This is a genomic window from Nostoc sp. KVJ20 (assembly GCF_001712795.1).
In the GTDB taxonomy this organism is placed as follows: Bacteria; Cyanobacteriota; Cyanobacteriia; order Cyanobacteriales; family Nostocaceae; genus Nostoc.
In genome coordinates, this window is sequence record NZ_KV757561.1 from 57672 (window position 1) to 115342 (window position 57671).

The window sequence follows — 57671 nt, forward strand, 5'->3', positions numbered from 1 at the left end:
TATTGCCTGTCTACGCAAATTCGTTCAGAAATCAAAGCGGATTCCTATAGGATGAATACCGTTAAAATTCCGGAAATTTGGCTGGATTTTCCAGCCACTAATTCTCACTTTACCTAGATTTAATAACTTCAGTAGCAATTTTGAAGTACTATAAAATTATTGACAATAATTACTAATTCCTTTAATATTTGAAAGCAATTGAAAATCTTTTGCAATTCTTTTTTGGCGCTAACCGTAATTAAATGTCATGCCCAACAACTCCGCTCTGGGTAACGGAAAACCTTGGAGCCGCCGTCAATTACTGAAGCTGGGCCTAGCGGGTGCTGGAGTAACTGGTGCCGCTGGACTTTGGCAGATGCTAAATCTACAAAGTCAGACAATCGTCAAAGTGCCACCACTCAATATAGAAGCACCAGACGACGTTACTAACCCGATGAAGATGTTAAGGGACTTTGATTATGGGACGGTGAAGCAAGAAAATGGGCGGACTATCCGGGAATTTCAGTTAACTGCGGGTACTTCCATCATAAAACTCAATAGTGCTGTCTCTTACAACATCTGGGATTTAAACGGTCGCATCCCAGGGCCAACGCTACGGGCAAAACAAGGCGATCGCATCCGGGTACTCTTTCTCAACAATGCGGGACATTCTCACTCTTTGCATTTTCATGGCGTTCATCCAGCAGAAATGGATGGTGTTCGCCCAATCAGCAACGGCAAAGCCACGATTTATGAATTTGATGCTGAACCTTATGGCGTTCACCTATACCACTGCCATATCGAACCAGTCACCCGCCACATCGCTAAGGGGCTGTACGGAATGTTCATCATCGATCCACCTACTCCCCGTCCCCCGGCTGATGAGATTGTATTAGTCATGGGTGGGTATGACGTGAATGATGATAGCCATAACGATTATTACGCCTTCAACGGTCTGCCTCACTATTACATGCATCATCCCATTGGGATTTACAAAGATCAGTTGATTCGGCTGTATGTCCTCAACATCATTGAATACGATCCGGCAGTGACGTTTCATCTCCATGCCAACTTCTTTGATGTCTATCGCTATGGCATGAGTATGACTCCTAGTGAGAAAACTGATGTGATTACGATGGGTGTAGCAGAAAGGCACATCTTAGAATTTGCTTTTCGCTATCCAGGTAAGTATATGTTCCATCCCCATCAAGATGCGATCGCAGAAAACGGTTGTATGGGTCAATTTGACGTACTTACTGAGAGGATCTCCCAAAATCCTGTGAAAAATTCCTGACACTATTATTTACTATTCGTAATTAATTCATGAAAATTTTAGAGAATAGTTGATAAAAAATATCATTATATGCAACAGTAAAATCTATGACAATCTGTCAAACCAACTAGATCCTAGTAGTCTGTCAATAAATAATTGATGGATAAATTCCCTGTAGAGACGGCGATTTATCGCGTCTCTCTAACCGTCACAATGAATTTGACAGACCACTAGTAATAGTTTGAAATTTTTCAATTAATACCTTTTAAGTTGTGTGAGAAGCAAAAATGATAAAAATTCGTTATATCTGTTTAACAGCAGCAGCAGCCTTAATAGTTACCTTGAGTTCTTGTAGTAATACACCAACCGCAGAAAATCCATCAGCACCAGTTCCTAACACTCCCGCTACAGAGGCAGTAAGTAGTAACAGTCATAGTGGTCACGGTAGCAAAGACAAAATTAACATTAACAGCGCTATATTGTCAGAATTGGATAAGTTTGAAGCCAAGCTAGGTATCCCGGCTTTATCAAACAAAATCCAGGCAAATCGTCCCTACGGTAGCCCAGAAGATTTAGTTACTAAAAAAGTAATTACTCAAGAACAGTTCAACCAAATTAAAGATCAGGTTGGTGTTCAAGAAGTAGTACTCACAGGTGAGGCAAAAGATGTTGACTATATGTCTAAATTAGGCTTAATGAAAGGGCATCTTTTGGTAGCACAAGAACTGCTCGATCAGAACCAGCCGAAACAGGCAGAACCTCATATTGGGCATCCAGTTGAGGAGATTTATGTTGACGTAGAAGAACAATTGAATGAGCGTAAAGTTAAAGAATTTAAGACAACTTTGGTGAGTTTGCAAGATTTAGTGAAATCTAGTCCGAAGGATAGCAAAGTTAAAACTAATTTTACTTCTTCAGTGCAAGCAGTTGACGGAGCGATCGCAGCTTTGCCAGCAGACGAACGCTCAAAACCAGCTTTTGTGCTACAGGTGATTAATGAATTGCTAGATTCAGCTAACTCCGAATATGGCGCTGCGATCGCAGATGGTAAAATAACCGCACCAATTGAGTATCAAGACTCCCGTGGTTTTGTCGTTTACGCCAATGATTTATACAAAGGAATTTCTAGTCAAGTAGCTCAAGCAGATCCCGAAGCACACAAAGCGATCGATGCTAGTTTCGCTGAACTAATAAAAGTTTGGCCCACCGCCATACCACCAGCGAAAGCAGTCAAAACACCTAATGATGTTACCAAACTGGTGAAAACCATTGAGGAAAACTCTCAAAAAGTCGTTGACAAATCCAATACCCAAGCACAGCGATAACACTTTAATTTAATGGTAAGTATAGATTAACGAGTTTAAAATAGTTAGGAGTTAAGAGTTAAGAATTACGAATTACGAATTACGAATTACGAACTCCTAACTAATTACACTCCATTCGTTACTTGAACTAACAACTGATGCAAGAACTTGACCATAAAAAGACCATTGACCTGCTGAACGCCATCATGGAATTTGAACTAGCAGGGGTAGTCCGCTACACACATTATTCTTTGATGGTGACTGGCCCTAACCGTATTCCAATTGTGGCTTTTTTCAAAGCACAGGCAAGTGAGTCTTTACTTCATGCCGAACAAGTGGGAGAAATTCTCACCGGTTTAGATGGGCATCCCTCCCTGAAAATTGCCCCAATGGAAGAAACCTACCAGCATAAAGTCAAGGATATCTTGGAAGAAAGCTTATCCCATGAAAAAAAGGCATTGGAACTTTATAAAAATCTGCTCGAAACTGTCACCAATGCCAGCATTTATCTTGAAGAATTCGCACGCGGTATGATCGGTCAAGAAGAGATGCATAATCTCGAACTGAAAAAGATGCTACGCGATTTTAGCTAATAGTCATTAGTCATTAGTCCTTAGTCATTGGTCATTAGTCATTGGTTATTAGTCATTAGTCATTAGACAAAAACAAAGGACAAAGGACTAATGACAAGGGACTAATGACAAAGGACAAAAGACAAAGGACAAAAGATGAATTTTAGTACTGCTCTACCTACTTTCGTAATCACACTCCGAGAAGGAGTGGAAGCTGCCCTTGTTGTTGGCATTGTGCTAGCTTTGCTGAAAAAAGCTAAACAATCCCGACTCAACTCTTGGGTATATGCTGGTGTTGGCGTTGGCATTGTCATCAGTGCCTTAATAGGCGTGTTATTCAGTTGGATAATTCAAGTACTGGGAGCCGCAAATCCTCAATACACCACCGTAGTTGAGCCAGCGCTAGAAGGTGTGTTTAGTGTATTAGCGATCGCAATGCTCAGTTGGATGCTAATCTGGATGACTAAACAAGCCAGATTCATGAAAGCTACAGTTGAGGGAGCAGTCACAGAAGCACTGACACAAAACTCAAATGCTGGCTGGGGTGTTTTTACTTTAATTTTAATTGCCGTTGTCCGCGAAGGCTTTGAAACTGTTCTCTTCGTTGCAGCTAATTTTCAACAGGGATTAATGCCAGCCTTGGGTGCTATTGCTGGTTTGGTAACAGCATCCGCTATTGGAGTGCTGTTATTTAAATGGGGTGTCAAAATTAACATCCGCCAGTTTTTCCAGGTAATGGGCGTTTTATTAGTGTTGATTGTGGCTGGGTTGGTAGTTTCAGCCTTGAAACACTTTGACGAAGCTGTAGCTAACCTTGCCCTTAGCAGTCGCGCTACAGAAAACCTTTGTTTCTATTACGAACATTTTACAAAAGTCCACTCTTGTATTTTGGGGCCAATGGTTTCCAATACTTCCACAATCTTGCCTGACGAACAGTTTCCTGGGATTATTCTCAAATCTTTATTTGGCTATAGAGACAACCTCTATCTTGTGCAAGCAGTTGGATATGTTACGTTTTTACTCACCATTGGAGGATTATATTTCCGCAGCCTTGGAGGTGCTTCTCGTGAAGGTAAAAAGAATATCCCCTTTGGACAAAAACCAATTAGTTCTGCAAAAGATTAAAAGCACAGTCAATTTTATATTTCTTGCCTAGTTCCCAGTCTCTGACTGGGAATTCCTATTGGGAGGCTCCGCCTACCCTATTCATGAATGACAAGCATTTGAAAATAGAACCTAAAACAAGATTTTAAATTATATTTATTGAGCTAAGTACTTTGTGGTGCAAACAACGCTTGCTTAAGCTGCTGACAAGCCTTTTCTATTGCATCTATACTACCTGGATTTACTAGACCAAAATAATCAAACACATAAACTCGGTTATTTTTAGTTGCTTGCAATTTCTGCCAAAAAGCTTCCTTTTTCAAAGAATCTAAAAGCGCTACTTCAGAATTTCCTTGTGGAGGATTAACTAAAATTATCACCTCTGGATTTGCTTCTAAAACTTTCTCAGCCGAAAGCGTCACATAACCACCAACTGGGCTTTTTCCTTGTAAATCTGCTGCTATATTTTTCGCTTGAAATTTCACTAGCAAATCTCCTGCCCAACTATTTTTGTTCGGCGCTAAAATTGGTTGACGACTAACCAGTGCTAGAGTAGAAGGACTCTGAGTTGGCTTATCTGGCAAAAAAGTTTTATAACGGTTTAACAAAGGCTGAGGATCAGCATTAATTGATTTAGCAAGTGTTTTAGTAACTTCTTCTAGAGATTCCCAGCTATTCACCTTAGTGAGCAAAGTCGGAATTCCTAGTTGCTGAAGTCTTTGAATTGGGATATTAGAAAAACCTTCAGCACCAATAACTAAATCTGGCTTCAGTGCTACCACTTTTTCTAAATTTGGTGGACTTTGACCTTCACTAACGCGGGGAATATCCTTAAATCTAGAGTCATTATTAAATAATTTACTACCAGTGATTCCAACAATTTTTGTTTCATCTAGTCGAGAGATAATATCAGCAGAAAGAGAAGAAAGAGCAACAACTCTTTTTGCTGATCCTTTTGGTAATTGTTGAGAGTTCGTGTTAGTCGCCTCAGTGGTATTTTCCACTGTAGTTTGTGGTTGTTGAGTATTTGCAGTGGTGCAAGCAACTAAAACTATACTTAACAAAATTGCTAAAGCTGATAGCAGCCAACGACGATGCATATAAAAATTCCTTATATGAGTGAGAATGGTATAACATTAGCATTCGTAATTCGTAATGACGCTATCAGTTGAATTACGAATTACGAATTCTGAATTATTAATGTAATTTTTCCAATCCCCAGTTAAACTTACTTTGTCTCCATCCAATTGTCACCAACACGCGCCTCCACAAGCAAAGGCACACTCAACTGCACTGCATTTTCCATCACCGACTTAATTTGCAGTTGTAATTCTTCCCACTCATCAGGGGGAATTTCAAACACTAATTCATCATGAACTTGCAACAACAAACGCGCCTGATAGTTCTTCAAAACCTCATGCAATCTCACCATTGCAATTTTGATAATATCAGCGTTAGAACCTTGAATTGGTGCATTAGCAGCAGAGCGTAGTAAACCTGCGTCATAAGCACCTAAATTCTTCAATTTACTCAGATCAATATCTTCTGGATTACTGCCTTTTAATTTACGTAAACTGTTATTAGTAAAATCAAAATAACGACGACGACCGAAAATAGTTTCTACATAACCAAGAGCGATCGCTTCTTTTTTGACTCGCTCTAAATATCCAAAAACTTTAGGATATCGTTCATTAAACCGCTTAATGAACTCGTTGGCAATGTTTTTATCTATCCCAGTTGAGCGCGAAAATCTGAGAGAACCCATTCCATAAATCACGCCAAAATTGATAGTTTTTGCCATCCCTCGTTCTTCTGAGGTGATATTTTCTTTTTCAAATACTAACCGCGCCGTCACAGTATGAACATCTTCATTTTGCTGATATGCTTGCACTAATATCGGCTCTTGACTCAAATGAGCCAAAATTCGTAATTCAATTTGTGAGTAATCAGCAGCCACCATTAACCAACCAGGTTCAGGCAAAAATGCCTTCCGAATTTGGCGACTAAAAGCTGTACGAATGGGAATATTTTGTAAATTCGGGTTAGAAGAAGATAACCTACCCGTTGATGTTGCTGCTTGATTAAAATCAGTATGCACTCGCTGGGTATCTGGACGCACCAATGCAGGTAATGCATCAACATAAGTAGACTTTAATTTGGATAAAGTGCGATACTCAATAATCGCCTCAACAAACCCAGTGTTATCATCTTCTTGAAGTCTTTCCAGTGTTGCTGCGTCTGTAGAGAAGCCCGTTTGTATTTTACGAGAATGTTTGGTGCTTAACCCCAGCTTTTCAAACAAAATTTGGCTCAATTGTTTAGGAGAACCTAAGTTAAAATTTTCCCCAGCTATTTCAGTTGCTTGCTCTTTTAACCTAGCTAACTCTGTTTCTAAATGCTGCGAAAGTTCTTGCAAATAAGCTGAATTAATCCGAACGCCTGTATATTCCATTTGGGCTAAAACCGCTTCTAATGGCTGCTCAACTTCCACTAATAGCTTAGACAAAGCTGGAAATTTATCCAGTTCCTCACGCAATTTTGCCACTAAACCAAAGGTAGAATAAGCATCCATCCCACAGTAGTCAGCTACGGCGGGAATATCTATATCAGCGATAGTTTTGCCTTTAGGAACTAAATCTAAATAACTTTTAGCTATCAATCCCAAATATCGCTGCGACAAATCCATCAAATTATGACTTGAATCTGGATTTAGAATGTAACTTGCCAGCATGGGATCAAACACCACTCCCGCCAAGTTAATTCCTTGACACCTGAGAACTAAGCGGTCAAATTTGGCGTTTTGTAAAGCTTTTGGATAATCCGCACTTTCGAGAATTGGGCGTAATACTTCTAACACCAAATCTTTATGCAAATTTTCTCCAGTTTTATGCCCCACAGGAATATAGGCCACCTCATCTGGTTCCGTTCCCCAACAGCAACCAATTCCTACTAACTCAGCATCTCTTGGTTCTAAAGCGGTAGTTTCAGTGTCCCAAGCAACGGGTGTTTCTGTGTTAGTGAATTTTTCCAAAAGTTTCACCAACTCAGTTAATTTAGCTTCGGTATTGATGATACATGGTGTAATTGGAGAAGTCGATTGTTGTGGAACTGCTGCTGTATCACTAGCACTGAAAAACCACAAATCATTATCTTCATCACCACTGAATTCTGAGTTAGTAGACTTGGGATTATTTGCGTCTGTTTTAGTTTCTTGCTTTTCTTCAACTTTGCCACCAAAACGCTGCTGAAGGTCGTTTATCCTGCCTAAAAAAGACTTAAATTCTAATTTTTCTAAAATTGGTGATAAGACGCTTGTATCAAACCCTTTTAATTTGCAATCTTCTAAATCAAATTCTATCGGAACATCTAAAACTATAGTTGCCAAATAGCGAGACTTCTCGGCATCTTCTTTACCCGCTGCCAGTTTTTTCTGAGTTGCACCTTTAATTTCATCTAAGGCAGCATAAACATTTTCAAGTGAACCGTATGTATTCAGCAGTTGCACTGCTGTTTTTTCCCCAATTCCCTTGACACCAGGAATATTATCTGATTTATCACCACAAAGAGCTTTGAAATCAACAATTTGTGAAGGTAAAACGCCCATTTTTTCTTTGACTTGTTCTGCTTCAAATTCTGTGATGCTATTTGTGGAGCGTTTTAGAGCATCTGGACTAAAATTCAGAACAGTAATTTCTTTGTCAGAATCTATCAATTGAAATAAATCGCGATCGCCAGTTAAAATCTTCACTCTATACCCAGCCGCAGTTACTCGCTGTGCTAAGGTTCCCAAAACATCATCAGCCTCAAAACCAGGGGCAGTGAAAAAGGGTAGATTGAAGCCATTCAGCAACTCATGCAGGTTTGCTAAGTCGGGAATGAAGTCTTCTGGCGTTTCCGGGCGATCGGCTTTATAAGTCTCGTCCGCTTCGTGGCGAAAAGTTGCCTCAGCCAAATCAAAAGCGATCGCCATTGCTTGAGGCTGTTGTGTTGCCATTACCTCCAACAGGCACTTCACAAAACCAAAACATATACTGGTAGGAATCCCCGTTTTGGTACGCAGTCCTCCATCTCGCCCTTTGGCGAAAGCAAAGTATGAACGATAAGCTAAGGAGTGTCCATCTACGAGGATGAACGTGGGGCGTGTTGCAGTTGCAGAAGTGAAAGTTTCAGACATAGCCCTATTTTAGCCAGAAGCCTTGTCACATAGTTAGCAATTTCAGATGCTCGTTTAGCTTGGCTTTGGCGACAATAGCACGATTTTTGCGTACCAATCGGTATTGATATTATTTTAGACAAAGTAATGTCTACGTATTCGCAGCTTTAGTACGGAAGCCAAGTAGAACCAACTTTTAGCAGGGATACTAGCCCAATTAAGTACGTGAGTATAAACATACTAACCAGATAGTAACCAGATCCCCAACTTATCACCAGAAGTCGGGAATCTATCTCCTGAGCATTTTATATTTAATTAGGTTGACCTAGCTTACTTTTCAGGAACCAACAAAAACTAGCTTAATCTTTCGACATAATATTACCCTATAAAAGCCTCTTTGCCTTAGCAAAACTTTATATATATCAATCAAAAAGTCTATTTCTCGAAGGAACTTAAACATAATAACTTTACATAAAGTTACGTGTATTCATCAAGACTACAAGCAGATTTTCAGAGTTAGAAATAAGTTAGTAATCCCGTAATGATTCGTTTCAGAAAAGCATCTCCGATCATGACAACAAAACTATTCAACACTCTGGCTGCTGCCACAACTTTGGCAGGAATCGTTGCGACTTCTGGAGTAGCTAATGCAGCTTCTCTCTCGTACAGTAGTTCCCTTGATTACGATTTGACGGATATCATTGAAGCATCCCTGAGCGTTCAAAAGTTTGACTCATCTTTAGGCACTCTTCAAGGTGTAACAATAGAATTTACTGGCGACATCCTTGGAAATGCAGGTTTTGAAAATAGGAGTCAAACTGCGAGCCTGGTGGCATTAAATCTCACCAGTGAATTCAGCTTACAACTAAATAATCAGTCTCTATTTGCACTCAATCCAGGATATAGTTACAGTTACCAAACTGCTAAATATGATGGTACCACTGATTATAGTGGCACCTCTGGAAAGACTGTTTCTAACTTAACTGCCACACAATCGGGTATACAGTCTTTCACTAATACGCAATTCTTGCAGTCATTCATTGGTAATGGCAACATAGACTTTTTGTTCACAGCTTTAGCTGAATCAGTAGTTGCAGGATCGGGCAACATTAGATCCTATGTTGATACTTATGCCAAATCAGGTATCAAAGTAACTTATAACTACGATGAGGCTAAATCAGTACCTGAACCCTCTGCCACACTTGGAGTTGGTTTAATTGCTGGGCTTTGTTTGTTGTCACAACGCAAAAAAAGCTGGCTCAAGATGCCTAATTCATAGATTTTTTTGAATTGGTAGGTTTTTACCATTCCATCTATCAGTCAGTCTATTTAATTTAAATGAAAATGCCCGATTTTTTCGAGAATCGGGTTTTTTATTGCGCCTATTAGCCAGAATTTTAACAATTTCATTGTGTGACTCAGCATCCTCACAGTATGAAAATTTGGTTGTTGATTTGGTTGACTAGAGAAGCCAATTTTTTCTACTATTCCCCACTGGTCGCTAGAGCCTGTTAACCTCTTACTGGAAGTTAAAATCTAGGAAATTATGCAGAAAGTATCTGCCACACATTTGGCATCTACCGATCATCAGGCTGTTGCAAAAGACATTAAACTACTAGTTTTGGATATAGATGGCACGATCGCTGGACACTCTAACACCATTAGTACAGGTGTTAAGCAAGCTATTATTGCGGCGCAAGCACGAGGAATTCAAGTGGCGATCGCTACCGGTCGAATGTATCGTTCAGCTTTGCACTTTCACCAAGATATCGGCTCTACCTTACCATTAATGGCTTATCAGGGAGCCTGGATTCAAGACCCGATCACCCAAAAAGTTCATCGCCATTGGGTTGTTTCCAGAGAAATCGCCCACCAGTTACTCGACTATTTTGAACAACCTGAGTTGCGATCGCTTCTATCTGTCCACTTTTACATCAATGATCAGCTATACGTCCGTGAGTTAACCAGAGAAACCCAAATGTATGCAGAACGTTCTGGTATTACGCCGATTCCTGTGGGTGATTTGCGTCAAGCCTTAACGAATGAACCGACCAAAATTCTTGCTTTGTGTGATGACACTGATGTGATCGACAAGCTATTAGGAAATTTGCGCCGCCAATACACACCCGCTGAACTTTATCTGACAACATCTGTTGCTACCTTTTTTGAAGCAACGAACGCCTCTGTAAATAAGGGGACAGCTGTACGTTACCTAGCCGAAGAATTATTAGGATTACAGTTAGCCAATGTTATGGCGATTGGTGATAACTTCAATGATGTAGAAATGCTGGAGTACGTTGGACTTGGTGTAGCTATGGGCAACGCACCAGCAGCAGTACAAGCGATCGCTAAGTGGGTAGCTCCTAGCGTAGAAGAAGATGGGGCAGCAGTAGCAATTGAAAAGTTTTTACTGTAGTGAGGGAACTTTTTTAAACCTAACCCATATAAATCAGAAAGGACACCGACGACTGGCCGTGTTTCGTCTCGGTGCCCTAGCTGGTTCGCTCCTCACACACCTGCTAATGTAGCCGAGGTAGTGCATTGAGTCAATAGCTATATTAAAGTTTTTATTTTTACCTAAGCGACATTACTGATTTATAACTCCAAAGGCGCAAAAACACCCAGGTTTTCCTCTAGGACAAATCTTAATACTGACTGAGTAGCCATGAGCAATCCGAGTCTGGCTTGGGCTAGCTCTGGTGATTTAATTTTTACCTCACCCCAAATCCGGCAATTAGACCAGAACTTTTCAAAAGCTTGGCTCAAATTCAGCGCCACTTTTTCCCATTTCACAGAACCGTTAACATCAGGGCACTCCATATCGTCTATCACTTGTATTAACTCGCCAATTAGCCGCCGTTCATCTGGGTGATTTAGCCGCAGTACTCCGTCACAATTAAGCCAAGGTAGAGGGTTAGGAGAGATAAGATCCCAAAAAGCTGGACTAGTATTTGGAACTGGTTCTCTAAGTTTAATCAACCCCTCTCGATGAGCTAAAAGCACTAGGGAACAGCAGCGTGCGTGAGCATATTGAACAGCAAATTGGGGATTGGGGATTAGAGATTGGGGAACTCGGGGCCCCCTCTGGGGATAAAGGGTAATGGGGATTGGCTTTAGTAGTCCCCCTTGTCCCCTTGTCCCCTCATCACCCCCAGTCCCCAGTCCCCAGTCCCCAATCCCCAATCCCCCCAAACTCCCGGCTACGAGACTTTGTAACCAAGTCGCTAATGTTGAGTGAGTTAATTCAAAATGTATCAAACCAGGGGGAACTATTTGGACGCTAAAAACGTCGCCACAGATTCCTGATATATCTGAAGCGATCGCACTGGCAAGCTCCATCGCTTTTCGATTCTGAGATTTTGATAGTCGTAGGGACACACTTGAGGTGTATAAAACTCTATTATCATCTCTACCTTTATGTAGAGGAATTTTCTCATCTTTTATGCATTGATTTCCTGCTTTATAAGTATCAATGCTTAGTGATTTTATTAAATAACTGTAGATTAGCTGCTTGATTGACGTATATCTGCTAATTGGTAATTTATAATGCACGTAATATTTCTTAAGTCATCATGTAAGATATATTTGTTACATTTCTGTCATCTATCTTGCGGTATAAATTTAATTTAGATGAAGAAAAATGAGAAGAGGATAAAATTTGATGAATAATCGATAAATAGTAAGTAAACTTTACTACCATCATTGTACAGTAGGAAGTATAACAAAAGAGTAGAGAGTAATTTGCTTTCTATTCTTTGGATTGGCTGGCGCTGTTAGGCGTTAAGCCTGCCTCGCCAACACAAAGACACTCCTTGCACCCTTTTATTTACGTCTTTGTCTTCAGCCGAACGCTCTTTGTTACCTATGCAATCTCCATCCTCCTTTTCTGAGGCATCACGGCCTTTTTTGACTTGGCAACGCATTCTTGACTGGGCTCAAGAACACTACCGCTGCCGCACCTTTAGCAAAGATGAGCGCATTCCAGCCCGGCCTGGATTGCTGTATTTGGTGCAAAGGGGTGCGATCCGCATGGTAGGAACCGCACAAGTTAGTGCGACTGCTAGTCAGCTAACGTCTCGACGAATCAACAGAACTCCAGAAGAAGCGTTCTTGGGTTTTGTGGGAGCGGGACAGCCATTTGAAATTGTTGCTCAATCACCATTCACACTCCAGGCTTACGCCCATGTTGATCAAACTGCGGTGCTGTGGATGTACTGGCACGATTTAGACAATTGGCCTCACTTCCGTCGCGAAGTTATGGATGCCTTTAGGTATCAGCACCAGCGTAAGCTGCTGTGGCTGAGTGCCTTGGGACAACGCCGCACAATTGACCGACTCTTAGGATTTCTCACATTGTTAATTGAGGAATATGGAGAGCCAGCTATGAGCGACACTGATCCTGATGTGATTCGCGGCTATGCTCTGCCCTTCCCCCTCACCCATGCCCAAATTGGTAGCGCGATTGGTTCTACTCGTGTCACCGTCACCCGCTTGATGGGTAAGCTGCGTCAACGTGGCTTAATCCTGACTCAAGGGGATAATCTAATCTGCTTGCCAGCGGAATCGATTAATAGAGCTGGTTAAGGTAGAGTTCAGAGCGGCGATTTCCGCCACTCTGTCTTGAGTGCGATGGGGACGCCCTATTGAAAGCGATCGCAGGAGTCAGCGAATTTTGACAAACCCTGCTTGGGTAATCAGTTCCTGTCCCTGCTCAGTCAGCAGTAAGTTGGCATAAGCGACACCTGCTTGCTGCTCAGTCTGATCATTCTGTTTGACCACCACAAACAGATTGCGGGTAATTGGGTATTTTCCTGATTGGAAAGCTTCGATGTTCAACTTGTTCCGTTTACCAGGACATTCAGACGGGAGGACAGAAGGTTCTTGGTATGGAGCAATGTATTGCCCTTGCGTTCGCCCCAACGGCAAGGCTTTGATTGAGCATTGAGGAATCACCTCTGGGGCAGAAGCGTAGTAGATGCTACCAGGACTACCAGCTAATTTTTGCAAGGCTTGGGTGGTTGTGGAGATAAATTCCACATTGGAGCTGAAAGCTTGACCACCCAAGATGTCTTGGACAAAAAGTTCCACTGTACCGCCATCAGCAATGCGGCGAGAATAGGGCTTAATCGGGATATTGGGGCCGCCCACTTGGCTCCAATTATTGATTTTGCCTGTGTAAATTGACTTTAACTGTTCTATCGTTAGTCCTGGGATATTCAGGTTGGGATTAACTGCAACTGCTAAACCATCAATTGCCACAGGAATTTGTTTTAAACTGAACCCACGCTGCTGGGCACGACTTAATTCCTGATCTAAAACTGGTCGGGAGGACTGGGTAAAGGCTAGTTGACCATCTATTAACGACTGGATGCCAGTACCAGAACCAGGAGATGCAGTGCTGGGTTCTACATAGCGCAGCCGTAACTCTGGCCGCGCGGCTTGAATTGCTGAATCAACTACCAATCGAATCGGTGCCCAAGATGTACTGCCACCGTAATTGAATAATCCTGTAGGAACATCCTTTACTGAAGTGAAAGTATTGCCACTAGGTTGTTCCGATCCGGTTTGGGGCGTTTTGGTGTTACCAGAATTAATTGTATTTAGCTCGACACCAGATTTTCTAGTAAACCACCAAAAACCGCCAGCTATTAGCCCGACGGTGATTAGGATGGATAATACAAGAATAGTTGTTTCATTTTTTTGGGACATAGTATGATTACCCGCGTGTCCATTCAATATAAGTGCTTGACTTGATAAGTGCTTGCTACTTGAGATTGTATTTTGGAAGACGGGTGTTTTATTAAAAATGCTGACAAATCCTCACTTCTTACTACAATAGATGCCAAGGTATAATAAATTTTCTCTGGATTAATCGTCTCTTTTCTCAAGGCTTGAATGTTGTTGACATCCTCACCGACCTAAAGGCGCTCTTAAGAAGGAGTAATAAGTAATAAGTAATAAGTAAATACTCATTACTCATTACTCATTACTCATTACTCCTTACTCATTACTTTAAAGCCGTTCTAGAAGCACGAAGCTTCAGACCCAAATATGTGGTGAGGATAAGTTGTTAGTTGATACTAAGAATTTTCCCCATAAAGCTCAATTTCTCATCTTGAGGGTTTTTCCAGGTTAACGATTGGTTAATTTTTAATTTTTTATTGCTGATTAACGCACTGGTTCAAAGTCATAGCCGGTGCGGGAGCGAGAACCAGGAACAATTTTTACAAGTTGGACTGGCGCATTGCGATCGCCTGATGCTAAAAATCGAATTGTGCCAGAAGCGCCGCTGGTAGAAAATTCAGAGGACAAGAGTGCTTGTTGGACTCCCGATCGCGTGGGATTACTTTCTAATGCCGCAATTAGAGCCACAGTGGCATCATAACTGAGGGCGCTTCGCCAACTCACATCACCACCCCATAACTGCCGCGATTTCTGAGGAAAATCTGATTTGCGATCGCCCTCAATATGCCAGGGAACTGCCACTATCATTCCCGCAGCTTGCTCCCTGCCAATTTCTAAAGTTTTAACGGTGTAAACATCATCTCCTCCTAACAGAGTTAACCGTTTCTGGTTAATCTGAACTACTTGCAGGGCTTTATCGAGAGTTTCAGCGTTAGCAGCTAGCATCATTACTTCTGCGCCTTGCTTAGTTGCTTGTTCTACACTTTTAGCCGCACTAAAATCCGCTTTGGATAAGTCAAATTCGCTAGATACCTGTCCACCCTCTAGGGAAACAGATGAAACAAACTCCGACTTTAAAGACTGGCTATAGTTACTCTGAGAATTAAAGAAAACCACTGCATTTTTTTTCTGCAAGGTTCTCACCATGTAGTTGGCTAAACTTCTCGCAGCCATAAAATCACTGGGAACCGTGCGAAAAACGTAGCGGCTAAAGTTAGAAATTTTGACAGATGTGCTGGTAGGAGAAATTGCTACAAGTTTCCCAGAGGTATAAATAGTACCTGCGGCTAAGGTGGAATCGCTAGTATTGGGCCCAACTACACCTAAGACTTCAGAATTGCTAACTAGGCTAGAAGCAATTTGTTTGGCTATTTCTGGATTGTCGTCGTCATTAGCTATCCCTACCCTCAACGGCACTCCCTTGACTCCACCAGATGTATTAATTTCATTTTGGGCTTGAGCAACACCACGTAAAATTTCTAAAGAAACATTGGGGTCAGTGCCGAATGGTACAGAAGCCGCAATAGTGTAACTCTTGGAAGAACCGATCCGGGCATTGTTAAGAAAGATCAGTGCTTCTGGATCGTTACGGTTGAGTTTTAGGGCGGCTGTGAAATTGGCGATCGCTTTGTCATAACTTTTATTAGCGATCGCCTGTACTCCTTCTTTTTTAACTGGAGAAATGTCACCCTGAGTAAAGGATTTTTCCCCAAAACTAACGCGGTCTTTGCTTTCTGGTTCTGGGTTTTGAGTGATGGTATTACCAATTTTGACCCCAGAGTTGTTAGTAAACCACCAAAAACCACTGCCAACTATTCCAACTGTCAGCAGCAGGGCCAAAGCTAAAATTATGGTTTCATTCTTTTGTGACATGAACAAATTTGAATAAAGAAAAAATTTTAAAGTATCAGAGATAATAATTTATAAATAAGTCTAAATACGGCTGTGAGTGAAATGGCTACTAAGCCTGCGGCAACTGCTAAAATAACTACTGACAAAATATCAAGTCCCCCGCGTAAAAAGGGGAGAAAAAAAATAATCGCAAAAGTAATTGCCGGAATAATCAATAAATCGAACTTTTCAATCCACCGCCTTGTTTGGGCAAATATCAGCATCCCCAAAATCACACACGCAACACTTAAAGTAACTATTGGTGATTTTACTAGACTGAAGAGAGCGATCGCGATCAATGCACCCTCAAATCCACTAAACGCCGCCCCACCCAATAATTCCAATGTAGAAAACGCTGGTTGAGTTGGTGGACGACGGGGGACGACAGGACTGGAACTTTTGGGTGTTTGTGGCGGGAGGGTTACAGAGGGCGAGTTAAATTGTGTAGAGGCTTGAGCCGCCTGTGAGTTAAGTGCAATTAGAACCTCCTGGGCTGACTGGAAGCGCTGATTAGCAGCAGGTAGGAGCATCTTGTCTAAAATGTCAGCAAGGCGAGGGTTGACACTAGCTTGCATTCGCCATTTCCACTGGTTGCTATAGGCATCAAATAGTTGAATTGCTTCCTGATTTGTTAACAAGGTAATCAGAGTTACAGCTAAAGCGTATAAATCTGTAGATGGAAATACTTGACCCCCAGCCATCTGCTCAGGTGGTGCAAATCCCATAGAATAAATTCCTGTGGAAGAAGCCGCAGAACCAGATGCAGCATTTGTGACTTGCTTAACTGCACCAAAATCTAGTAAAAAAAGTTTGCCATCACGACGACGCATGATGTTAGAAGGTTTAATGTCTCTGTGGATAATGCCTCTGTCATGGACAAACTCTAATACCTTCAGGATTTCTTGCAATACCTCTAACACCTGCTGTTCAGAAAATTTACCCTGTTGAACTAATTCTTCCTCTAGGTTTTGCCCATTAATGTATTCTTGCACCAAGTAAAAAAATTGGTCTTGCTCTCCTGCTTGCAAGCTATTAACTATCACTGGAAAGAAGGCAAATAAGTCAGGAATTTGATCGTGATCGTTACCAAGTTGTGCTAAAACTTCTGCTTCTCTCTCAAACATCAACTGTGCTTGTTGCAGTTGAGTTAAGGTTAAATTTCCCGCTGGTTGGAACTGCTTAACTACGCATTGACGCATTCCCGGTATTCGGCGATCGCGTGCCAAAAAGGCCGCTCCAAACCCGCCCCTTCCCAGCAGCTTCGTTGGCACGTATCGACCATCTAGCATCAGTGGCATTCCACAGGTAGTGCAATACTTTTGCTGGGTTGTTTTCAGTGTCGTAACATCATCTAAATCAGAAAAATAGTTTTGCGGTCGTGGACAACGTGGACGAGTGCAGTAAACTTCCATTTTCGTGATTAGTCAAAATAATTCGTAATTTATAATACTCGCCATTCGCGTAGCGTCTCGTAGAGAAAGCGAGAAGCAAGCAACGTAATTCGTAATTAGTTCAGCTTACAGAGAAACTAAATTTCTTAATGAGGAACAGGAACTTTTTTTTCTGATGTTAAACCCTTGGCTTGCCTACAGCACCCTGCACGAACAGCGATAGGTTAATAATTACGAATTACGAATTACGAATTACGAATTACGAATTACGAATTACGAATTACGAATTATTTGGTCAAATGACCTAATTTTATTCTTCGCTGGAGGAGATGGGTGTTGCTATCTCTAATGTAGTTAACACTATGTTTTTTTGTGCTAATTTTAACACATCTTGATTCCATCCTGGGTTAGCAAATTGGGGCAAAATTTCTTGACTAAAGGCTTCTGCGGCCTTGGATCTATAGCGATTGGGATTGAAAATCAGCCACAGTGTCCGTTTGACAACGACGCCTTCAATGTTGGCAAAGTGGAGAACGCCCATTTGTAACTCTTTAGCGATCGCACTTGTTGAAACAAAGGCAGCCCCCAAACCAGATTGCACAGCATTTTTGATGGCTTCAATGGAATTCAATTCCATTTCCACCTTCAAACGTCTGGTATCAATTTCGCAGCGTGCTAACACTTGGTCAATTACTTTGCGGATAGTCGATTGGGAATCTAGGGCAATGAATTGTAATTTATATAGGTCTTCTTTTTGGATTTTTTCAAGTTTGGCAAAGGGATGAAAGACAGGTAAAATCAGCGCTAGTTCGTCTTCAGCGTAAGGAATAACTTCTAAAGATTCTGAAAGTTCACCAGGAATTTCACCGCCGATAATCGCTAGATCAACTTGTCCGTTAGCGACACTCCAAGCAGTCCGTCGGGTGGAGTGGACGTGTAATTGCACCGCCACATCGGGATATTTTTGTCGAAACATCCCGATCATTCTGGGCAAAAGATAAGTGCCGGTGGTTTGAGAAGCACCGACAATTAAAGTACCGCCTTGGAGATTTTGTAAATCCTCGATCGCACGGCAAGTTTCCTGACACAGGCTGAGGATTTTTTCACCGTAGCTTAAGAGTAGATGCCCGGCTTCGGTTAATTGGGCGCGTCGTCCTCCACGGTCGAATAAGGGGACATCGAGTTGCCGTTCGAGATTTTGCACTTGCAAACTCACGGCGGGCTGTGAGACATAAAGACTATCAGCGGCACGCTTGAAGCTTCCTTCAACAGCGATCGCTTTCAGGATACGTAACTGATCTAAAGTGAAAGGAAGGTCAGACATAAGGCTCAACCCACAAACTTTTAAAGGAGCAGATGCACGCAATGAATCCGGTTTGGCAGCAATCAGCCGGACATGATTTGTTGCATATTGAACTTGAAGGCTTGACTCGAAAAAGACAGTAGCACAACATCTTGACTAAAGTCCCCTTTTGAATACTTTGTGGTATTGGTTGTACTGAATTCAATTTTCTTTAAATTACTTCACCGGTGTATATGCTGCTGATTTCTTGGTTGACACCCAGTCATTTTGTCATACTGGGGTTACAAATAGTTTTTGCGATCGCTCACAGTGGAGGCGCTGCTTTGCGTCCTTGGGCAGAAAAGTATATTGGCCCAAGGCTTTATCGCATTCTCTTTGCATTAGTCAGCCTACCGTTGGCTGTGATATTAATTATTTACTTTTTTGGGCACCGCTATGATGGTTTGCAACTTTGGCAGGTACAAGGAGTGCCTGGAGTACGAGAATTTGTTTGGCTGCTGTCAGCAATCTCGTTTTTGTTTTTATATCCTGCTACCTTCAATCTACTAGAAATTGCTGCCATTCAAAAGCCCCAAGTTCATCTCTACGAAACAGGAATTATTCGGATTACCCGTCATCCCCAGATGGTAGGACAAATAATTTGGTGTGTTGCCCATACTCTATGGTTGGGTACTACCTTTACTCTTGTGACTTCCATTGGATTGGTGTTACATCACTTGTTTGGGGTTTGGCACGGGGATCGCCGTTTGAGCGATCGCTATGGGGAAACTTTTGAACTTGCCAAACAGCGGACTTCAATTATTCCCTTTAAAGCAATTATTGACGGGCGTCAATCTCTCAAATGGCAGGAATTTCTACGTCCTGCCTATTTGGGAGTTGCCATTTTTATAGCTTTGCTTTGGTGGTCGCACCCTCTGTTACTGGAAGCAACCAGTAGGATAGCATGGTAAATTCAGGTGATCCCCAGTGTCAGCAGAAAATCCGAAATAGATAGAAATTTAAGCTTATCAATTACCCCAAATCAATGTAGGATAAATTCAAATATCTATCAGTGGGGGTGCATTCAGTCAGCTTAAGATTCTATGTCGGTAGTCATTAGTCAATTGCCTTTCCTTGGGAGTTAATGGCAGATTCAGTCAATCCCCAGGCAGCCACGGTAGTCAGGAATTTAACATCAAAAAAAGCCAACGCTATTGCTACGTTAGCTTTTTTGTCAGAGACACATTATGCTCAATTTTTATCTAATTATTCTGTGTCCTGAAAGTTGGTGTCCTAAAAGCATCTATCGGCAGTTAGTGATTTGCCAATCCTTCACCGAAGTTAGTGCTGAGTCCTGAGTCCTGAGTAAAATCAAGCAATTTAGTATTCATTGCTTGGTAATTAGTCCCAAGCCCCCTTGTACTCTAGAAGAAAAAGAAACGATTTCCTCATTCAATCCCCTAACTTTAGTTATGGACTTATACTCAGCACGGGTTAAATGCCCCCTACTGCGAACAGGACTCGGAACTCAGCACCACTGAATTCAGTGGTGATAGCTAGTTTGATATAAAAACCTTAATAATCCAAGAGGCGTCATGGTGTTGTCGGTTAGTGAGCGGACATTTACTCAAGAAGTTTTAGAATCTCCTATTCCTGTTTTAGTTAATTTTGAAGCACCCTGGTGTGGCTTGTGTCGGATTATCCACCCACTGTTGTTGCAATTTCAAGCCCAATGCGGGGAAGAAATTAAATTAGTTAGCGTTAACGCCGATCAAAATTTTAAATTGTCTACTACTTATAGGCTAAAATCACTACCCACTTTACTATTGATTGAAAATGGTACCATTCGCCATCGCTTGGAATGCTTTCGCGGCAGAGAAGATTTACGTCTAGCTTTAGAAGAGATTAAAGCCAGCTACAGCAATTACCCCAAAATGTACAAAAGTTCCAAAACAGTGGACTTAGAGTGTCGTTCAGCTTGATGGATACTGGGTATTGGGCATTGGGCATGGGGCATGAGGCATAGGACAAATGACAAATGACCAATGATAAATGACGAGTGACAAATGACCAATGACGAGTGACCAAATCTAAAACCATGCTTAACACCCCACCCAATGACCTTTGGGTGGGTTATTTTATGCTAAAGGGTGTGTGTCACAATTATTAACAGTTCCGACACGCTATTCAAGAATTCTAAAAGTAGGCGTCAGTGATGGAAGTAATCTATCAGTATGCCTGGCTGATTCCGGTGTTCCCTCTTTTTGGAGCAATGCTGGTCGGTCTAGGGTTAATCTCGTTTAATCAGGTGACAAACCGCCTACGGCAGCTTAACGCTGTGGTGATTATCTCCATGATGGCAGCAGCTATGGGGCTGTCCTTTGCCTTGTTGTGGAGTCAAATTCAAGGACACCCGGCTTATCTCCGCACCTTTGAGTGGGCGGCTGCTGGCAATTTTCACCTGAGCATGGGCTACACTATTGACCACCTGACAGCCCTAATGCTGGTGATTGTCACAACGGTAGCCTGTTTAGTCATGGTTTACACCGATGGCTACATGGCTCACGATCCCGGCTACGTGAGGTTTTACGCCTATCTCAGTTTGTTTGGCTCCTCAATGTTAGGTCTGGTGGTCAGCCCCAACCTAGTACAGATTTATATATTCTGGGAACTGGTGGGAATGTGTTCCTACTTGCTGGTCGGTTTTTGGTACGATCGCAAGTCAGCAGCCGATGCCGCTCAAAAAGCATTTGTAACCAACCGCGTAGGCGACTTTGGTCTGTTACTCGGCATTTTGGGGCTATTCTGGGCAACAGGAAGCTTTGATTTTAATATCATGGGCGATCGCCTCGCCCAACTCGTCGAATCAGGTTCTATCAGCAATTTTCTCGCTGTCCTGTTTGCGATTTTAGTTTTCTTAGGGCCAGTTGCTAAATCAGCCCAATTCCCCCTCCATGTCTGGCTACCAGACGCAATGGAAGGCCCCACCCCCATTTCTGCCTTGATTCACGCAGCAACAATGGTGGCGGCTGGTGTTTTCCTCATTGCCCGGATGTACCCAGTATTTGAAGGCGTTCCAGTTGCAATGAATGTCATTGCCTTTACTGGGGCGTTTACGGCGTTTTTGGGGGCTAGCATTGCCATTACCCAAAACGACATCAAAAAGGGCTTGGCTTACTCCACCATTTCCCAACTGGGTTACATGGTGATGGCAATGGGAATAGGTTCCTACAGTGCTGGACTATTCCACCTGATGACCCACGCCTATTTCAAAGCGATGCTGTTCTTGGGTTCAGGTTCAGTAATTCATGGTATGGAAGGTGTCGTTGGACACGACCCCGCCTTAGCTCAAGATATGCGGCTGATGGGTGGACTGCGAAAGTATATGCCCGTCACGTCAATTACCTTTTTGATTGGTTGCTTGGCAATTTCTGGTATTCCGCCTTTTGCTGGCTTCTGGTCAAAAGATGAAATTCTGGGGAAGGCTTTTGAAGCTAATCCACTCCTCTGGTTCATCGGCTGGCTAACTGCCGGGATTACTGCTTTCTATATGTTTAGAATGTATTTCATGACATTTGAAGGCAAATTCCGGGGTACTGACGAGAAAATCAAACAAAAACTCAAGAAGGCTGCGGCGACAATTGTCCTGGAATTAGAGTCAGAAGAACTAGCCCCAAATTTTGGGCCTGGGGCGATGAAGAAAGGAGAATTGGCGGCAACTAGTCAGCAGCATGATTCCCATGATTCCCACGGGCATCACAGCGACTCCCCCCACGAATCGCCGTGGACAATGACGCTGCCGTTGGCACTGTTGGCTGTGCCTTCGATTTTGATTGGTTTGGTGGGAACTCCCTACGCCAATTATTTTGAAGAGTTTATCTTTCCTCCTAGCGAAACTCTCTCCGAAGTTATAGAAAAGGCTGCCGAGTTCAATCCGACGGAATTTTACATCATGGCGGGTGCTTCAGTCGGAATTTCTTTAATTGCGATTACCCTGGCTTCGCTGATGTATTTGCGCCGTAAAATTGACCCAGCTGCGATCGCTGCTAAAATCAAACCACTTTATGAGTTATCCCTCAACAAGTGGTACTTTGATGACATTTACCATCGGGTTTTTGTCCTCGGCTTGCGTCGCCTAGCTAGACAAGTTATGGAAGTTGACTTCCGCGTTGTCGATGGTGCTGTTAACCTCACAGGCTTTTTCACCCTTGTTAGCGGTGAAGGTCTGAAGTACCTAGAAAACGGTCGCGCTCAATTCTATGCCTTGATTGTATTTGGGGCGGTTTTGGGCTTAGTAATTGTCTTTGGTGTCACCTAACGTAGAGACGTAATATATTACGTCTCTACATACGTTTTACATAGCGTATCAATTAGTGATTAGGCAATAACTATGTTGTATAAAGATGAAGGCAAGGATATAGATTTACCTACCTTCATCTTTCTTTATTTTTATTAAATCAACCTAACGAGGAAGACCAAATACCGAAAAAGCTGTTAGTTAATAACTAGTGACTTTTTGCCAAACATGATTTTGATAGCAGACAAATTGTGATGAATACAGCTAATTTCCCGTGGCTGACGACGATTATTCTGTTGCCAATAGCCGCGTCGCTACTTCTTCCCATCATCCCTGACAAAGAAGGCAAAACAGTGCGCTGGTACTCCCTCATCGTAGGGCTGATAGATTTTGCACTAATTGTTTACGCTTTTTATACTGGGTATGATTTCTCCAATCCAGATTTGCAGTTGGTGGAAAGTTACCCCTGGGTACCACAATTGGGTTTGAATTGGTCAGTAGGGGCTGATGGCTTATCCATGCCCTTAATTATTTTGACTGGATTCATTACCACGCTGGCGATTTTAGCAGCTTGGCCTGTCACCTTCAAGCCCAAGCTATTCTACTTCTTGATTTTGGCAATGTATGGCGGCCAGATTGCCGTGTTCGCCGTCCAGGATATGCTGTTGTTTTTCCTGGTGTGGGAACTGGAACTGGTACCGATATACTTTCTGCTGTCGATTTGGGGAGGTAAAAGACGGCAGTATGCAGCGACCAAATTTATTTTATACACCGCCGGCGGTTCGCTGTTTATTTTGCTGTCTGCCCTGACAATGGGATTTTACGGCGATACGGTGACATTCGACATGAGAGCGATCGCCTTAAAAGACTTCGCCCTGAATTTTCAACTTGCCCTCTATGCTGGCTTCCTAATTGCCTACGCCGTCAAATTGCCGATTATTCCCTTGCACACCTGGCTACCTGATGCCCACGGTGAAGCTACAGCCCCCGTACACATGTTATTAGCAGGTATTCTCCTGAAAATGGGTGGTTACGCCTTAATTCGGATGAATGCTCAAATGCTCCCCGATGCCCACGCTTATTTTGCACCAGTGTTGGTAGTTTTGGGGGTAGTTAATATCATCTACGCTGCCTTGACATCCTTTGCCCAGCGCAACCTAAAGCGAAAAATTGCCTACTCCTCAATTTCTCACATGGGCTTTGTGATGATTGGTATTGCCTCCTTCACCGATTTGGGATTGAGTGGGGCAGTATTACAAATGGTTTCCCACGGGTTAATTGGGGCGAGTTTGTTCTTCCTGGTTGGCGCAACTTACGATCGCACCCACACCCTGATGTTGGATGAAATGGGCGGTGTTGCGAAGAGAATGCCGAAGATTTTCGCTATGTTCACCACCTGTTCGATGGCTTCTTTGGCATTGCCAGGGATGAGCGGTTTCGTGGCAGAATTGATGGTGTTTGTGGGCTTTGCTACTAGCGATGCTTATAGCTCTACCTTCAAAGTGATCGTGGTGTTCTTGATGGCAGTGGGAGTGATTTTAACTCCGATTTATCTGCTGTCGATGTTGCGAGAAATTTTCTACGGTAAAGAGAACGAGGAATTAGTTTCTCACCAAGCTTTGATAGATGCCGAACCCCGTGAAGTATTTATCATTGCCTGTTTGTTAATTCCAATTATTGGTATTGGTTTCTATCCCAAATTGCTGACTCAAATGTATGACGCTACAACTGTACAATTGACGGCAAGATTGCGTGATTCCGTGCCGACATTAGCACAACAAAAAGACGAAACACTAAAGGTTTCTTTGAGTGCGCCCCAAATTGGTAATTAAGTTGCGATCGCTAGTTTAGTTTAAATATTTATTGCTTCGAGGGCGGGTACAAAACCCGCCCTTTTTGTTACTCATTGAACTAAGTTAAAAAAATACTCTATGGGGTAAGCGAGTAGAGGTGTTTTTCATAATTTTCATAAAAATAGATTTTAAGCTGATTGATTTGTTTGCAACCAGTTAAATAAATCTTCCATAGCAGTAAAATCTAATAAAGATTCACCAATGTTTTCTAACTGATTTAAAGAAAGAGATTGGATGCGTTCTTGCAATTCTGGTGATAGTTCTCCCACTCGTCTTTGTAGTAACCTTAAAATCAGCTGTTGTTCACCTTCTTGTTTTCCGCGCTCGTAGCCGATGCGCTCACCTGTAGTTACGTATCTCATAGTCCGCTCCTGCTCAATCTTCATAAAAATAGATTTCAAACTGATTGATTTGTTTGCAACCAGTTAAGTAAATCTTCTATAGCAGTAAAATCTAACAAAGCTTCACCAAGGGTTTCTAACTGATTTAAAGAAAGAGATTGGATGCGTTCTTGCAATTGTGGTGATAATTCTCCCACGCGTCTTTTTAGTAACCTTAAAATAAGTTGTTGTTCACCTTCTTTTTTTCCTTCTTGTTTACCTTCTTGTTTTCCGCGCTCGTAGCCGATGCGCTCACCTGTAGTTACATATCTCATAGTCCGCTCCTGTTCAAATTGTTTAAACTCTTCCCAAAATTGATTTTCTAATGCCTTTGGTAATATCATAACCCAATCGATAAATCGATACAAATTACGAATATCCTGCTCTTCTAAGCCCAAATCATATAGTCTGCGAATTAAGCTAAATTTCCAGATTTTGCGCTGTTCAGGTGATGAGCGTGTCTGCTGCATTTTCAAATGCGCCATGACGACAGTCGCAAATGGATTATCGCTATTTTCTAACTCGTGAAAGCGATTTTCGTAATCCAAAAGTTTAATACTACCAAATTCAAAATTTAAGCGAGTATTGGGATAATTGTAACTGTAATTGTTTGGTCGCCATTCGCGGTTTGAATCACAGAGAATTGCAAGGCTAATTGCTGGTTGATCAAAGCGGTCAAATATGCGAAAATTGTAGGTAAACATCCGCTTAGAAAAATTATCTTCTTTTTGCGCCTGAATTTCAACATGGATTAATAACCAAAGTTCTTCCCCTTGGATTTGCCAAACTTTGACTAATTGATCAGCATATCGCTTACCCTGTTCGGCTTCACGAGCTATTTGTTGAAATTCTTTATCTAGAAATTGATATGGACGCTCCCAATCAATTAATGCAGAAGTTTCTGGAAAAAAGAAATGCATGGCTTGGGGAAAATAAGCTTCTAGAATTTCTTTCCAAGGGCTATCAAAATCAGCGCGTTTGCTATCACTAGTCATGTCATTTTTCATTTGTCCAGAATAGCATCAAATTCTGGATAGAGTCGCGGTACTTGCAGTAGCTAGTTTAGAACTTTGATTAATCGGAATCTCTACCCAAAATTCTGCTCCCTGTCCTGGTTCCGAAATACACCAAATAGCTCCGTTGTGTTTTTCTGTGATAATCTGAGCGCTAATTGCTAGTCCTAACCCAGTGCCTTTACCTGCGGCTTTTGTGGTAAAGAAAGGGTCAAATAATCGTTGCTTAACTACTGCGGTCATGCCAGGGCCATTATCTGCAATTTGTACAGTTATACGATCCGAGTTGCGTAATTCAGTACGAATGACAATCTGGCTGGGATTAGCTTCTATGTCCTCAAGAGTTCGCTTACTGTTATAACTATCCAGAGCATCAATGGCATTACTGATCAGATTCATAAATACCTGATTCAGTTGTCCGGCATAGCACTCTACTAAGGGAATATCACCATATTCTTTGATTATTTCAATTCCGGCATTTCCAGACGTTTGTTTGAGGCGATTCTGTAAAATCAGTAGTGTGCTATCAATACCTTCATGAATATTGACAGGTTTCATATCCGCTTCGTCAAGTCGAGAAAAATTCCGCAAGGATAGAACTATTTCACGAATGCGATTAGCTCCCATTTTCATTGAAGTTAGGATTTTAGGTAAATCCTCAGTCATAAAGTCAAGGTCGATTGCTTCTATATGAGCTTGTACTTCAGATGTTGGATTAACATTGGACTTTTGATAGAGTTCTACCAGTTCCAATAAGCCGAGTGTATATTCATTTACATGGGTCAGATTGCCGTAGATAAAGTTAACTGGGTTATTGATTTCATGAGCTACTCCAGCCACTAATTGACCTAAACTCGACATTTTTTCAGTCTGAATTAGTTGGGCTTGGGTTTCTTTGAGATTGTGTAAAACTTGGTTGAGTTGTTCTGCTTGGGCAGTAGCAGCAGCAGTAGCAGCGCGGCTTTGATTATACAATTGGGCTTGGTCAATAGCGATCGCTAACTGGTCAGCCACGCCTCGAATAATTTCCACTTCATCATCACTCCAAGGGTGAAGCTCTCTACTATGTTCGCAGACAATCACACCCAAACAACCCGACTGGGTTTGAATTGAAACTATTAGTAGAGACTTAAAGCCCAATGTCACTAGTAAATTCCGACTCTTGAAATCAAGCCACGAATCTGTCGCAATGTCATCAAAGCAAAGCAAATTCCCTTGCATGACAGCTTCACTCAGGGATTCCACGTTCTGGATAGGAGAACAGCCTAAAGGTTCTGTTAAATCGGGAGCGCAAGCTTGCTGACTCAGTTCAAAGCTAGTAGATTCATCTTCTTGATGACACCAAAAAAACTGGCATCGATCGATCTGTAGCAGTTCCCGAACTTCAACCACTACAGTACTCAAAATCGTATTTAGATCCAGCGAGTTACGAATTTGACTAGATAGACGAGTTTTAAGAATTTTCTCCCGCTCAACTAGCTCTCGCAATTGGACTTCAGACTGTTTTAACTCTAGCTTGGCCATCTGACGATTGACACTAGCTCTTGCTAGTAGCCAAGAACCAATACCAATTAGTCCTATTAACCCAGCATATAGCAGTAGCAATTGACTCAAAAATCGGTTTGATTTGGTCGTCAACGCCTCTGGCGATACCCATGAGACAATCTTCCAGTGATAGGATTTAGGATCAATTTGATGTTGGCTTGGTGCAAAAGCTTGTCCGGCTCCCGTACTAGATTTTTGCCCTTCCACAAGTGGATAGACTGTGGTAAAAGTGAACATTCCCTCAGCAGTTTGGAATTGTCCCGATTCTTTTTGAGAAATTTCCTGCCATGCTTGGGGAAAAGCTTTGCCAAAAGTGCGGTTTTTGCGTTCGGGAAACATAAATCCCCATTCATCTTCAGGCTTCACCCCTTTTAACCAGTAACCATCGGCATTCAGTAGCATTCCCTGGCTAGAAGCATTAGCAAAAGTTTGATTAAAATTGTCCAGCAGTTTTGCGCCGAAATAGTTTAAGATTACAACGCCTCGTTTCTGCCCACGGCTATCAAAAACAGGAGTACCAAAGCGGATCATTGGCTTAAGGGGTTGTTCAACCTGACCACGTTCGATGTTGAGGTCAAGGGGAGAGACAAATACTTGTCCTTGGTTTAACCGCAAAGTGTCATTAAACCAGTAGCGCTTGGCTTGAACTTGCAGTTTTTCGTCGGGGACAATCGCTGGTTCACCCTGGTTAAAGTTGACTCTGACAACTTCCTTACCTGATTGATCCAAAAAGCGGATTTGGTCGTAAAGTTTTTTATATCGAGAAAATGATAAAAATTCTTGGGAAAGTGCCTGTTGTTGTCTATCCACTCCCTCTAAAATTCTTTGTAGCTCGTTTTGTTTAGAGATAACCATCAAATCTGAGATAACAGAATGAAAATCTCCACTGATTACTTTGGTTTGTAAATCTACCTTGCCGATTTCATTAGTTTTTAATACAACTTTTTCAGTTTGTACCTGTTGGTAGTAGATAGTTGCGATAACACCCCCAACTAATGCTGACAAGGGCAAAAAAACCGTTAGGAAGTTTTTGATTAAAACTCGTGAATGTATCTGTAGTGACATATCTGTTACTTAAGTAAAACTCAAATATCGGGCTAAAAATTAGCTAAGTTCCAGATGCGCTACATTTTCGGAGTCCAGGTTGAGAGAAGATTTTTTCTCTTGGTAGGTATAGGTATTCAGCCCAGCTACCAAATTAACCATGAAATTGAATACTCTGCGACTTCTGGAATGTTCTATGTGAACAATGTTCCGCCCTTTTTTGCTATTGTCAGTTAGATACTCTGATAGTCAGTACCGAAAAACCACGAATTTGATGTAATAAATTTACACTCGTAAGTATTTACATACTGAGATGATCCCGACATCAGGCGATGTCTATGACGGGCTACGCCTACGCTAAAAATGGTTTTTGATTTTTGATATGCGATCGCACATCAATAGATTACCTACAATCTATCTAGAATCAGATTTGGCAAAACCGCTCATGTTAAACTACAATCCGCTCCATTGTTTGCCATCTTCCGAAGAACTACCGGACTCTAATGACACCCCTGTGGATAATGAAGTCCAAAATTTAATTCCCGGCTTGCTAAAAACGATACTAGCTTTGGTTTGGTGCGATCGCTGGGATTGGTTCTTTGGTGTTGATATGGGTATTTATTATGACCCAGAAAAATCAGCCATTGTCCCTGATGGATTTCTCAGCTTAGGAGTTAAACGCTTCATTGATGAAGACTTACGCATAAGTTATGTGCTGTGGGAAGAAAAGCAACCGCCAACTTTAGCACTAGAAGTTGTTTCCCAAATATATCGGGAAGAATATAACATCAAGAAAGAATTCTATGCTAAAGAATTAGGAATTTTGTACTACGTTGTATATAGTCCCCTTCGGCGTAAAAAGACACCTTTGGAAGTGTATCGCCTAGTTGATGGGGAATATATCTTAATGTCAGGAAATCCCGTTTGGCTACCAGAGATTGGTTTAGGAATTGGGCGAGAACGGGGAATTTATCAAGGTATAGTGCGGGAGTGGCTGTACTGGTATGACGAAGAAGGGCAAAGATGGCTGACACCAGAAGAACGCATTAGAGAAGCGGAAGAACGCGCAGCTTTTGAAGAACAGCGACGGGTGGAAGCAGAACAAAAAGTGAAAATGTTAATTGAAAGGTTGAATGCGCTAGGTGTTGATCCAGAAACTTTGTTATAGATTAACCAAATTTTCTAATTTTCGCTGCCTTAATGTTAATTAGCTTCCTGGCTTGGGAATTATATCTATAAAGCAACTTATAACTTAACGGTACAAATCGTAAAGGCTGATTGCTCAATAAATATATTTACCAAAACCTTCATCAAAAATATGGAAGTTAAATTAGGATTTGGAGCAGTCCCAAAACCTCAATATGTTTTTGTCAGCAAAGAACCCGATCACTGTTGGTATATCCTTGCTGAAGATGAAAGACGCATACCAATTTATGAAAAAGCGTTGACTGGGGTAATTACAGGGATAGAAGTTAATAAAAAGGTTGAAAATACATTTGGTCCAGATGAAAAAATAAATCTGTTTATCTTAGCAGATAAACCTTATATTATCCAATCAGGAAACGATACTTACTTTTCTAAAAGTTTATTGCTGTCTTTGGATGCTCTTACTTCTGAACAACTACGTCATCCACTTACTATTGCCGTTAGTCCTGGAGATAAAAAAGTAGTATTCTGTAATATTTACGATCCAGTCACTTATCGTTCTATAGGTGTTAGTTGGAATGGACACAGGGAAATTGACTGGCAAGCTTTAGGACAAAAAGTAAGTTTAAAAATTAATTGTATTCAAAATTTACATCAAGATGAAATCCAAATATGTGCTAATACAACAGCATCAGAAATTCATGCAGTTTTGATAGCTCAAAGTGACACATATTTAGCCCAGTTAAATTGGACTCCAGAGCAGGGAAGGGATTATTTGCAGCAGAAATATGGCAAGCGATCGCGTCTACAACTCACTGATACAGAAATTCTGGACTTCATTGATTACTTGAAGCTACAACTAACCTAAAATTGCTAACTTAGATGCTGTTATGTGAACTTTGGATAATTGCGATCGCTTTTAGTCCAAATCTTCTTCGGTAAGTCCAGCATCTTTCATAATGCTTTTCAAAGTTCCAATCGGTAAATCTCGATTACTATGAACCGGAACGGAGAGGATTATATCAACACCTTCTTTTATGTAAATATGATGACTGCCAGTAATCCGTTTCAATTCCCAACCCTGCCGTTCCAAAATTTTACAAAGTGTTTTACCTGAAACCGCTTTTATAGCGATATTTCAACCAACTGTTTCTCCGAGTCAAGTTCTTCTCGTTCGCTAGCAACTTCCAACCAACCTTGAACTGCATCTTGCAGCATCTCTAACAAATGTTCATAGCTGTCTCCCCAAGTGTGACATCCAGGTAGGGCAGGTACAGAAGCACACCACACACCGTCTTCTTGCCAGATAACTGCTTTAATTTTCACTACCAATCATCTCCACAAGATTGCGACTAATATTCTAGCGTTGTCTATTGCATTGAGATTTTAGCCCCTGTGCGATCGCACAAGTAGTGTAGTTGCTAAAGACACATAAATTTCTCTGAAGCAGATCATGTATCCGATGATGCTTTAGAAGCATTTAACTCAGCCAGAGCTATCTTGACACACGCACGAACACCTTTCCAATCAACTTCTGACAAGTGACCAATCAAAACCAAATTAGCTGAGGGTGGTAAGGTGACGATAAAACTTCTGAAAACAGACGCAACCCGCAAACCTGCTGCTGCCCAATCCTGAAGTGTGTAATCAGTAATTCCAAGGGCAGTTGTCTGAGTAGTGATGAGTCCAACGATCACATCGGGACGAGTTGCGTGATAAGCGGCAGATGACAGAACTACAGCAGGACGACGCTTAATACCAGTGACACCGGGAAAATCAACTGTGACTACATCACCGGGATTGAACGTCACTAAACTGTCTCCTCGCTTTCAGGGAAAATTGAAGCTGCATACTCTAAGGAGAAGGATGCTAAATCAAGCTGATCTTGTTCAGTCCAGGTATCACTTTGGTCGATGATAGACAAGTTTTGCTCGACTAGCTCATTTAGAATTAGGGTTGCCAAGCGTAGCCGTTCAGTTGGTGACAAGTTACAAACAACTTGGCTGTATATCTCATGGGCGTTATTGGACATAATAAACCCTCCTGTGTCTTATCTTAACAATTGTGATGCCTGCGGCAAGTCGCTAAAAATTGTCTACACACAAGTAGTTGGGATGCTAAGTGAGACATAAATTGATAGTTATAAGTGATAATCCTGCATTTAACACAGGTTCATAAATATTGCTTATTTATACTGCCTCAATGGTGATAATTGGCTTAATTAGGGAAGTCTATGTATAACAAATCCCTGATTTTGAGGTTAAACACTTAGAAAAAGGGCAAAGAAATATAAATCGCAAAGAGTACTTATGATTCTACTTATCTTAGACACTATTGCTTTAGCTAGTGCTTCTGTAGGAGCGTTTGCAGGTGTGAGGGCAATTTCCAACATAGACGCAGAAAAAGAGAAGTTTAAAAAAATCTCAAGTCTTTATAATGAAGCTTTTAGGGAGTTGGAAGTAGATTTAATCTTTACAAAGAATCTTATACAAGAATACAATCAACTTCGGCAAGATATCATATATAATGCGGGAAAATTTTTTAGTTTTTTTGATGAAAACATTGAAAAAATAAAAAAGTTGAATCCCAGTGAACTTTCAATTAATCAAATTCAGGAATACAAAAATACTTTCAATGAAATTAAGCAATATTTATTGATTGATGCTAATCATGTTGATTCATTGAAGAATTCCTATGGAGTAATTCATCTTGCAAATCCTGTGAAATCAGCAGTACAAGAAATTATATCTAACAACTTATCTATCAAACAAGCCAATAACTACACAAGGGATTGTTTAAGTAAATCTTCAATGAACACTATTGCAGGAAGCATGATAATTTTGTCTCTACTTGCATCTGCTAACATTGCTGTAAGTCCAGCAATATTAATTACTGGTTTTATGCTTAATCGTTTACAAGATAAAGCTTTGATACAGGTAATAGAGTATGAATCTGAAGTGAGTATAGCGATCAATAAAATCAATTTGGCTAAGGATTTAATGCTAAAAATAAGACAAGAGATTCAGGAGTCAATGAAAACTCTTAAGTCTTTAAATGATTCAATAAATGAATTTTTCTTTACTGATAAAATGGCTGTTTTAACTAATGGAGCAACTGATTTTGCTTCTGGATTTGCTTCTGGACTAGCTCAAGGAGATAATAGATTTAAAATAGCAATATTTTTGATAGAATCCCTATCAAAAATGTTTATGCCTAAAATTTTAGATTATGAAGGTAAGCTAAAAAATGTTGCCTTAAGTATTAAAGATAACTACGATCGTAGTTTTTTATTGGGATTAGATGAAATAATAAACATTAAATTAGAGCGAGAATTGCTCAATAGTATGATTTGATATTTGGATGCTATTGTAAACCTCAAGAACAGCTAACAGTATAACTATCAGCCTAGTTATCAAAATCTATTGTATGATTAGGCTGACATCACCTCACACCAATGCATATTAAGTGGTTGCGTAGTGCGCTTCATTCCACACAGTCACAATTACAGTTATCAAATATCGCTTGCTTCCGGTAGCCAGTCTTCATCCAACACTAACTCTAAAAAATATGGGCACTCTTCTGGAAACACGGAAATTTGTATCCCCGTTTGCTTGGCTGCTTGCCGACGCGCCCTTTGATAACTATCCTCCAGTTGCTCTGTAGGATAGCTCTTAAGACTAGGACTATCTTCTATGGCTAACTCAATCTTGCATTGTCAGCATTTGCCGTTCTCGATCAGCCGCATAGCTTAGGCAAGCCAAAATATCCTCTTGTGTCAAATAAGGAAAGTCATCAAGCAATTCCTCGTAGGTCATGCCAGAGGCAAGATAAGATAAAACATCGTATACAGTAATTCGCATTCCTCGAATACAAGGCTTACCCCCTCGTTTTCCTGGTTCGATTGTAATAATGTTTTGATACTGCACTGCTATTCAACCCTCAAAAATCTTCATCATCAACAAAAAACTCCGCATCGTCTTCCAGTCGAGAATTACGCTGCCCAATACCAGCAAGCCCCCACAGAGGTTGCAGCAGTGCCATACCAATTAACCCGACAACGGCACTAAAAGCTAGCACTAAACCCATTGGTATCTGAATCGATTGGAATGTTAAGAATTTTAACGATACGGGTGTAGCATTTTGGACTGAAATAATTGCGATCGCAATTACCCAAACTGCTACAACTAGAGATGTCAAAAAAGGCGCAATTTTCATAGTTTGATCGAAATGAGAAGTTAGGAGTTAGAAGTTATATTTTGCTCAAAATTAGAAACGAGGAGTTAAGAATTGTAAATTTACAACTCTTAACTCCTAATTCATAACTCTTAACTTTTAATTCCTAACTCTGGCAAATTAAACTGCTACTGCCTCTAGTTTAGCAATGGCACTCTCTAACTCTTGGGCGATTTGGGTGAGTTTTTCGGGAGTGTTGGTTTCGAGGTAAACGCGCACCAGTGGTTCTGTACCAGAAGGACGCAGTAAAACCCAGCTACCTTCTTCTAAATAGAGCTTAATACCGTCTTTACGCCCCACTTCCTTGACTTTAATTCCTGCTACCTCTGTAGGTGGATTTTTCGTAAATGAGTCGATGACGGCGGTTTTGTGGGCTTCTGTGAGGTGCAAGTCTAGGCGGTTGTTGTAAAGTGGGCCATCGGCTTCGGCGATCGCTTCTTTGACAAGTTGACTTAGGGGTTTGCCTTCATAAGCGATCGCTTCTGCCACCAGCATATCGGCTAATACCCCGTCTTTTTCGGGAATATGCCCAATAATACTCAATCCACCTGATTCTTCTCCACCAATTAATACAGCAGTTTCCCGCATTTTTTCGCCGATGTATTTAAAACCAACTGCTGTTTCGTAAATTTGCAGCCCATTTTTAGCAGCGAAATTATCCAGCAGGTGGGTTGTCGCCACAGTGCGGACAATAGCGCCAGTTTTACCTTTGTTTTTGATTAAATGACGTGCTAGAAGTAGCAGCACAGTATTGGGAGTGAGGACGTTTCCTTGTTCATCAACGATACCAAAGCGATCGCTATCTCCATCCGTCGCCAAGCCCAAATCAGCTTGATCTCGAACTACTGCTTCCACTAACTCAACTAATTGTTCTCCTTTGGGTTCTGGCATTCCACCCCCAAATAAAACATCTCTCCAATCGTGGAAACTTTCTAACTGAACGCCACTATGTTGCAAAACTTCATCTAAATATCCGCGAGAGGTAGAATACAAAGCATCGTACTTTACCTTTAAATTAGCGCTTCTGATCTTTTCTACATCAAGTAGGGTGTAGATAAATTTCAGGTAATCAGGTTTCGGATCGAAAATTGAAATTGAACCTGATGGGTTGCTTCCAGGCAACTCATCCGATGCACTTTCTATATTTGCCACAATAGTATCAGTAATCTCTGGAGTGGCAGGCCCAGCATAATCGGGTATATATTTAATTCCACAGTAAGGTGCTGGATTATGACTAGCAGTAAACATTAACGCCCCTGCGGAATTTAGGTGACGGGCGTTGTAGGCAATTACTGGTGTGGGGCAATCCCGATCAGTAATTTTCACAGTCCAACCTAAGTCTGCTAGGACTTGAGCCGCTGTTTGGGCAAACTGGTCAGCTAAAAAACGAGTATCGTAGGCAATAAGTACTGGTCTATCTTTTGTGTAGGCTGTTTCTAAGTAAGTGGCGATTGCCCTTGTTACTTTCCGCACGTTGGGAAAAGTAAAGTCATCGGCAATAATCCCTCGCCATCCATCGGTACCAAATTTTATCTTGCTGGAATTGCTACTAGCGCTCATTTTTGCCACTTGCTCCCGTACATTATCAGTACTATTAAAGCTTCCCGCAAAGCGTGTGTAGCAGCAAGTATCCTCCGAAGTTCTTTTCTAAGAAAGCCTTAGCTTAAACTTCTCCCCACCGTATTTTCTCTCACTGTTTCTGAGCAATGTCAACCCCCGATCGACCTTTTGCCAGTTATCACCTTTGGTCTCTAGTTGCCCCAGCAACCGGGCAAGAACGCTGGCATTGCCAGATGAGACGGGGGTTTATCAAGGCACGGCAACACGAACCACAAGTCAAGGCGCTGTTAGCGCAAGCCACCGCACCCCAACGGATTGGGATACTCGCCCAAAAAGGCGTTTATGAATTTCATCATCACAGGCATCTGTTGAAGCAAGCAGATGGTGTAGAAAGAGTTGCACAGCTACTTAAATTAGCCAACTCAAGCGATCAAGTCCAGCAACGCGTGCTGCAAATTTTGAAAAAATATCACGATGCGCCGTTGCTTTTGGATAAAGATATTATCCAATTAACTCCGGGTGATGAAGGCTTTCCTAAACCGATAGTAGTTGAACAAGAGGATTATTGTTTTCGCTTATATGCGGCTATGGACTGCGTTTTCATTGAGTCTGATAGCACTTTACATATTTTAGATTTCAAAACTGGTAAGTCGGCTTTTGACCAACGACAGGCATTAGTTTATTTATTAGCAGCTCGTTATCTTTACCCTGGACGAGAAGCTGTGGCATCATTTTATAATTTAGAAATATGTAAAAAGTCTGAGTTAATTAGCATTAATAATAGTGAATTAGAATCCTTAAAATTTGAATTAGCGAACATTGCTCACAAGCACCAACACGACTTGCAAAAATATCAGGAACAAAGTAGTAATTTCAGTAAAATTTTCCCTCCTAATCCTGGCTCTCACTGCCGCTTTTGTCCATTTAACTCCATCTGTGAGTTTGCTGATTTCAAGCAGCATCAATCATATCCACTGCCCAGTTTAAGAGTTAATAGCTAATAGGGGAAAGGGAGAGAGAATTTACAATGTTCGCTTTTCGTAGACATCGCATTCCAAGTAAACACCTGAAAATATTGTCTGACAAGTATTTATAATCAGGAATTTCAATGCGTCTGATTTACGTCTTTATCTTCGTTTGCTCTGGAGGAGCGGTCTAAGCGCAGAACGCAAGCTACGCCAACGACCATTGCACTGATAACTGTTCACTGTTCACTGATAACTGTTAACAAGGTATTTTTCCAGATCATCAAGGATGGCATTAATCGCAAAAATATCCGAACTATGCCAATGTCTGCCTACAAAATAAACTTTATTTTTTTGAAAAACTTCGAGTTGTGACCATAAAGGACTTTGTTTAAGCTTATTTAACGTCTTTTTATCATCTTCCCTTTCCCAAGATACAAAGAAGAGAACATCTCCATCAATATCAAATATTTTTTCTTTGGATATATTTTCTATATAGAAGAAATCTCCCCTTTGTGATTTGGGACGTTGCAGACCAATATCCTTCAAAACTGACCCAGAGAAATGCTTTTCTCCATAAGACCAAATGCCTGATTCTGAAGATGTATTTGCAATAGATACCTTAATAGTATTGCGGCGATTCTCCTTTGGAGAGGCTGCGCCAACGCCCAAAGCTTGCTTAAGGTTTTCCACCCGTTGCCAATACTTATCTATCAATTGTTTACTCACTTCTTCTTTGCCCAATATTTGAGCAAGTTCCTCGAACGTATCTATCCAATTTGGTGGCGGATAGGGTGTATTAAGAACTACTGTAGGTGCAATATAAGATAACTGTTTGTAAATACCTTTTAAGTCAGAGCCAGAAATAATTAGGTCTGGTTTAAGTTTCAAAATCTTTTCTATATTCGGGCTATTATAACTTCCTACAGATTCTACTTGCTCTACTTTACTTTGAAGATATTTCGCCATAGGAAAACCCGGAACATGAGTCGATGCAATAGCACGGATACCTAATGCCCAGGTATTTTCAAAACTATCAAGCGTTACTACCCGTTGAGGATTGCGAGGAATGCAGGTGCTACCCATTACATGTTGCACGTTTCGACAATTCTCAACAGACTGTTTATAGCTAGTAATATTAATATCATGAGTTGTGTTACAAGCCGAAACTAGTATCACTGTTAAGATACTTAAAAGTATCAAATAGGTGAGGCGGCGCAAAGAAATACTCGTGAGCATTTAGGCATATCGATTCAATAAAGTGCAAATGTAGGGAAGGCAATTTTGCGGCAAAACTGCCTTTGTGTTAGTGTGGCGTGACACACAATTAAAAATTGTAGATTCTTAAGTTTCTGTTCCTTAACAACCTAAAATCTCCATGAAATCGTTCCTTGAACGGCGAAAGGTTCGCCTTGATCAACAAATGTTCCAGACCCAGTTTGATAATAATCCACATTGAAGAGATTACGGAAATTTAAGGCAGTGCGGAATTGCTCGCGTTCATAAAAAATTGCTGCATCTGTACGGAAGTAACTGGGAAGCTCGAAAGTATTAGCCAAATCTGCTGCTCTTTCTCCAACATAATAGAAGCCTAATCCAAATCCTAGTCCTTGCAAATCACCTTGTTGGATTCTGTAAGTTGTCCACAGGTTGAATGAATGTTCGGGAGCAGAAAATAATCGATTTCCCACTGGAATTGTATTATCTTTCGTGACCCTAGCATCGGTGTAGGCATATCCTCCAATAATGTTCCATCCCGGTAAAATTTCGCCACTGATATCTAACTCAATCCCTTGGCTTTTTTGTTCTCCAGTTTGAACCGAAAAGCCAGGAGGACTATTAGGATCGGGATCGTCTGTCGTCACATTAGAACGGGTCAAATCATAGAAGGCAAGGGTTGCTGAAAGTCGGTCATTCACATCTGCTTTAATACCTACTTCATACTGGGTTCCCCGCTCTGGTTGGAATGCTTCTCCAGTAGCAGATGTACCGATTGTCGGAGCAAAAGATCGCGCAAAACTAGCATATAAAGAAATGGGCGGAATGGGTTGATAAACAATTCCTACACGCGGACTAAATGCAGTGTCTGATTGGCTGGTTTCTATATCCGTAAGTCGATTAATTTTGGCCTCATCAAATATATCTACTCGTCCGCCTAGCAGAAGCTTTAAGTTTTCAGCCAGAGTAATTTGATCCTGGAGATAAATACCAATCGTATCTCTGGTTGTTAACTGAACGAAGTTGCGACCAGTAGAAACAACAGTTTGATCGTAGACTGGATTGAAAATGTCTACCGGGGCAGCAGGAATGCCAAATTCAAAACTGAGATCGGTTATATTTCGACTCAAACTCAAGCCAAATAGAAGTTGATGATTGATGGGCCCAGTGCTGAATTTACCAAGTAGATTCGTATCTAGATAGAAGAAATCGTAAAATTGACTGCCAATAGAAGCACTTCGATTTAGCGTGCGATTATCATCCGCTAGACTAGTGGGAGAAATAGTATAAGGCACTCCACCGCGATCGTCATCATTAGCGAACACATAGCGGAAGGCATTTCGTAGCTTCCAATTCTCATTAAATCGATGCTCTAAGTTATACCCAATTCTGCCTTGAATTGTCAGGTTATCCGTTAATTGACCTATGGCGTTAAAACTACGACGCACTCTGCCATTGGGGTTCGGCAGTACACTACCCACTGCTGGTAATCCGCTCGATCCCTGTCCATTTCTTTCCAATCTGTTGATATCACCCTCAACCACTAGGTCTGTATTTTTACCCAGGTTAAAGCTCAAACTGGGAGCAATAGAAAACCTTCTAGCTTGGTTAAAGTCAATGAAACTCTGAGTACTCCGATAACCAATATTCAAGCGGTAGAGAGCCGTTTTAGAATCATTCAACGGCCCTGAAAAATCGATCGCTCCCTGATACTCGTCAAAACTACCAATAGTCGCGCTAACTTCGTAGAATGGATCGCGCAATGGCTGTTTAGTAACGAAGTTGACAGTACCGCCAATACCACTGAATCCAGTTTCGCCATACAAAACAGACGCAGGCCCCTTTAATACTTCTAAGCGTTCCACGTTGACAAAGCCGCCATCTGAAGTAATTTGTGGATCGGGAAGTCCGTTGACGAGAGAGTTAGAATATACCTCAAAGCCTCGAATCGTAAAATAGTCTCTACTTGAACCTGAGCTAGAAATTGAGGTGACACCGCTAACGTTTTCCAATGCGTCTGTAATGCTTCTTGCTTGACGGTCTTGCAGCACCTGTCGCGGCACTACCTGAATTGACTGGGGAATATCACGCAATGGGGTATCTGTTTTCGTTCCCACTGAGGTATCTGGTACACGATAACCATCCTGTTCTGCCGTGACTACCAATTCAATTGGGTCATCCTGTTGGGCTGCGGGTTGTTCTTCGGGTGTCTGTGTTGCTGGCTTTTCTTGGGTTGGTTGTTCTGGTTGCTGTGCTGTTGTGGCTGTAGATGCAACTGCAAAAATCAACCCGACGTTATCATCAAATAACTCAACCGCAGGTAAAGCTTTCTCGCCAAATACCGTTACCCGCACGGTATTTGCATCAATATTCGTAGCTGTGATTTCCGTAATTCCCGCCAGGGGTTTTTCCGACTTAAACGTGAAAGCATCGCCATTGGGTAAACGCAACTGCCCACCAATTATATCTGCAATAAAATTATTACCCGTACTGCGATTGGCAATTTGCAGTTTTTCCCCTTGGGTTGTCTCTAAAATTACCTCGACACCGCTATCGGTGGGATTTGCCTTGACTCCCGTAATTACTACAGTTGATTGAGTGCCAGAAGTTGGTGATTGCGAAAGTAAGTGTTTGACACTAGTCGCTGGAAACTCGGTTTCACTGAGTGTTTTAATTCTGGTGACAACTTTATCCTGCTCCTTTTCTGATGCCAATACCTGTTCAGGTTGAGGAAGTATGCCACCGATGATCCCAACTACACTCACTATTAACCAAAGATAAATGTCGAGGGTTGGCGATCGCCACTCCCTTGGGGAGTATAGCGTAAAATATTTGTTACCAGAAGTAGAACACCAACTTTTCATACCACTCCCTACACCATTAAACAATACTGCTTATTGCTTATATTTCTTAATTGCAATAAACGAGAGTGTAGAGGAGTTGAACTAGTTGAGTCTATCCCAAAACAATAGTTATAGTCCCGAAACAAGAGTTTTGCCGAAAAAACATTCTCTGGGTGTGATGCCAAACTTGCGTTTGAAGGCAGCAGCAAAATGTCCTAAATGTGAGTAACCAACAATGTTAGCAACTTCGGCAACTGTGAAATCACTACTGTGTAACAGCTGATGGGCTTGTTCCATACGCTGATTCGTCAAATAACCAAACACTGTTGTACCGAACTGCATTTGAAACCCTTTTTGCAGCGTACTCTCGCTCACACCTACCTCTTGTGCTAACTCTGACAATAAGGGTGGATTCTCTAAACGTGCTTGTAAAATTTCTTTGGCATAATGAATTTTAGCAATAGTATCTCTTTTTAATCGCGGTGATAATTGCCTTACCTTATTATCTTCTAAAAAAGGAGCTAACTGTAAAGCCATCAATTCTATAACCTTACCCTGCAAATACATCCGCTTGGTAGTTCCCTGATAAGAGCAGTTAATAATTTGCAATACCACACTTTGGATAACTGGATTAGTTTTGGGATAAATTAATGTTTGCCAATCGCTTTCTTTTCCCAAAAATTGCAACTGAGGCAGCATTTCCCCATCCTTTCCAGGGAAAAAAGTCCTCAGCAAATCAGGTGGCATGATGATATCAACACCCAAAATCCTTTGGGAATGGCGATAAGACGAATCAGCTTTACGTTGAATTCCACCACCAGAAATAAACGTATATCCTTCCCCAACCTGCCCATAAGTATCTGTATACATCCCTAAAGCTAAAGCACCAAACTGGAGAGGATGATTACTTTCAGGGATTTTCAGGGCAATATCACGATCGTATTCCTTATCAACAATAATTAGCCAAAGTTCAGGATATATTTCAATTGCTCGATAGTAACCTCTACCGAGATGTTTGGGCATTTCATCAAGATGTTCATCTGGTTCTAATGTTGGGTCAAATGTACTATCTTCCTTACTTTCCTTCAATAGTTCTTCGTAGTCTTTGATTGTTAAGGTGATTGTCATTGCTAGCGATTATCAAGCTTTAATGATAATTAATCTCAATAATCTTACCACTAAGTTGTTTGGGAGAAAATAATATATGGTTTTTCAAAGGTTTTTAAGACATGACGAGAGTTCAAAAAAAGATGAGAATGGAAGAAGTTGGTGTACCTCCAACTGAGCCAGAAAGAGAATTTGAAGGTTTTCAATCATGGATTGAAGAAAAATATGGGATTAACTCAGGTCAGTCATGGTCTAAGATAATCCTTTTCTATTCTGTAGATGAGCCTGAGAGGATGTTTGAAAAGTCCTCTTGTCGGTATCAAAAGTTTTAGATCCCCCTAAATCCCCCGATAAATTGGGGGACTTTGACTCCGGTTCCCCCTTTTTTAAGGGGGGTTAGGGATCTAAAGTGCCTAAAATAACAGCGAAACACTTTTCAAACAACCTCTGAGGCACTACAGAAATTTTTTGAATTATTTGAAGAATACTTGAATAGGAATAAGAGTTTAGAAATAGACAAAAATTGTGGTTAAACAGAGAGTATTAAGGTGTGTTATGCCTACGGCATAACACACCTTACTCGCTTTTTCAGCGCCTTTCCAGGATGCTCAATACCCTAATTCAAAAGTCTGGTAATTCTTTTAGAATTGTGAAGCGAATATGATTAATCGCCAAATCACCGATGGGGATATCTTCTTTGGTTAGTCGCGCACCTTGACTTGTCACGGTTTCAAAGGTGATACCTTTGCCAATTTCAATGTGATACCAACATAAGCCCATAAAAAAGCGCGTTGGATAAGGGCCACCTTCACCCACATCATCAGGATTTGATTCCATTGGCAACCAGCCAAAATTCGGGACGTAGAACTCCAGCCAAACATGATTAAAGTCGGGTTGTAGTGGCACTCCTAGTAAGTCACTATGGGGAGGACATTTGTACCTACCTACGGTACGGCAGGGGATGCCATTTAAACGGGCTAGGGCAAGTAAGACACCGACATATTCGCCACAGGAACCAACGCCCCGTTCTAAAACGATATCTGGCGTGTCAATGTAAGGTTTAATACCGTAAGATAATTGATCGTAAACGTAGTTGCGGATGCTGTACATTTTCCGCAGCACATTGGTTTCAGAGCCAATCGCTTCTCTAGCAGCACGGCGAACAATGGTAGTATCCATTGCTAAATCGTCGTCATCCACTAGGTAGCGTGTTTGCAATTCTGGGGAGAGTGCAGGAACGTTTTCCACATCTCTGGGTGTGATGCGATATTTAATGCCTCGAACTTCCAAAAGTGCTTTCCAGCCAAATATATGCCGTTCTCCTGGGGTAAGAGAATCAAATTTAAATACTGCTACACGTTGCCCCTCTATCACTTCTTCGGTAAAGGGTATACCAATGGCTTCAACGTGTTTCACCTTTTGACGCTCAGTTTCCGATGGTAGGGCGATGCGCCATTCCACATCAGGTAAATAAACCTCGTCTAAGGGTGCAATTTCCTCAGCATAAGACATTTCAATGAGATAGCCATTAGAGAGGGCGTAACACTTATCTGGCTGGTAATGATAATACAGGGGATGAATAAAAGTGCGATCGCGGAATGTTAGCTCATGACTCGGATCAGCATTGGGATTGTCCCGAATATAAGGCTCCTCTGAAGCGTAGGCGACGTAAATACTTTCTTTGCCTGTTTCCTCATTTTTATGGATTGCAATACCTGTGGGACATTCAAATGGTGTTAGGACACTGAATTGTAGTTCTCCCGTTGCTCTATCCATCGCGTAAACTGATTGTTCAGTGCGATCGCAAATCCATAGCATTTCCTGGGTTACAGCCAAATTCTCTATCCCAACTCCAGGAGCATAAAATCTGGTAATCTCTTTTCGCGTTTCGCGGTCAAAAACCAGAATGTAGCCCAGCCTTTGGCAACTTACATAAACTGCTGTTTCCCAAACAGCAACGCCATCAGCGGGATAAGGCAATGTTACAAAATGTTCTAGACCCAAAGCATTGAGCTTGCACAAGTAAACACTATTTTCTCGGCTCACCCACAGGGTATCTTCCCACGCAGCTAGACCAGTGACATCAGTAAATTCTTTAACTTGATGGGGATTGAGAATTTTGCTGTTGTCAGAGGTGGGATCAATCTCCAGTAGATGGCCTTTAATACTGTCAATGGCAAGTAGCCTATCTTTGATGAAAGTAATGCCACACAGGGTAGCAGCAGTAAGCGGTCGAATTGTCTTTTGCCCAAACATCTGGCTTGCGGTCGTGGGGAGTGCAAAACTTATATTAAGCATATTTCTTGAATGGTTTAGCACGCCTGGGCAATTCAAAATTCAAAATTCGTCTTGAAAAGTTTGCTAAATCGGGAAACCCTACTGGCACGCCAGTTCGCTTGAGCGAGGAAATACACAAGCAAGTGGCTCAACTTTCGACAAAATTAAAAATGAAGAAATGCAATCGGGCCATGCATCCTAACTATTGATTACGGGATGTAAATGAAAGCAATGGCAGCCTGAAATTAATTGTGGCATATCCTCTGTAACAAAGCTTCAAAGCTCTATTACTCATAATTATCAGTAAAATGTGTTCCGATAAACTCTTTCGTGAGAAATAATACTATCTTAAAAAAAGAATAAATTTACAAATGTTAAAAATTACATATACATTAATACAACTGGGCGATCGCCTTAATGTAACTTTAGAAGATGGAATTCCTGCCATCACTAAATTATGATCGAATTTTGTAACTATTCCTGTGACTTACACGATGTCTGCTAATTCTCTGCCTGAAGGTGCCGCCGTTTGGCATAGTTTAGAAGTTGATAAAGCGTTAGACCTGCTCGATAGTAACGCAGACAGTGGCTTAACACCCCAAGAAATTCAACAGAGATTACAAAAATACGGCCCCAACGAACTCGAAGAAACTGCTGGCCGTAGCACTTGGGAAATTCTGCTGGATCAGTTCAAGAACATTATGTTGTTGATGCTGATTGGCGTAGCTCTGATTTCCGGGATTTTAGACCTGATAGCTTTGCAATCTGGCAGTTTGAAGCCCGGTGAAGTGCCATTTAAAGATACGATCGCTATTTTGGCAATTGTCATCCTCAATGGCATACTCGGCTACGTCCAAGAAAGCCGTGCCGAAAAAGCCTTGGCAGCCCTGAAAAAAATGACCTCTCCCTTGGTGCGAGTCATCCGCGCCGCCAGACTTGTGGAGATAGCAGCCAAGGAACTAGTCCCAGGGGATGTCATGCTGCTAGAAGCTGGGATGCAGATAGCCGCAGATGGACGCTTGATCGAACAGTCGAATTTACAAGTGCGTGAGTCGGCATTGACGGGTGAAGCCCAATCTGTGAATAAACAGGCAACCCTAAAATTGCCCGAAGAAACAGATTTAGGCGATCGCCTAAATTTAGTATTTCAAGGAACCGAAGTTATCCAAGGACGCGCTAAGGTTCTGGTGACTAACACCGGCATGACAACAGAATTAGGCAAAATTGCCACTATGTTGCAGGCGGTGGAAAGTGAACCTACGCCATTACAGCAGCGGATGACTCAACTGGGTAACGTCCTGGTTACGGGTTCTTTGATTCTGGTGGCGATTGTTGTCGTCGGCGGTGTGATCCAAGCAAGAGGTTTTAGCAACATCCAAGAACTCTTGGAAATTTCCTTGAGTATGGCGGTTGCCGTGGTACCAGAAGGTTTACCAGCGGTAATTACCGTTACATTGGCTCTGGGAACCCAGCGAATGGTGCGCCAAAATGCCTTGATTCGCAAACTCCCAGCAGTGGAAACATTGGGTTCTGTAACCACTATCTGTTCTGATAAAACCGGCACGCTGACTCAAAATAAAATGGTGGTGCAATCGGTTTTCACCAATAACAAAACTTTTCGCGTCACCGGCGAAGGTTATGCTCCCACAGGGGACTTTCAGTTAGATGGTCAAACAATTTCCCTAGAGGAGTCTCCAGAAATCTCAGCGTTGTCAGTCGCTTGTGCTGTTTGTAATGATTCGGTGTTGCAAAAAGAACAAGGTGAATGGGCAATTTTAGGAGATCCTACAGAAGGGGCGTTAGTCACCCTGGCAGGGAAAGCCGGAATCGAAAAAGACCAGTGGAACAATAAGTTACCTCGTGTAGTGGAGTTCCCCTTCTCCTCAGAACGGAAGCGGATGAGCGTGATTTCTCAGGTGGAGGGAGTCGCCACAGGTGACGCGTCTTCGAGAGGCGTTGACCCAGCGATCGCTAATTTTCTCCAATCTGAACCTTACTTAATGTTTACCAAAGGTTCTCCAGAGTTAATTTTGGCACGTTCGACTCAAATTCATTTGGGTAATCACTCAGCCCCCTTAACCGAAGAACAACGCCAGAAAATTTTGGCAGAAAATGACCAAATGGCCGGTAAAGGTTTACGGGTGCTAGGTTTTGCCTACAAACCCCTGGCGGACATCCCAGCAGAAGGTTCAGACGAAACATCTGAGCAAGGTTTGGTTTGGCTGGGATTGGTGGGAATGCTAGATGCGCCACGCCCAGAAGTGAGGGCAGCTGTACAAGAGTGCCGAGAAGCAGGTATTCGCCCAGTGATGATTACAGGCGACCACCAATTAACAGCACGAGCGATCGCTACCGATTTGGGAATTGCCCAAGAAGGCGATCGCGTTCTCACAGGTCAAGAATTGCAACGGATGACTGACCAGGAATTAGAGCAAAACGTTGACTTAGTAAGCATCTATGCCAGAGTTTCTCCAGAACACAAACTGCGAATTGTCCAAGCACTGCAACGCCGGGGTCGATTTGTAGCGATGACAGGCGATGGCGTTAACGATGCCCCAGCCCTCAAACAAGCCGACATCGGGATTGCAATGGGCATTACTGGCACTGATGTCAGTAAAGAAGCCAGTGACATGGTGTTACTTGATGACAACTTCGCCACCATTGTCACCGCCACCAAGGAAGGAAGAGTTGTTTACACCAACATCCGCCGCTTTATTAAATACATCCTGGGCAGTAACATTGGTGAAGTTCTGACAATTGCAGCCGCACCTCTAATTGGTTTGGGAGGCGTTCCCCTTACCCCCTTACAAATTCTGTGGATGAACTTGGTGACAGACGGTTTACCAGCTTTGGCATTAGCTGTGGAACCTCCAGAACCGGATGTAATGCAACGTCCGCCTTTTAGTCCCCGCGAAAGTATTTTCGCCAGGGGATTAGGTTCTTACATGATTCGCATTGGGATAATATTTGCCATTATCACCATTGCCTTAATGTGGTGGGCTTATCAACATACCCATGCCCCTGAGTATCAAGGAAATCCCGATACTTGGAAGACAATGGTATTTACTACCTTGTGTATTGCTCAAATGGGCCATGCGATCGCCATTCGCTCTAACAACCGACTGACTATCGAGATGAATCCCTTCTCCAATATCTTTGTACTAGCGGCTGTTGTCGTCACCACGATTTTGCAGTTAATGCTAGTTTACGTCCCACCCCTGCGAGATTTCTTTGGTACTCACTACCTGACTCTAGAAGAATTGGGGGTTTGTATTGGCTTCAGTGCCTTAATGTTTGTGTGGATTGAAGGGGAGAAGATATTTTTGCGGATTATGGGCAAGAAGGCTGTGTAAATTGGGCATGGGGCATGGGGCATGGGGCATTGGTTATTAATCTATTCTCCTCTACCCTTCTCTGCTCTCGTGCTTCTCTTTTGTCTCCCTCGTCTCCAATGCCCCATGCCCAATCTTCACCATGTACCTCAAAACTCTAAACCTCCGACAATTTCGCAATTATCAAGACCAAAAGGTTGAGTTTACTGCTGCCAAAACAATTTTGGTAGGTAATAACGCTCAGGGAAAGTCGAATTTGTTGGAGGCGGTGGAGTTGCTGGCGACATTGCGATCGCACCGAATGGCCCGCGATCGCGATTTGGTTCAAGAAGGGGAAGCCATAGCCCAAATTAATGCCACCCTTGAGCGACAAACAGGCGTTAGTGACCTGACCTTAACTCTCCGGCGCAATGGTCGCCGTAGCGTTGCTATCAATGGCGAGTCTATCCGCCGTCAAATGGATTTTCTCGGCGTTCTCAATGCAGTCCAATTTTCCAGCCTGGATTTAGACCTAGTACGCAGTGGGCCGGAAGGTCGCCGAAACTGGTTAGATACACTCTTAATTCAACTCGAACCAGTTTATGCTCACATTTTGCAGCAGTATAACCATGTGTTACGCCAGCGCAATGCCTTTTTAAAACGCCATATAGAAACCTTGGATGCAACATCTCTACACTCAGAATTAGCGGTGTGGGATGCACAGTTAGCTACCACAGGAACCAGGGTCATTAGACGACGCGATCGCGCCATCCAAAGATTAGCTCCTATTGCAAGTGCTTGGCACGCCAGTATTAGCGGCAGTACAGAAGTTCTGCAAATTAATTACGTGCCGAATATTCCCTTAGAAGATAACCGTCTAGAGGAAGTGCAACAAGCTTTTTTAGCAAAAATTCAGCAGCGAGCGATCGCTGAAATGCACCAAGGCACTACCCTTGTTGGCCCCCATCGCGACGAAATAGAATTAACTATTAACCAGACACCCGCTCGTCAATACGGTTCTCAAGGTCAACAACGAACGCTGGTTCTAGCCTTAAAATTAGCCGAATTGCAATTAATTGAAGAAGTCGTCAAAGAGCCACCATTGCTATTACTTGATGATGTTCTTGCCGAACTCGATTTATCCCGTCAAAATCAATTACTTGATGCCATTCAAGATCGCTTTCAAACCCTAATTACTACCACTCACTTGGGTTCTTTTGATTCGCAATGGTTGAAGTCTTCCCAAATTCTTTTTGTAAAAGCAGGAGAAATAATCCAACAGTAATGTATAAATTACGAATTATTCTAACCTTTTAAAAACGTTGAGAACTACAAAAGTCAGCAGAGAAGCGATTAATCCTAACTGCCATAAACCGCAGCCAGCAGCAATTCCCAATGCAGCCGAAACCCAAATCGCCGCTGCTGATGTAAGTCCGTGAATTTCAAGTCGCTGTGATTCTTGGGAAGATTGGCGCACAATTTCTCCAGCACCGAGAAATCCTATACCAGTTGCAATCCCCTGAATCACCCGGCTAATTGCATCCCTCTCAATCACCCGACTGACTTCATCAGGACTGGTTTGTAGTCCTCCTGTTTGCATAATTGTCAAAATAAAAATGGCTGAACCAAAACTCACCAGCATGTGAGTTCTTAAACCGGCTGGTTTGCGTCTAATTTCGCGGTCTAAGCCGATTATTGCTCCAACAAGCAATGCAATGCATAGCCGGAAGCTTATATTCAGCCAATCATCAGTTGCAAGGTAGTAAGTGTTTGACAATGCTTAGTCTGGTATAGAGTATTCTATATACTAGGTTAACTGGTAATATTTTTATTAATGGAGTTTAATCCAATGAGTTTAGTACGATAGCCTATCTCGTATTTGGATTCTATCGACTTAGTAATGCTTTTTAAGCCACTAAATTAATATCTTCCATTATTAGGATTATTTTTCAGTAATATATTCTTTCGGTAAATAAATTGAGGTTTGCATTGCGAAATTATGGCAGTGATCATAATTTAGGCAAACTATATGAATTTTAAGTTTATTAAATAGTTTTTGAGCTATTTTAAATAACTTATACTATAAAATTTTACCTTAAATTGCTAGATTTAACCCATACACCTAATAATTAAATATGATACCGCCATGTAGAATCTCGTAAAAGAACTAAACCCCTACTTTTAGGGAAAGGAGGCAAAATGAAGCCAAAAATTTGATTTCCAAAGGAGTTGAACTACAGTAATACATCGTGTAACGAGCAATTAGCCACTAACAAGGTCGGTAAATTCAACGTAAATGCTGGAAACTATTCCTATTGAGGAGTACTGATTCAGTAGTCAGTGGATTGACGGCTGATAATGTACCAGGAGGGAATAGCTATGGCTACAAATAGACAACTGACAACTAACAAATTGAGTGGATAAACTCTACTGGCTAGACCAAATTAAACTACAAGACCGTGCCAAGGTAGGTGACAAAGCGTTTTACTTGAGCAAAATTATCCAGCGTGGCTATCCGGTAGTGCCTGGTTTTGTGGTTTCAGCGGAAATTTTACGACAATTTCTCGAAAATCTCAATAGTTCAGAGTCATTAGTAGCAGACTTACCCCATTCTTCATTACACCTGGATGTCACTAATTGGCGTCAACTTCAGCAGGTGGCTAGTCGCTTGCGCCAAGAAATTCTCACTGCGACTGTCCCACAGGAGTGGGTGAGTACAATTTTCCAAGCAGCTAGAGAATGGCAAACTGGCTGTTTGATTCTTCGACCGACTTTAGCAGTATCAACTGCTAACCCAGGGATGAAGAATATATCGGGTTTGCTGGAGTCGGTATTTTGTGAGTGCGAACCCGAAGCGATCGCTTTTGCCCTAAAGCGTACCTGGAGCCAGATATTTCGGGCGAGAAGTTTATTATATTGGCAGCATTCAGGAATTAATCTGCAACAAACTAATCTCGCCGTTTTGGTGCAACCTGTTGAGAATGCGATCGCCAGTGGCTCGCTCACAGCAAAGCCTTCTGGGTGGGAAATTGAGGCTACTTGGGGATTAGGAATTGCGATCGCTCAAGGTGAAGTCCAACCAGATATCTACTACATTCAACAAGAAAGTGGGGTTGTGCTGGAGCAACAACTAGGCAATAAAATGCTGGCTTATGGTGTTGATGATGCAACGCCTAGAGCTTTTTCGCAACCCGTGCCGAACTCAGTGCTAACAACAGATCACACTTGTCTGAGTACCTATCTAATTCAGGAAGCGCAACAAAAACAGTACTCTTTACAAGAACAATACTTACAACAAATAATTGCTCTAGGAACTCAACTGGTGAGTGAACTGGGTAAAACCTTCACCATTAAATGGACTATTGCTGGGCACAATACATCTGGCAAACTCTACATCACACAAGTTAGTCCTCTCCAATCTGTAATTCCCCACTTACACTTCATTCGGGGACTAGGAGCAGCCGGGGGACGTGTTGTGGCAAATGCCCTGGTAATTATTAATCCGCAACAGAAACCCGAACAACTACCCAAGGGAGTGATTTTAGTAGTACCAACGATTACACCTGATTGGTTGCCATTATTGCAACAAGTTGCTGGTATTATCACAGAACAAGGGGGATTAACCAGCCATGCGGCAATTCTGGCGAGAGAATTAGGTATCACAGCAGTAGTAAACGCCACATCTGCCACCACTTTAATTCAAACTGGCGAACGACTGCTGCTTGATGGCGACAGAGGAGAAGTTTATCGGATCAAAGGAGATTCAAAGGAGGAGATGGAGAAAGGAAGAGAAGAAAATCTTCTTTCCCCCCATCACCCCAAGCCAAAAGTCCCCCATCCTGCTGTTACGTTTCATCTACCTATGATTGCTACCCAACTACTGGTTAATTTAAGTCAGTCCACTTTAGTAGAACAAGTGCAAAGCTTGCCTGTGGATGGGGTGGGATTGTTACGCTCAGAATTGATGGCACTAAATATATTGAATGGGCAACATCCTAATAGTTGGATTTTAAGCGGGCGTCAGCCAGAATTATTAGAGCTATGGTCTGAGCAAATTATGCAGTTTGCGCGTGCCTTTGCACCAAGACCAGTATTTTATCGTTCTTTAGATTGGCGATCGCAGGATTTACCATCATTGAGTGATAATTTAGAATCTTCGTCCCAGTCGATGTTAGGTGAACGCGGCACTTTTAGCTATTTACGAAATCCCGCAGTATTTGAGTTGGAACTGCAAGCTTTGGCGAGTGTACAGCAAGCTGGCTACAGCAATGTCAACCTACTATTGCCCTTTGTGCGGACTGTGGAAGAATTTGTCTTTTGTCGTCGTAAAGTTGAGCAAGCTTTTTTAACCGAGGTGGCGCAATTTCAACTATGGATGATGGCAGAAGTGCCAAGCGTCCTATTTTTATTGCCAGAATATGTCAAAGCAGGTGTAGCTGGAATTTCTATTGGTACAAATGACCTGACCCAATTATTGCTTGGAGTGGATCGAGAACAAGGACAGCTAGCAAGAGTATTTAACGAACGTCATCCAGCAGTGATGAGTGCGATCGCTCAACTGATCCAAATGGCTCAAACTGCCGGTATCCCTTGTTCAATCTGCGGTCAAGCACCAGCCCTCTATCCAGAAATCATCGATAAGTTAGTGGAATGGGGTATTACTTCCATTTCCGTGGAACCAGAAGCCGTGGAGCGAACATATCAAGCGATCGCTCGTGCCGAACAACGTCTGATTTTAGCAGCAGCACGACGAAAACTGCATTAGTTAAGAGTGATTCAATTTTGGATTGAAGGAAAAATCTAAAATTAGCAGAGTTATATAAAAATTGAAAATGTTTTTAATCATAACACCAATTTTAAAAAAGAATGCAACAAATAAACCATTTGTAGAGACGCGATTCATCGCGTCTTTTACCCAAGGATGTGTTGAACCATTAATTGAATTGGCATAAGTATACATATTAGTAAATATGATAAATACTCCTGAGTGTTATGAAAATATTAGTTACTGGCAACGCAGGAATGATTGGTTCAGTTGTTGAAAAAGTTTTGCGTGCTGACGGATGTGAAGTGATTGGCTTTGATATAGCAAATGGTCATAATATTCTGAATTCAAATGAAATTAGTTCAGCACTTGTTGGCTGCGATGCAGTTATTCATCTTGCAGCACTACTTGGAAACTCTGAAGATACGCCGGATGAAATAATGTCAGTCAATCTTCTCGGAACTTGGCATGTTTTAAGAGCAGCAGCAGAGGCAAAACTCAAACGTGTTGTTTTCTTCAGCAGTGTTGATGTATTAGGAATCTTTAAAGGTGAAAGAAAACCGGATTATCTTCCTTTGGATGACTATCATCCTTGTTATCCAACTACCCCTTATGCAGTTTCCAAGCGGCTTAGTGAAGAAATGTGCAGATATTTTACCGATAGCACAGGTATCCCAACTATTTGTTTGCGACCACCTGGTGTCTTTGATGAAGAAACTTACGATTTTATTATTTCTAATCGGCAAGCTAATCCCGATTTTGAGTGGAATCCGTTTTGGGAATACGGCGCTTTTCTGGATGTGAGAGACGCAGCAGAAGCAGCACGATACGCTTTACACTGTCCTAATCCTGGTCATGTTACCTTGCTACTATGCGCTGATGACATTTCTTCGGCGCATCAAACTAGTAAAGAAATGGCTCAATCTCTACTACCTGAAGTGGATTGGCGCGGAGGTGGTGAATATGAAAATGAACCTTACAAAGCCTTGATTAACACCCAACTTGCTAAAGAAGTCCTTCAATGGGTTCCGCGTTATAAATGGCGACCATGAGTTTGGAAATTTTCTGCTAAAGTTTTGAGTTCAGCAATTTTAACTTTGGCGTTGCTGATTGAAAGTATGAATTAGCCTCACGCAAGAGTAAGTCAATCACTTAGACTATCTCAGCAGAATTGTTACGGTAATTATTTAATGATTCTAGCTGTAACAGCCATGTATTGAAGTGGGGACACCTACTCCGAATTACTTCTAGTCCTATTTGTTCAGCCAACTGTGGCCCAAAAGCAGACTTCGCTTTTCCATAATCAGGAAACTGAGCGATGATGCGTTTACTGGGAGCTGTTTGCTGTCCGTCGTTGATCAACTCAGGTGTTTCATATTGATTAGCGATCACCTGGAGAGCCTCAATCTCCCTTGTACGAAGAGCATCAAGATATTTAAAGCACGTTGGATCAGCAAAAAGGTATGCCTCGTATTCATGTAACTGAATGTACGGGATAAATCGGTAATCACCGATATCCTCTGCAAAGCGTTGCTCTAGAAATTCGACCCGTTGTACAGGATTTTGGCGCAGACTCTCAGCTTCAGCCAATCCAGGAAAATCAGGAGCAATAGCATACAAATCAATCATCGTAGTAAAGAACACCTTAGAGCCTTTCTCTTGATTGAGAAAGCGCACGATGTCATCCTTCATAGGCTTGTACTTTCGACCACCACCGCGATGCACATGACCTTTCTTTCTGGCATGAGCAATCAACATAATCTTGTCCATAAAAACACTATGTTGAGCAAGATATAGTTTAAGGATGTTATCGGCGAATGTCTGCTCCGTTTGTCCTTCAGCAAATAGGTAGAGGCGCACCATCAATGCGGTCCTCCGCCAATGATATTTTTCTCCCAGACTTCTCCCAGAGTGTACTCGTCGAGCCAAGCTTCTAATTCTGTGGGATTGAGCCGCTTGAATTGTGACTCTTTACCCTCTCGGTTGACCGCAATCACATCTTCAGGATCAAAATTATCCAAGAAAGAACTAGATTGGGTGCTGATAAGAATTTGCGTATGAAGCGAAGCCTTGCTAAACAAGCCAGCCACAACATTTAGAGCATAGGGATGAAGACCTAGTTCTGGTTCATCAACAACAATCAGTTTTGGTAGTTTATCCTCTGGCTGTAAGAGTAGTGTTGCCAGACACATAGCGCGTAAAGTGCCATCTGAAAATTGATGGGGTCCAAATACCCGATCTGAATCCTTTTCTTGCCAATTCAGAATGACACGATTAGATGCATCTGGCTCAAGAACAAAGTCATCGAAAAATGGTGCAATTAAACGGATTGTTCCGATAATACGTTGATAAACTGAAAAATTGTCTTCGCGGAAATTCAGAAGTAATGCAGCTAAATTTCCGGCATCAGGCATGAGCCATCGGTTATCGCCAACGTAGCAAGATTGCCGCACTTCTGCCGTAGAAGATGTATCGTGAAAGTGATATACACGGCAACGATCAAGCAAGTACTTAAGCGTCCTGGCTGTTTGTTTACCTTCCTCTGCTGCTTCACTAATTTTTGTTTCCTGATGACCTGCACCCAACTGGTCAATCCTTGGGGATGTCCAACCCATTTGCAGAAAGCTCAATGTCTCTTGGGCGAAGATCAGCGTATCACCTGCGGCATGGAATAACCGCAGATCATAGGTATCCACCCCGTTTTCGACTTCAAACTCCAGTTTTGCTTCTATCTGAGGAGTTATCTTGGGCCCAAAGTGCAAGAGCGACTGAGCACGCCCTGACATACCAATATATTGTTGGAAGCGTCCAGCCATCATCTCATTAAGCATCTTGAAGAACGAGATGAGATTGCTTTTGCCTGCTCCATTTGCTCCAATCAAAATATTTAAAGGGCGCAACTCAATATCAATAGCCTTAATAGACTTGAATCCGTTAAGGGTTAATCGTTGCAGCCTGTTCAAAAGTCGGTCTCCTGAATCTATAAATTAAAGTATATTAAGTAGAATCTTGGTCATTTTACCTTGTTATTATACAACGAGCAATAATAGTTATCATTGGTGTTGTATACAGCACATTCAACTTTATACAACACCATCAAAATGTTCAATATCGGTAAATCGCCGCAACGGCTGTGCTATATGGAATCTGTTCAAAGGGAACAGCGTAAACCGTACCACCGTTTAATAAAGTATGAGCAGCAACAAAATCCAACAAATCCTCATCACCAGTTTCTTTTTCTGGATGCAAATAAACCGTTTCTGAGGTCGGATCGAATAAACCCCACTGTTGCTGACCAACTGCAACTAGTAAGGAATCGACTCGTTGGTAATAAGCCGCTGAGACAATTTCTTTGAGGTTGTTTGATGCTTTACCAGTATCACCGCCAAAGAATTCGTGAAATTGCTCCAAAACCTCTTGCTGCGACTTTTGGAAATCAGCCTCGACAATTGGCCAAGCTTGGTCATGTAACTCTTGGGCGCTGAGTATCTCTGGATTACCGATGATAGCTTCATCCATTAAATGCTGGTAAGTATTTGCCTGTCTATATAAAGGCAAGAGATACTCTACCCCAGCCAGTACCAAAGGGGCTTTTTGCAATTTTAGTTTTTCGTGCAATGCGCCATCAATAATCTGAAAGAATTGTAGTATGTATTCTTGTTGTTTATCCTTTTCAGGGCTTCCCTGTCCGTGAAACGTACCTGGTTGCGAAAAGGAATTGGCGGTTCCCCCTCTTGATGTTGCAAGCCGGAACTGACCTTCTTTAGCAGTCTCGTCTTTTTGCAAAGCTTCATCTAGACTTTTAGGAAGATTTTCTACTTCCACCTCATTGACGCTGTAGCGTGTTCCTTCAAAGAACCTGACATCTTGTTGGCTCAAAGCCAGGATATAAAAGCGACCATTGCCATTTAAAATTGGCAGCAGTGGCTTGATGTGAAATCGATCTGTAACCACGACCAACTCTTGAAAATCAATTGGTAGCGTGTAATAGCGAAAAATATTTTCAGAAATAAAAATCGCCAGCCCTTGCTCTCCTTTTTGCTCCCAAAACTCTTGGGTATCAATTTCATGGGATTTTTCTAGCAATGCGATCGCTTCTTTCTGTTCTAAACCCGCATCAATTAAACGATTCTCCGCTTCCTTGAGCAAATTTTTAAAGCGAATGGGGTCTTGTCGCACTTCTGCCCCGACTGGATGTGTTGGCATATAAATTGAAACACAATTTCCTTTTGGTTGTTCTATTAATGTCTTGATCTCCTCTCTAGAAATTAATTGCATATTAATATCCCTCCTATCAACGTGACCAGATGCATCAGACCATCGATATTAAATGATCTGATGGGACGTTATTCTCAGATGGCGACGGTTGAAGTTCAACCTTTGCCTCTGAGTTTATTTCACCTCAAGGAGGCTTTAGTTGCATCTTTCTTTTGATAGGCAATATTCATGTTTGAGAATTACTAATTAAAACCCAAAATTTAAAAGCCAAAATAGCCACATTTATCAAATGTTTGGCGTGTTAGAGTTTGCGCGTTCTGAGTTTATCCCTATTCTACTATCTCGTTGACTAAGACCTAAAGTTACTCTTTTCATAATCCAGTACAAACCTGCAAGTACCACAAAGGTGATAGCAATAATCACCAAGGGCTGTTTCCCAAGAATTTCTTCTACCCCTTTGGTAAGTAAAGCATCCGGTTGAGTAATAAAATCCCAACTGTTGAAACGTAAAAATCGTCCCCAATAGACACCAACCGCACACAGAAAATGAGTAATCAACTCAACGCGCCAAATCCACTGGCTTTTACCGATGCGATGTAAGTAGTGACCCCAATTAATTAACGATATTACATAAGCTTCAAATCCACCGAGAATTACTAGCAAATATACAGGAATGAGGACTAAAGTAATTATCCAAACCGATTGAATCGTGCGGATATCATCTATCAAATGAATTACATCGGTCAACAAATATGGTGCATTTGGTAAGAAAGCGTAGAAAACTAAGAATCCTAGCCACCAAAGCCAAGTGCCACCGCGTCTCATGCGAAATAGCCACACACTCAAAGCCAAAGGTATAAAAGCCAGAAATAAATTCCAAGTCATCCATCTCATATTAATTTGCAATACCTGCACAACTCTGGCTATCAATTCTTCTTTCATAGGTGCTTACTCGGAAGATATTTGATTGATGTATATTCACTCTAGTGATTGATTGATAAACTTTTTTTAGTCCCCCAAGAAAATTACTTTTCTCCAATACCAGACAATATTGTTGTGTCACTTAAAAGTAAATGCACACTGAATATATGTCCAAAGTTTAGAGTTTTTGTATGTTTCATGCTGGGAGATGAAATTTGTCAATCAATCGGCTTAAGTCACTAGTATAGCCAGAAAATCATCAGGGTAAAATCTACCACCGAAAGGAAGTCTGAGCAACAAAAACGTTGCGAAAACTTCTGGCGGACTCTTTTAATTGCAATG

At 41.8% G+C, this 57671-nt stretch carries 47 protein-coding genes; 20 read left to right on the top strand and 27 right to left on the bottom strand.

Annotation, left to right across the window (positions count from 1 at the left end; genetic code table 11):
• The first annotated feature begins 247 nt into the window (after positions 1-247).
• The 4 genes from A4S05_RS04345 (at position 248) to A4S05_RS04360 (ending at position 4253) form a co-directional block, all read left to right on the top strand.
• Positions 248-1273, top strand: coding sequence for a multicopper oxidase domain-containing protein (locus tag A4S05_RS04345; RefSeq protein WP_069068597.1), 1026 nt, complete (start codon positions 248-250; stop codon positions 1271-1273).
• Positions 1274-1539: 266 nt separating this feature from the next.
• Positions 1540-2577 (top strand): helix-hairpin-helix domain-containing protein, encoded by a 1038-nt coding sequence (locus A4S05_RS04350; RefSeq protein ID WP_069068598.1) that lies wholly within the window; start codon positions 1540-1542, stop codon positions 2575-2577.
• Between the two features lie 137 nt (positions 2578-2714).
• A complete protein-coding gene (locus tag A4S05_RS04355) occupies positions 2715-3149 on the top strand; it encodes a ferritin-like domain-containing protein (protein ID WP_069068599.1) in 435 nt (144 codons plus the stop codon).
• Positions 3150-3284: 135 nt separating this feature from the next.
• Positions 3285-4253 (top strand): FTR1 family iron permease, encoded by a 969-nt coding sequence (locus tag A4S05_RS04360; RefSeq protein ID WP_069068600.1) that lies wholly within the window; start codon positions 3285-3287, stop codon positions 4251-4253.
• Between the two features lie 143 nt (positions 4254-4396).
• Here A4S05_RS04360 and A4S05_RS04365 read toward each other — a convergent pair whose 3' ends face one another.
• Both A4S05_RS04365 and polA read right to left on the bottom strand, forming a co-directional pair.
• Positions 4397-5332 (bottom strand): ABC transporter substrate-binding protein, encoded by a 936-nt coding sequence (locus tag A4S05_RS04365; protein WP_069068601.1) that lies wholly within the window; start codon positions 5330-5332, stop codon positions 4397-4399.
• Between the two features lie 128 nt (positions 5333-5460).
• Positions 5461-8406 carry a DNA polymerase I gene (polA, locus tag A4S05_RS04370; RefSeq protein WP_069068602.1) on the bottom strand — a complete coding sequence of 982 codons (2946 nt, stop codon included), beginning with the start codon at positions 8404-8406 and terminating at the stop codon, positions 5461-5463.
• 550 nt (positions 8407-8956) lie between these two features.
• Between polA and A4S05_RS04375 the strand changes: the two genes are divergently transcribed.
• Together A4S05_RS04375 and A4S05_RS04380 are read left to right on the top strand one after the other, a co-directional pair.
• A complete protein-coding gene (locus tag A4S05_RS04375; RefSeq protein WP_069068603.1) occupies positions 8957-9664 on the top strand; it encodes a choice-of-anchor E domain-containing protein in 708 nt (235 codons plus the stop codon).
• Positions 9665-9931: 267 nt separating this feature from the next.
• Positions 9932-10801 carry a Cof-type HAD-IIB family hydrolase gene (locus A4S05_RS04380; protein ID WP_069068604.1) on the top strand — a complete coding sequence of 290 codons (870 nt, stop codon included), beginning with the start codon at positions 9932-9934 and terminating at the stop codon, positions 10799-10801.
• Between the two features lie 179 nt (positions 10802-10980).
• On the opposite strand, the gene A4S05_RS04385 is transcribed toward A4S05_RS04380, so the two are convergent.
• Complete coding sequence (locus A4S05_RS04385) at positions 10981-11724, bottom strand: DALR anticodon-binding domain-containing protein (protein WP_176726912.1); 744 nt, start codon at positions 11722-11724, stop codon at positions 10981-10983.
• A gap of 525 nt (positions 11725-12249) precedes the next feature.
• Between A4S05_RS04385 and A4S05_RS04390 the strand changes: the two genes are divergently transcribed.
• Positions 12250-12969, top strand: coding sequence for a Crp/Fnr family transcriptional regulator (locus A4S05_RS04390; RefSeq protein ID WP_069068606.1), 720 nt, complete (start codon positions 12250-12252; stop codon positions 12967-12969).
• 78 nt (positions 12970-13047) lie between these two features.
• On the opposite strand, the gene A4S05_RS04395 is transcribed toward A4S05_RS04390, so the two are convergent.
• The 4 genes from A4S05_RS04395 to A4S05_RS04410 all read right to left on the bottom strand — a co-directional run bounded on the left by A4S05_RS04395 (position 13048) and on the right by A4S05_RS04410 (position 18675).
• A complete protein-coding gene (locus A4S05_RS04395; RefSeq protein WP_069068607.1) occupies positions 13048-14094 on the bottom strand; it encodes a PstS family phosphate ABC transporter substrate-binding protein in 1047 nt (348 codons plus the stop codon).
• Between the two features lie 459 nt (positions 14095-14553).
• Positions 14554-15942, bottom strand: coding sequence for an ABC transporter substrate-binding protein (locus A4S05_RS04400; protein WP_069068608.1), 1389 nt, complete (start codon positions 15940-15942; stop codon positions 14554-14556).
• 26 nt (positions 15943-15968) lie between these two features.
• Entirely contained in the window at positions 15969-17372 is a 1404-nt protein-coding gene (locus tag A4S05_RS04405; RefSeq protein ID WP_069068609.1) for a serine/threonine-protein kinase, read from the bottom strand.
• A 289-nt stretch (positions 17373-17661) separates the two neighbouring features.
• A complete protein-coding gene (locus A4S05_RS04410; protein WP_069068610.1) occupies positions 17662-18675 on the bottom strand; it encodes a LysR family transcriptional regulator in 1014 nt (337 codons plus the stop codon).
• Between the two features lie 212 nt (positions 18676-18887).
• Here A4S05_RS04410 and A4S05_RS04415 point away from each other — a divergent pair, with 212 nt between their 5' ends.
• The 4 genes from A4S05_RS04415 (at position 18888) to A4S05_RS04430 (ending at position 24762) form a co-directional block, all read left to right on the top strand.
• A complete protein-coding gene (locus A4S05_RS04415; protein ID WP_176726913.1) occupies positions 18888-19604 on the top strand; it encodes an NnrU family protein in 717 nt (238 codons plus the stop codon).
• 624 nt (positions 19605-20228) lie between these two features.
• Positions 20229-20615 (top strand): thioredoxin family protein, encoded by a 387-nt coding sequence (locus tag A4S05_RS04420; protein WP_069068611.1) that lies wholly within the window; start codon positions 20229-20231, stop codon positions 20613-20615.
• 233 nt (positions 20616-20848) lie between these two features.
• Positions 20849-22951: an NAD(P)H-quinone oxidoreductase subunit 5 gene (locus A4S05_RS04425; RefSeq protein ID WP_069068612.1), complete on the top strand. Its 2103-nt coding sequence runs from the start codon at positions 20849-20851 to the stop codon at positions 22949-22951.
• 233 nt (positions 22952-23184) lie between these two features.
• A complete protein-coding gene (locus A4S05_RS04430) occupies positions 23185-24762 on the top strand; it encodes an NAD(P)H-quinone oxidoreductase subunit 4 (RefSeq protein WP_069068613.1) in 1578 nt (525 codons plus the stop codon).
• 149 nt (positions 24763-24911) lie between these two features.
• Here the strand turns inward: A4S05_RS04430 and A4S05_RS04435 are convergent, their stop codons facing one another.
• From A4S05_RS04435 to A4S05_RS04445, 3 genes are read right to left on the bottom strand one after another with little or no spacing between them, the layout of a single operon-like run.
• On the bottom strand, positions 24912-25145 hold the full coding sequence (locus tag A4S05_RS04435) for a DUF4351 domain-containing protein (RefSeq protein WP_370684393.1): 234 nt from the start codon (positions 25143-25145) through the stop codon (positions 24912-24914).
• Between the two features lie 35 nt (positions 25146-25180).
• Entirely contained in the window at positions 25181-26158 is a 978-nt protein-coding gene (locus A4S05_RS04440) for a DUF4351 domain-containing protein (protein ID WP_069068615.1), read from the bottom strand.
• Positions 26159-26185: 27 nt separating this feature from the next.
• Positions 26186-28786: an ATP-binding protein gene (locus A4S05_RS04445; RefSeq protein WP_069068616.1), complete on the bottom strand. Its 2601-nt coding sequence runs from the start codon at positions 28784-28786 to the stop codon at positions 26186-26188.
• 424 nt (positions 28787-29210) lie between these two features.
• On the opposite strand from A4S05_RS04445, the gene A4S05_RS04450 reads away from it, so the two are divergent.
• Together A4S05_RS04450 and A4S05_RS04455 are read left to right on the top strand one after the other, a co-directional pair.
• Positions 29211-29933: a Uma2 family endonuclease gene (locus tag A4S05_RS04450; protein WP_069068617.1), complete on the top strand. Its 723-nt coding sequence runs from the start codon at positions 29211-29213 to the stop codon at positions 29931-29933.
• 150 nt (positions 29934-30083) lie between these two features.
• Positions 30084-30779, top strand: a complete 696-nt coding sequence (locus A4S05_RS04455; protein WP_069068618.1) for a hypothetical protein — start codon at positions 30084-30086, stop codon at positions 30777-30779.
• Positions 30780-30830: 51 nt separating this feature from the next.
• Here A4S05_RS04455 and A4S05_RS04460 read toward each other — a convergent pair whose 3' ends face one another.
• From A4S05_RS04460 to A4S05_RS04475, 4 genes are all read right to left on the bottom strand, one after another.
• Entirely contained in the window at positions 30831-31040 is a 210-nt protein-coding gene (locus A4S05_RS04460; RefSeq protein WP_069068619.1) for a type II toxin-antitoxin system HicA family toxin, read from the bottom strand.
• Positions 31037-31237, bottom strand: coding sequence for a type II toxin-antitoxin system HicB family antitoxin (locus A4S05_RS04465; RefSeq protein ID WP_069068620.1), 201 nt, complete (start codon positions 31235-31237; stop codon positions 31037-31039). The genes A4S05_RS04460 and A4S05_RS04465 overlap by 4 nt, the downstream gene beginning before the upstream one ends.
• Positions 31238-31362: 125 nt before the next feature.
• The gene (locus A4S05_RS04470) at positions 31363-31722 is read right to left on the bottom strand and encodes a type II toxin-antitoxin system PemK/MazF family toxin (protein WP_069068621.1); all 360 of its coding nucleotides are present in this window, start codon (positions 31720-31722) and stop codon (positions 31363-31365) included.
• Complete coding sequence (locus tag A4S05_RS04475) at positions 31722-31943, bottom strand: hypothetical protein (protein WP_069068622.1); 222 nt, start codon at positions 31941-31943, stop codon at positions 31722-31724. Before A4S05_RS04475 ends, A4S05_RS04470 begins: the two co-directional genes overlap by 1 nt.
• A gap of 277 nt (positions 31944-32220) precedes the next feature.
• Between A4S05_RS04475 and A4S05_RS04480 the strand changes: the two genes are divergently transcribed.
• Positions 32221-33264 (top strand): hypothetical protein, encoded by a 1044-nt coding sequence (locus A4S05_RS04480; protein WP_069068623.1) that lies wholly within the window; start codon positions 32221-32223, stop codon positions 33262-33264.
• Between the two features lie 158 nt (positions 33265-33422).
• On the opposite strand, the gene A4S05_RS38530 is transcribed toward A4S05_RS04480, so the two are convergent.
• From A4S05_RS38530 to A4S05_RS04495, 4 genes are all read right to left on the bottom strand, one after another.
• Positions 33423-33617 (bottom strand): DUF29 family protein, encoded by a 195-nt coding sequence (locus A4S05_RS38530; protein ID WP_084226979.1) that lies wholly within the window; start codon positions 33615-33617, stop codon positions 33423-33425.
• The gene (locus A4S05_RS04485; protein WP_069068624.1) at positions 33613-33837 is read right to left on the bottom strand and encodes a DUF433 domain-containing protein; all 225 of its coding nucleotides are present in this window, start codon (positions 33835-33837) and stop codon (positions 33613-33615) included. The genes A4S05_RS38530 and A4S05_RS04485 overlap by 5 nt, the downstream gene beginning before the upstream one ends.
• Before the next feature lie 13 nt (positions 33838-33850).
• On the bottom strand, positions 33851-34126 hold the full coding sequence (locus A4S05_RS04490; protein ID WP_069068625.1) for a LapA family protein: 276 nt from the start codon (positions 34124-34126) through the stop codon (positions 33851-33853).
• A gap of 138 nt (positions 34127-34264) precedes the next feature.
• Positions 34265-35704: a phosphoglucomutase/phosphomannomutase family protein gene (locus tag A4S05_RS04495; protein WP_069068626.1), complete on the bottom strand. Its 1440-nt coding sequence runs from the start codon at positions 35702-35704 to the stop codon at positions 34265-34267.
• Positions 35705-35850: 146 nt separating this feature from the next.
• Between A4S05_RS04495 and A4S05_RS04500 the strand changes: the two genes are divergently transcribed.
• On the top strand, positions 35851-36705 hold the full coding sequence (locus A4S05_RS04500; protein ID WP_069068627.1) for a PD-(D/E)XK nuclease family protein: 855 nt from the start codon (positions 35851-35853) through the stop codon (positions 36703-36705).
• A 210-nt stretch (positions 36706-36915) separates the two neighbouring features.
• Here the strand turns inward: A4S05_RS04500 and A4S05_RS04505 are convergent, their stop codons facing one another.
• The 3 genes from A4S05_RS04505 to A4S05_RS04515 form a co-directional block, all read right to left on the bottom strand.
• Positions 36916-37890 (bottom strand): iron-siderophore ABC transporter substrate-binding protein, encoded by a 975-nt coding sequence (locus A4S05_RS04505; protein WP_256090823.1) that lies wholly within the window; start codon positions 37888-37890, stop codon positions 36916-36918.
• Positions 37891-38036: 146 nt separating this feature from the next.
• Positions 38037-40751 (bottom strand): TonB-dependent siderophore receptor, encoded by a 2715-nt coding sequence (locus A4S05_RS04510; protein ID WP_084226977.1) that lies wholly within the window; start codon positions 40749-40751, stop codon positions 38037-38039.
• Between the two features lie 108 nt (positions 40752-40859).
• A complete protein-coding gene (locus tag A4S05_RS04515) occupies positions 40860-41858 on the bottom strand; it encodes a helix-turn-helix transcriptional regulator (protein WP_069068628.1) in 999 nt (332 codons plus the stop codon).
• Between the two features lie 101 nt (positions 41859-41959).
• Here A4S05_RS04515 and A4S05_RS04520 point away from each other — a divergent pair, with 101 nt between their 5' ends.
• Entirely contained in the window at positions 41960-42169 is a 210-nt protein-coding gene (locus A4S05_RS04520; RefSeq protein WP_069068629.1) for a hypothetical protein, read from the top strand.
• A gap of 289 nt (positions 42170-42458) precedes the next feature.
• Here A4S05_RS04520 and A4S05_RS04525 read toward each other — a convergent pair whose 3' ends face one another.
• Complete coding sequence (locus A4S05_RS04525) at positions 42459-44135, bottom strand: transglutaminase-like domain-containing protein (RefSeq protein WP_176726915.1); 1677 nt, start codon at positions 44133-44135, stop codon at positions 42459-42461.
• 473 nt (positions 44136-44608) lie between these two features.
• Here A4S05_RS04525 and A4S05_RS04530 point away from each other — a divergent pair, with 473 nt between their 5' ends.
• Together A4S05_RS04530 and recF are read left to right on the top strand one after the other, a co-directional pair.
• Positions 44609-47467, top strand: coding sequence for a cation-translocating P-type ATPase (locus A4S05_RS04530; protein ID WP_069068630.1), 2859 nt, complete (start codon positions 44609-44611; stop codon positions 47465-47467).
• A 121-nt stretch (positions 47468-47588) separates the two neighbouring features.
• Positions 47589-48710 (top strand): DNA replication/repair protein RecF, encoded by a 1122-nt coding sequence (gene recF / locus A4S05_RS04535; RefSeq protein ID WP_069068631.1) that lies wholly within the window; start codon positions 47589-47591, stop codon positions 48708-48710.
• Positions 48711-48725: 15 nt separating this feature from the next.
• Here recF and A4S05_RS04540 read toward each other — a convergent pair whose 3' ends face one another.
• On the bottom strand, positions 48726-49202 hold the full coding sequence (locus tag A4S05_RS04540; RefSeq protein WP_069068632.1) for an MgtC/SapB family protein: 477 nt from the start codon (positions 49200-49202) through the stop codon (positions 48726-48728).
• Positions 49203-49841: 639 nt separating this feature from the next.
• Here A4S05_RS04540 and A4S05_RS04545 point away from each other — a divergent pair.
• Together A4S05_RS04545 and A4S05_RS04555 are read left to right on the top strand one after the other, a co-directional pair.
• On the top strand, positions 49842-52190 hold the full coding sequence (locus tag A4S05_RS04545; protein WP_069068633.1) for a putative PEP-binding protein: 2349 nt from the start codon (positions 49842-49844) through the stop codon (positions 52188-52190).
• A 227-nt stretch (positions 52191-52417) separates the two neighbouring features.
• Positions 52418-53242 (top strand): NAD-dependent epimerase/dehydratase family protein, encoded by an 825-nt coding sequence (locus A4S05_RS04555; protein ID WP_069068635.1) that lies wholly within the window; start codon positions 52418-52420, stop codon positions 53240-53242.
• A gap of 100 nt (positions 53243-53342) precedes the next feature.
• Here A4S05_RS04555 and A4S05_RS04560 read toward each other — a convergent pair whose 3' ends face one another.
• The 4 genes from A4S05_RS04560 to A4S05_RS04575 form a co-directional block, all read right to left on the bottom strand.
• The gene (locus A4S05_RS04560; RefSeq protein ID WP_069068636.1) at positions 53343-54053 is read right to left on the bottom strand and encodes a DUF4276 family protein; all 711 of its coding nucleotides are present in this window, start codon (positions 54051-54053) and stop codon (positions 53343-53345) included.
• Complete coding sequence (locus A4S05_RS04565) at positions 54053-55153, bottom strand: AAA family ATPase (RefSeq protein WP_069068637.1); 1101 nt, start codon at positions 55151-55153, stop codon at positions 54053-54055. The genes A4S05_RS04560 and A4S05_RS04565 overlap by 1 nt, the downstream gene beginning before the upstream one ends.
• Positions 55154-55295: 142 nt before the next feature.
• Complete coding sequence (locus tag A4S05_RS04570; RefSeq protein WP_069068638.1) at positions 55296-56468, bottom strand: baeRF6 domain-containing protein; 1173 nt, start codon at positions 56466-56468, stop codon at positions 55296-55298.
• A gap of 225 nt (positions 56469-56693) precedes the next feature.
• A complete protein-coding gene (locus A4S05_RS04575) occupies positions 56694-57350 on the bottom strand; it encodes a DUF1361 domain-containing protein (RefSeq protein WP_069068639.1) in 657 nt (218 codons plus the stop codon).
• Positions 57351-57671 lie beyond the last annotated feature (321 nt).

Excerpts from the sequence above, each read along its gene's own strand:
- A4S05_RS04490 (WP_069068625.1), bottom strand. The coding sequence starts at position 34,126 with ATGAAAATTGCGCCTTTTTTGACATCTCTAGTTGTAGCAGTTTGGGTA.
- polA (WP_069068602.1), bottom strand. The coding sequence starts at position 8,406 with ATGTCTGAAACTTTCACTTCTGCAACTGCAACACGCCCCACGTTCATC.
- A4S05_RS04410 (WP_069068610.1), bottom strand. The coding sequence starts at position 18,675 with ATGTCTGACCTTCCTTTCACTTTAGATCAGTTACGTATCCTGAAAGCG.
- A4S05_RS04575 (WP_069068639.1), bottom strand. The coding sequence starts at position 57,350 with ATGAAAGAAGAATTGATAGCCAGAGTTGTGCAGGTATTGCAAATTAAT.
- A4S05_RS04365 (WP_069068601.1), bottom strand. The coding sequence starts at position 5,332 with ATGCATCGTCGTTGGCTGCTATCAGCTTTAGCAATTTTGTTAAGTATA.
- A4S05_RS04455 (WP_069068618.1), top strand. The coding sequence starts at position 30,084 with ATGGAAGTTAAATTAGGATTTGGAGCAGTCCCAAAACCTCAATATGTT.
- A4S05_RS04385 (WP_176726912.1), bottom strand. The coding sequence starts at position 11,724 with ATGGAGCTTGCCAGTGCGATCGCTTCAGATATATCAGGAATCTGTGGC.
- A4S05_RS04560 (WP_069068636.1), bottom strand. The coding sequence starts at position 54,053 with ATGGTGCGCCTCTACCTATTTGCTGAAGGACAAACGGAGCAGACATTC.
- A4S05_RS04520 (WP_069068629.1), top strand. The coding sequence starts at position 41,960 with ATGACGAGAGTTCAAAAAAAGATGAGAATGGAAGAAGTTGGTGTACCT.
- A4S05_RS04525 (WP_176726915.1), bottom strand. The coding sequence starts at position 44,135 with ATGCTTAATATAAGTTTTGCACTCCCCACGACCGCAAGCCAGATGTTT.
- A4S05_RS04495 (WP_069068626.1), bottom strand. The coding sequence starts at position 35,704 with ATGAGCGCTAGTAGCAATTCCAGCAAGATAAAATTTGGTACCGATGGA.
- A4S05_RS04360 (WP_069068600.1), top strand. The coding sequence starts at position 3,285 with ATGAATTTTAGTACTGCTCTACCTACTTTCGTAATCACACTCCGAGAA.
- A4S05_RS04350 (WP_069068598.1), top strand. The coding sequence starts at position 1,540 with ATGATAAAAATTCGTTATATCTGTTTAACAGCAGCAGCAGCCTTAATA.
- A4S05_RS04430 (WP_069068613.1), top strand. The coding sequence starts at position 23,185 with ATGAATACAGCTAATTTCCCGTGGCTGACGACGATTATTCTGTTGCCA.
- A4S05_RS04435 (WP_370684393.1), bottom strand. The coding sequence starts at position 25,145 with ATGAGATACGTAACTACAGGTGAGCGCATCGGCTACGAGCGCGGAAAA.
- A4S05_RS04440 (WP_069068615.1), bottom strand. The coding sequence starts at position 26,158 with ATGACTAGTGATAGCAAACGCGCTGATTTTGATAGCCCTTGGAAAGAA.
- A4S05_RS04375 (WP_069068603.1), top strand. The coding sequence starts at position 8,957 with ATGACAACAAAACTATTCAACACTCTGGCTGCTGCCACAACTTTGGCA.
- A4S05_RS04515 (WP_069068628.1), bottom strand. The coding sequence starts at position 41,858 with ATGACAATCACCTTAACAATCAAAGACTACGAAGAACTATTGAAGGAA.
- A4S05_RS04380 (WP_069068604.1), top strand. The coding sequence starts at position 9,932 with ATGCAGAAAGTATCTGCCACACATTTGGCATCTACCGATCATCAGGCT.
- A4S05_RS04500 (WP_069068627.1), top strand. The coding sequence starts at position 35,851 with ATGTCAACCCCCGATCGACCTTTTGCCAGTTATCACCTTTGGTCTCTA.
- A4S05_RS04395 (WP_069068607.1), bottom strand. The coding sequence starts at position 14,094 with ATGTCCCAAAAAAATGAAACAACTATTCTTGTATTATCCATCCTAATC.
- A4S05_RS04530 (WP_069068630.1), top strand. The coding sequence starts at position 44,609 with ATGTCTGCTAATTCTCTGCCTGAAGGTGCCGCCGTTTGGCATAGTTTA.
- A4S05_RS04390 (WP_069068606.1), top strand. The coding sequence starts at position 12,250 with ATGCAATCTCCATCCTCCTTTTCTGAGGCATCACGGCCTTTTTTGACT.
- A4S05_RS04420 (WP_069068611.1), top strand. The coding sequence starts at position 20,229 with ATGGTGTTGTCGGTTAGTGAGCGGACATTTACTCAAGAAGTTTTAGAA.
- A4S05_RS04475 (WP_069068622.1), bottom strand. The coding sequence starts at position 31,943 with ATGTCCAATAACGCCCATGAGATATACAGCCAAGTTGTTTGTAACTTG.
- A4S05_RS04345 (WP_069068597.1), top strand. The coding sequence starts at position 248 with ATGCCCAACAACTCCGCTCTGGGTAACGGAAAACCTTGGAGCCGCCGT.
- A4S05_RS04405 (WP_069068609.1), bottom strand. The coding sequence starts at position 17,372 with ATGGAAGTTTACTGCACTCGTCCACGTTGTCCACGACCGCAAAACTAT.
- A4S05_RS04355 (WP_069068599.1), top strand. The coding sequence starts at position 2,715 with ATGCAAGAACTTGACCATAAAAAGACCATTGACCTGCTGAACGCCATC.
- A4S05_RS04400 (WP_069068608.1), bottom strand. The coding sequence starts at position 15,942 with ATGTCACAAAAGAATGAAACCATAATTTTAGCTTTGGCCCTGCTGCTG.
- A4S05_RS04445 (WP_069068616.1), bottom strand. The coding sequence starts at position 28,786 with ATGTCACTACAGATACATTCACGAGTTTTAATCAAAAACTTCCTAACG.
- A4S05_RS04425 (WP_069068612.1), top strand. The coding sequence starts at position 20,849 with ATGGAAGTAATCTATCAGTATGCCTGGCTGATTCCGGTGTTCCCTCTT.
- A4S05_RS04570 (WP_069068638.1), bottom strand. The coding sequence starts at position 56,468 with ATGCAATTAATTTCTAGAGAGGAGATCAAGACATTAATAGAACAACCA.
- A4S05_RS04480 (WP_069068623.1), top strand. The coding sequence starts at position 32,221 with ATGATTCTACTTATCTTAGACACTATTGCTTTAGCTAGTGCTTCTGTA.
- A4S05_RS04450 (WP_069068617.1), top strand. The coding sequence starts at position 29,211 with ATGTTAAACTACAATCCGCTCCATTGTTTGCCATCTTCCGAAGAACTA.
- A4S05_RS04555 (WP_069068635.1), top strand. The coding sequence starts at position 52,418 with ATGAAAATATTAGTTACTGGCAACGCAGGAATGATTGGTTCAGTTGTT.
- A4S05_RS04510 (WP_084226977.1), bottom strand. The coding sequence starts at position 40,751 with ATGAAAAGTTGGTGTTCTACTTCTGGTAACAAATATTTTACGCTATAC.
- A4S05_RS04415 (WP_176726913.1), top strand. The coding sequence starts at position 18,888 with ATGCTGCTGATTTCTTGGTTGACACCCAGTCATTTTGTCATACTGGGG.
- recF (WP_069068631.1), top strand. The coding sequence starts at position 47,589 with ATGTACCTCAAAACTCTAAACCTCCGACAATTTCGCAATTATCAAGAC.